Annotated in this window: 48 protein-coding genes and 1 pseudogene; 24 read left to right on the top strand and 25 right to left on the bottom strand. The window is 41.9% G+C overall.

The window, feature by feature from the left end:
* Positions 1-256: 256 nt before the first annotated feature.
* Both H6G83_RS28025 and H6G83_RS28030 read right to left on the bottom strand, forming a co-directional pair.
* Positions 257-787: a peptidylprolyl isomerase gene (locus H6G83_RS28025; protein ID WP_190478167.1), complete on the bottom strand. Its 531-nt coding sequence runs from the start codon at positions 785-787 to the stop codon at positions 257-259.
* Positions 763-1,029 (bottom strand): hypothetical protein, encoded by a 267-nt coding sequence (locus tag H6G83_RS28030; RefSeq protein WP_190478169.1) that lies wholly within the window; start codon positions 1,027-1,029, stop codon positions 763-765. Before H6G83_RS28030 ends, H6G83_RS28025 begins: the two co-directional genes overlap by 25 nt.
* Before the next feature lie 853 nt (positions 1,030-1,882).
* On the opposite strand from H6G83_RS28030, the gene dnaK reads away from it, so the two are divergent.
* The 3 genes from dnaK (at position 1,883) to H6G83_RS28045 (ending at position 6,383) form a co-directional block, all read left to right on the top strand.
* On the top strand, positions 1,883-3,784 hold the full coding sequence (gene dnaK, locus H6G83_RS28035) for a molecular chaperone DnaK (protein ID WP_190478172.1): 1,902 nt from the start codon (positions 1,883-1,885) through the stop codon (positions 3,782-3,784).
* A 379-nt stretch (positions 3,785-4,163) separates the two neighbouring features.
* Positions 4,164-5,075, top strand: a complete 912-nt coding sequence (locus H6G83_RS28040) for a ribonuclease D (protein WP_190478174.1) — start codon at positions 4,164-4,166, stop codon at positions 5,073-5,075.
* A 462-nt stretch (positions 5,076-5,537) separates the two neighbouring features.
* A complete protein-coding gene (locus H6G83_RS28045; protein ID WP_190478176.1) occupies positions 5,538-6,383 on the top strand; it encodes a tetratricopeptide repeat protein in 846 nt (281 codons plus the stop codon).
* A 485-nt stretch (positions 6,384-6,868) separates the two neighbouring features.
* On the opposite strand, the gene H6G83_RS28050 is transcribed toward H6G83_RS28045, so the two are convergent.
* Together H6G83_RS28050 and trmB are read right to left on the bottom strand one after the other, a co-directional pair.
* Positions 6,869-8,260, bottom strand: coding sequence for a hypothetical protein (locus H6G83_RS28050; protein ID WP_242044874.1), 1,392 nt, complete (start codon positions 8,258-8,260; stop codon positions 6,869-6,871).
* 341 nt (positions 8,261-8,601) lie between these two features.
* On the bottom strand, positions 8,602-9,261 hold the full coding sequence (gene trmB / locus H6G83_RS28055) for a tRNA (guanosine(46)-N7)-methyltransferase TrmB (RefSeq protein WP_390822970.1): 660 nt from the start codon (positions 9,259-9,261) through the stop codon (positions 8,602-8,604).
* 274 nt (positions 9,262-9,535) lie between these two features.
* On the opposite strand from trmB, the gene H6G83_RS28060 reads away from it, so the two are divergent.
* Positions 9,536-10,657 carry a site-2 protease family protein gene (locus H6G83_RS28060; RefSeq protein WP_190478180.1) on the top strand — a complete coding sequence of 374 codons (1,122 nt, stop codon included), beginning with the start codon at positions 9,536-9,538 and terminating at the stop codon, positions 10,655-10,657.
* Between the two features lie 240 nt (positions 10,658-10,897).
* Here H6G83_RS28060 and sfsA read toward each other — a convergent pair whose 3' ends face one another.
* Positions 10,898-11,623, bottom strand: coding sequence for a DNA/RNA nuclease SfsA (gene sfsA / locus H6G83_RS28065; protein WP_190478182.1), 726 nt, complete (start codon positions 11,621-11,623; stop codon positions 10,898-10,900).
* A 249-nt stretch (positions 11,624-11,872) separates the two neighbouring features.
* Here sfsA and H6G83_RS28070 point away from each other — a divergent pair, with 249 nt between their 5' ends.
* Positions 11,873-12,541, top strand: coding sequence for a 2OG-Fe dioxygenase family protein (locus H6G83_RS28070; protein ID WP_190478184.1), 669 nt, complete (start codon positions 11,873-11,875; stop codon positions 12,539-12,541).
* Between the two features lie 501 nt (positions 12,542-13,042).
* A complete protein-coding gene (locus H6G83_RS28075; protein WP_190478186.1) occupies positions 13,043-13,603 on the top strand; it encodes a Uma2 family endonuclease in 561 nt (186 codons plus the stop codon).
* A gap of 5 nt (positions 13,604-13,608) precedes the next feature.
* Here the strand turns inward: H6G83_RS28075 and H6G83_RS28080 are convergent, their stop codons facing one another.
* The gene (locus H6G83_RS28080) at positions 13,609-14,757 is read right to left on the bottom strand and encodes a DUF711 family protein (RefSeq protein ID WP_390822974.1); all 1,149 of its coding nucleotides are present in this window, start codon (positions 14,755-14,757) and stop codon (positions 13,609-13,611) included.
* 24 nt (positions 14,758-14,781) lie between these two features.
* On the opposite strand from H6G83_RS28080, the gene H6G83_RS28085 reads away from it, so the two are divergent.
* Together H6G83_RS28085 and H6G83_RS35610 are read left to right on the top strand one after the other, a co-directional pair.
* On the top strand, positions 14,782-16,050 hold the full coding sequence (locus H6G83_RS28085) for a tetratricopeptide repeat protein (RefSeq protein WP_190478190.1): 1,269 nt from the start codon (positions 14,782-14,784) through the stop codon (positions 16,048-16,050).
* 131 nt (positions 16,051-16,181) lie between these two features.
* A pseudogene (locus H6G83_RS35610) lies at positions 16,182-16,262 on the top strand (element excision factor XisI family protein); the annotation flags it as partial.
* 22 nt (positions 16,263-16,284) lie between these two features.
* Here the strand turns inward: H6G83_RS35610 and H6G83_RS28095 are convergent.
* The 5 genes from H6G83_RS28095 to H6G83_RS28115 form a co-directional block, all read right to left on the bottom strand.
* Positions 16,285-16,482 carry a hypothetical protein gene (locus H6G83_RS28095; RefSeq protein ID WP_190478192.1) on the bottom strand — a complete coding sequence of 66 codons (198 nt, stop codon included), beginning with the start codon at positions 16,480-16,482 and terminating at the stop codon, positions 16,285-16,287.
* 30 nt (positions 16,483-16,512) lie between these two features.
* Positions 16,513-17,172 (bottom strand): phosphoribosyltransferase, encoded by a 660-nt coding sequence (locus H6G83_RS28100; RefSeq protein ID WP_190478194.1) that lies wholly within the window; start codon positions 17,170-17,172, stop codon positions 16,513-16,515.
* A 35-nt stretch (positions 17,173-17,207) separates the two neighbouring features.
* Complete coding sequence (locus H6G83_RS28105; protein ID WP_190478196.1) at positions 17,208-17,615, bottom strand: DUF2267 domain-containing protein; 408 nt, start codon at positions 17,613-17,615, stop codon at positions 17,208-17,210.
* 598 nt (positions 17,616-18,213) lie between these two features.
* The gene (locus H6G83_RS28110) at positions 18,214-18,813 is read right to left on the bottom strand and encodes a hypothetical protein (protein WP_190478198.1); all 600 of its coding nucleotides are present in this window, start codon (positions 18,811-18,813) and stop codon (positions 18,214-18,216) included.
* 306 nt (positions 18,814-19,119) lie between these two features.
* The gene (locus H6G83_RS28115; RefSeq protein WP_190478257.1) at positions 19,120-19,992 is read right to left on the bottom strand and encodes a 4-hydroxybenzoate solanesyltransferase; all 873 of its coding nucleotides are present in this window, start codon (positions 19,990-19,992) and stop codon (positions 19,120-19,122) included.
* A 365-nt stretch (positions 19,993-20,357) separates the two neighbouring features.
* On the opposite strand from H6G83_RS28115, the gene H6G83_RS28120 reads away from it, so the two are divergent.
* The 5 genes from H6G83_RS28120 to H6G83_RS28140 all read left to right on the top strand — a co-directional run bounded on the left by H6G83_RS28120 (position 20,358) and on the right by H6G83_RS28140 (position 25,361).
* Positions 20,358-22,010: a Ppx/GppA phosphatase family protein gene (locus tag H6G83_RS28120; protein ID WP_190478200.1), complete on the top strand. Its 1,653-nt coding sequence runs from the start codon at positions 20,358-20,360 to the stop codon at positions 22,008-22,010.
* Between the two features lie 207 nt (positions 22,011-22,217).
* On the top strand, positions 22,218-22,646 hold the full coding sequence (locus H6G83_RS28125; protein WP_190478202.1) for an MAPEG family protein: 429 nt from the start codon (positions 22,218-22,220) through the stop codon (positions 22,644-22,646).
* 153 nt (positions 22,647-22,799) lie between these two features.
* Positions 22,800-23,870, top strand: coding sequence for a DMT family transporter (locus tag H6G83_RS28130; protein WP_190478204.1), 1,071 nt, complete (start codon positions 22,800-22,802; stop codon positions 23,868-23,870).
* Between the two features lie 116 nt (positions 23,871-23,986).
* A complete protein-coding gene (locus H6G83_RS28135; RefSeq protein WP_190478206.1) occupies positions 23,987-25,165 on the top strand; it encodes a peptidoglycan-binding protein in 1,179 nt (392 codons plus the stop codon).
* Positions 25,155-25,361, top strand: coding sequence for a hypothetical protein (locus H6G83_RS28140; RefSeq protein WP_190478208.1), 207 nt, complete (start codon positions 25,155-25,157; stop codon positions 25,359-25,361). The genes H6G83_RS28135 and H6G83_RS28140 overlap by 11 nt, the downstream gene beginning before the upstream one ends.
* A gap of 43 nt (positions 25,362-25,404) precedes the next feature.
* Here H6G83_RS28140 and H6G83_RS28145 read toward each other — a convergent pair whose 3' ends face one another.
* Complete coding sequence (locus H6G83_RS28145) at positions 25,405-25,860, bottom strand: DUF2141 domain-containing protein (protein ID WP_190478210.1); 456 nt, start codon at positions 25,858-25,860, stop codon at positions 25,405-25,407.
* Between the two features lie 324 nt (positions 25,861-26,184).
* Between H6G83_RS28145 and H6G83_RS28150 the strand changes: the two genes are divergently transcribed.
* From H6G83_RS28150 to H6G83_RS28165, 4 genes are all read left to right on the top strand, one after another.
* Positions 26,185-26,655 carry a TspO/MBR family protein gene (locus tag H6G83_RS28150; RefSeq protein WP_190478212.1) on the top strand — a complete coding sequence of 157 codons (471 nt, stop codon included), beginning with the start codon at positions 26,185-26,187 and terminating at the stop codon, positions 26,653-26,655.
* Between the two features lie 120 nt (positions 26,656-26,775).
* Positions 26,776-27,744, top strand: a complete 969-nt coding sequence (locus tag H6G83_RS28155; RefSeq protein ID WP_190478214.1) for a DUF1822 family protein — start codon at positions 26,776-26,778, stop codon at positions 27,742-27,744.
* A 165-nt stretch (positions 27,745-27,909) separates the two neighbouring features.
* Positions 27,910-30,276: a CHASE2 domain-containing protein gene (locus H6G83_RS28160; RefSeq protein WP_190478216.1), complete on the top strand. Its 2,367-nt coding sequence runs from the start codon at positions 27,910-27,912 to the stop codon at positions 30,274-30,276.
* Between the two features lie 147 nt (positions 30,277-30,423).
* Positions 30,424-31,242 carry a DUF928 domain-containing protein gene (locus H6G83_RS28165; RefSeq protein ID WP_190478218.1) on the top strand — a complete coding sequence of 273 codons (819 nt, stop codon included), beginning with the start codon at positions 30,424-30,426 and terminating at the stop codon, positions 31,240-31,242.
* A 103-nt stretch (positions 31,243-31,345) separates the two neighbouring features.
* On the opposite strand, the gene hpsU is transcribed toward H6G83_RS28165, so the two are convergent.
* The 4 genes from hpsU to H6G83_RS28185 form a co-directional block, all read right to left on the bottom strand.
* Positions 31,346-31,915 (bottom strand): hormogonium polysaccharide biosynthesis acetyltransferase HpsU, encoded by a 570-nt coding sequence (hpsU, locus tag H6G83_RS28170; RefSeq protein ID WP_190478220.1) that lies wholly within the window; start codon positions 31,913-31,915, stop codon positions 31,346-31,348.
* A gap of 164 nt (positions 31,916-32,079) precedes the next feature.
* Positions 32,080-33,021: a glycosyltransferase family 2 protein gene (locus H6G83_RS28175; protein WP_190478222.1), complete on the bottom strand. Its 942-nt coding sequence runs from the start codon at positions 33,019-33,021 to the stop codon at positions 32,080-32,082.
* Between the two features lie 27 nt (positions 33,022-33,048).
* Positions 33,049-33,987 carry a glycosyltransferase gene (locus H6G83_RS28180; RefSeq protein WP_190478225.1) on the bottom strand — a complete coding sequence of 313 codons (939 nt, stop codon included), beginning with the start codon at positions 33,985-33,987 and terminating at the stop codon, positions 33,049-33,051.
* Positions 33,988-34,590: 603 nt separating this feature from the next.
* Positions 34,591-35,385: a hypothetical protein gene (locus tag H6G83_RS28185; RefSeq protein ID WP_190478227.1), complete on the bottom strand. Its 795-nt coding sequence runs from the start codon at positions 35,383-35,385 to the stop codon at positions 34,591-34,593.
* Between the two features lie 565 nt (positions 35,386-35,950).
* Here H6G83_RS28185 and cobU point away from each other — a divergent pair.
* Both cobU and H6G83_RS28195 read left to right on the top strand, forming a co-directional pair.
* Positions 35,951-36,505, top strand: coding sequence for a bifunctional adenosylcobinamide kinase/adenosylcobinamide-phosphate guanylyltransferase (gene cobU, locus H6G83_RS28190; protein ID WP_190478229.1), 555 nt, complete (start codon positions 35,951-35,953; stop codon positions 36,503-36,505).
* A gap of 130 nt (positions 36,506-36,635) precedes the next feature.
* Positions 36,636-37,064, top strand: a complete 429-nt coding sequence (locus H6G83_RS28195; RefSeq protein ID WP_190478231.1) for a hypothetical protein — start codon at positions 36,636-36,638, stop codon at positions 37,062-37,064.
* Between the two features lie 117 nt (positions 37,065-37,181).
* Here H6G83_RS28195 and H6G83_RS28200 read toward each other — a convergent pair whose 3' ends face one another.
* Positions 37,182-37,574, bottom strand: a complete 393-nt coding sequence (locus H6G83_RS28200; RefSeq protein WP_190478259.1) for a thiol-disulfide oxidoreductase DCC family protein — start codon at positions 37,572-37,574, stop codon at positions 37,182-37,184.
* 294 nt (positions 37,575-37,868) lie between these two features.
* On the opposite strand from H6G83_RS28200, the gene H6G83_RS28205 reads away from it, so the two are divergent.
* The 3 genes from H6G83_RS28205 (at position 37,869) to H6G83_RS28215 (ending at position 40,706) form a co-directional block, all read left to right on the top strand.
* On the top strand, positions 37,869-38,789 hold the full coding sequence (locus H6G83_RS28205; RefSeq protein ID WP_390822984.1) for a helix-turn-helix domain-containing protein: 921 nt from the start codon (positions 37,869-37,871) through the stop codon (positions 38,787-38,789).
* A 282-nt stretch (positions 38,790-39,071) separates the two neighbouring features.
* Entirely contained in the window at positions 39,072-39,638 is a 567-nt protein-coding gene (dps, locus tag H6G83_RS28210) for a DNA starvation/stationary phase protection protein Dps (RefSeq protein WP_190478233.1), read from the top strand.
* A gap of 351 nt (positions 39,639-39,989) precedes the next feature.
* The gene (locus tag H6G83_RS28215) at positions 39,990-40,706 is read left to right on the top strand and encodes a pirin family protein (RefSeq protein WP_190478235.1); all 717 of its coding nucleotides are present in this window, start codon (positions 39,990-39,992) and stop codon (positions 40,704-40,706) included.
* 273 nt (positions 40,707-40,979) lie between these two features.
* Here H6G83_RS28215 and H6G83_RS28220 read toward each other — a convergent pair whose 3' ends face one another.
* The 6 genes from H6G83_RS28220 to H6G83_RS28245 form a co-directional block, all read right to left on the bottom strand.
* Positions 40,980-42,356 (bottom strand): cytochrome P450, encoded by a 1,377-nt coding sequence (locus H6G83_RS28220; RefSeq protein ID WP_190478237.1) that lies wholly within the window; start codon positions 42,354-42,356, stop codon positions 40,980-40,982.
* Positions 42,357-42,561: 205 nt separating this feature from the next.
* Entirely contained in the window at positions 42,562-43,263 is a 702-nt protein-coding gene (nuoB, locus tag H6G83_RS28225) for an NADH-quinone oxidoreductase subunit NuoB (protein WP_190478239.1), read from the bottom strand.
* 1,358 nt (positions 43,264-44,621) lie between these two features.
* Entirely contained in the window at positions 44,622-46,265 is a 1,644-nt protein-coding gene (locus tag H6G83_RS28230) for an acetolactate synthase large subunit (RefSeq protein WP_190478241.1), read from the bottom strand.
* 112 nt (positions 46,266-46,377) lie between these two features.
* Positions 46,378-47,745, bottom strand: a complete 1,368-nt coding sequence (locus tag H6G83_RS28235) for an NAD-dependent succinate-semialdehyde dehydrogenase (protein WP_190478243.1) — start codon at positions 47,743-47,745, stop codon at positions 46,378-46,380.
* Between the two features lie 174 nt (positions 47,746-47,919).
* The gene (locus H6G83_RS28240; RefSeq protein ID WP_190478264.1) at positions 47,920-48,243 is read right to left on the bottom strand and encodes a type II toxin-antitoxin system PemK/MazF family toxin; all 324 of its coding nucleotides are present in this window, start codon (positions 48,241-48,243) and stop codon (positions 47,920-47,922) included.
* A gap of 58 nt (positions 48,244-48,301) precedes the next feature.
* Entirely contained in the window at positions 48,302-48,526 is a 225-nt protein-coding gene (locus H6G83_RS28245; protein ID WP_190478245.1) for a ribbon-helix-helix domain-containing protein, read from the bottom strand.
* Positions 48,527-48,860: 334 nt separating this feature from the next.
* Here H6G83_RS28245 and H6G83_RS28250 point away from each other — a divergent pair, with 334 nt between their 5' ends.
* Positions 48,861-49,976 carry a hypothetical protein gene (locus tag H6G83_RS28250; protein ID WP_242044879.1) on the top strand — a complete coding sequence of 372 codons (1,116 nt, stop codon included), beginning with the start codon at positions 48,861-48,863 and terminating at the stop codon, positions 49,974-49,976.
* Between the two features lie 137 nt (positions 49,977-50,113).
* Here the strand turns inward: H6G83_RS28250 and H6G83_RS28255 are convergent, their stop codons facing one another.
* Both H6G83_RS28255 and H6G83_RS28260 read right to left on the bottom strand, forming a co-directional pair.
* Positions 50,114-50,356: a hypothetical protein gene (locus H6G83_RS28255; RefSeq protein WP_190478249.1), complete on the bottom strand. Its 243-nt coding sequence runs from the start codon at positions 50,354-50,356 to the stop codon at positions 50,114-50,116.
* A 165-nt stretch (positions 50,357-50,521) separates the two neighbouring features.
* A complete protein-coding gene (locus tag H6G83_RS28260) occupies positions 50,522-53,521 on the bottom strand; it encodes a UPF0182 family protein (protein WP_190478251.1) in 3,000 nt (999 codons plus the stop codon).
* A 397-nt stretch (positions 53,522-53,918) separates the two neighbouring features.
* Here H6G83_RS28260 and H6G83_RS28265 point away from each other — a divergent pair, with 397 nt between their 5' ends.
* The gene (locus H6G83_RS28265; protein WP_190478253.1) at positions 53,919-54,362 is read left to right on the top strand and encodes a cyclic nucleotide-binding domain-containing protein; all 444 of its coding nucleotides are present in this window, start codon (positions 53,919-53,921) and stop codon (positions 54,360-54,362) included.
* Positions 54,363-54,471 lie beyond the last annotated feature (109 nt).

A 54,471-nucleotide genomic window follows, 5' to 3' on the forward strand; every position in this document is an offset into this window, starting at 1 on the left:
AGAGAGTTTGTAACGGATTGTAAAGGTGTATCACTATAGCTTTACTTAACTGTCATATAAGAGCAAGTTATAGATAGGACTTACGCAAGTGTCATAATCAAACTAACTGTAGTAGCTTGTCCAGACTAAAATAGTGCAATACCAATCTATCATCTGCGTTCATCTGCGTTTATCTGCGTTCGATTTTTCTCAAATCTATTGCCACATTTTAGTCCGGTCGCGCTACTACTTAATATTTAATAGTTGACTTATAATCTCAATCGTGATACACGATATTGTTCAACTTATTTTGTAACCAAGACTGAAACAAAGATTCCATGATTTGCTCTCTAACTGCTAGGGTTAATTGCAGAGGAAACCACTTTTCAACCTTGACAACGTGATAACCTAATTTAGTTTGAATAGGCCCTAAAATTTCGCCTTCCTCCACATTCTTAATAGCTTCAGCTACATCTGGTATTAGTTCTACCAAAAAGCGAGTGCCGACAAACCCACCTTTTTCTTGTGATGTCTTACCTTTTGAGTATTCCAACGCTAAGGCACAGAATGAAGCTTGTCCTTCGCGTAGCAACTGGACAATTTTCCAAGCTGTTGCTAAGTCTACAACAAGAATCTGCGATATTGCCACTCGTTTGTAGCGATCGCGGTTTCTCATATATTCACCATCTACACTCGGCCCAAACAAAAATTCTTTGAGTTGTTTGTCTAAAAGCTTTATTCTAATTCCTTGTACCCAGTCTTCCATACTAATACGCTGCTGGTCTAACCAAGCGATCGTTTCCTGCATTTCCCATTCCCAAAGGACTTTTGATATTGAAGCTTTGACTGAATAGCAGTAATTAACATCCAGCCAGAATATTGCACGACTCGCCGCATGAAATCAGGACGAAGTTCTAAAATTTGCGGGAACTCAGCAGTATATGCGATCGCCAAAGCAGCAAGCGAAGGTTGCAGTAGTTCCAATGGCGTAGTCGCCATCCGTAAAGACTCATCAATACTCATCGTCTTACTTGTAATTAAGCTTTTCATGGCTATACGACATTTGATATAGGTAGCTTTAAATTACTTGATTCCAGCTAAATAGTTATGCCATCCCCGCACTCTTGGGGTTAAAAAGTACCCCTATGTAATTTGAGAATTTTGATATTAAGCTTGTTTTTTCTTTAAAAGTGACCGCTTGTCAAGGAATAGATGAGAGATTGAATATAATTTATCTTCCTGTAGTTAGACATTTAGTTATATAAGGTAAGATTTTATCGAAGCTTTTGGTACAGACATTATTGAAGGAGTTTTATTTTTGTTTCTGCTGTACTTCAAATTTGATGACAATATCTTTAGCATTTATCTAAAGGATTTTTCCAGAAGAGATGATTTAAAAAAACAAGCGATCGCATTTCTAGAATAATGATAATCATTTTAATAGGAAAGTCTTTGCTGTACCACAATCAAAAACCAGAACAATGACCACTCTCCGACCTTTAGAGAGTGTAGCGGAGATAGGCAAATGACCATGCACTATGGACTATGGAATCATAACTAATGACCAAAAGACGGCAAACACCACAATAGCGTTACGGTTGACCCTAATTACTTGCGGTATTAATTCTCATAAATTAGACACAGTGAAAGTAATTTAATCCATGAACCAACTAGAAACAACTATTAAAACTAACCGTCCCAACCCTGGTTCGGTAAACCACCCTTCATGGACTGGCGATTACTAAGCTTCAGTATATATATCAGCATAACTTGGCATTTCCTACCCAGGAAGACCAAAAAAAGGTTATGGATGCTGAACTGACTGCTTTTTTGACTAGTTGGTTCAAAAATTGAGCAATTTATATTCCCATTCATTTGTAGTTATACGGAGCCAGCACCGAAAATGGCAAAAGTAGTTGGAATTGACTTAGGTACAACTAACTCCTGCGTCGCAGTAATGGAAGGTGGTAAACCCACAGTTATTGCTAACGCAGAAGGTTTCCGCACCACACCGTCAGTAGTAGCATTCGCTAAAAACGGCGACACCTTGGTAGGACAAATCGCCAAGCGCCAAGCGGTGATGAACCCCGAAAATACTTTCTATTCTGTGAAGCGCTTCATTGGTCGCCGCTTCGACGAAGTGACAAACGAAGCGACAGAAGTTTCCTACAAAGTTCTCAGCAGTGGCGGTAACGTCAAATTAGACTCTCCTGGGGCTGGTAAACAATTCGCTCCCGAAGAAATTTCTGCTAAAGTTCTCCGCAAACTAGTTGAAGATGCTAGTAAATACTTGGGCGAAACCGTTACCCAAGCTGTAATTACCGTTCCTGCATACTTCAACGACTCCCAACGCCAAGCCACCAAAGACGCTGGTAAAATTGCTGGTATTGAAGTATTACGGATTATCAACGAACCTACAGCCGCTTCCTTGGCTTACGGTTTTGATAAGAAGAGTAACGAAACCATTCTCGTATTCGACCTTGGTGGCGGTACATTCGACGTATCCGTTCTCGAAGTAGGCGACGGCGTATTTGAAGTATTGGCTACTTCTGGTGATACCCATTTGGGTGGTGACGACTTCGATAAAAAAATCGTTGATTTCTTAGCTGAACAGTTTAAGAAAGACGAAGGTATCGACCTCCGCAAAGACAGACAAGCACTGCAACGTTTAACAGAAGCCGCAGAAAAAGCTAAGATTGAGCTTTCCAGTGTGACCCAAGCGGAAATTAACCTACCATTTATCACCGCTACCCAGGACGGCCCCAAGCACCTGGATATGACACTGACCCGTGCTAAGTTTGAAGAACTCTGTTCTGACTTGATTGACCGTTGTCGCATTCCCGTAGAAAGTGCGCTCCGCGATGCCAAGTTAAGCAAAAATGACATCGATGAAGTTGTATTAGTTGGTGGTTCTACCCGTATCCCCGCAGTACAACAACTAGTTAAGAATCTTTTGGGTAAAGAACCCAACCAAACCGTTAACCCTGATGAAGTGGTAGCAGTTGGTGCAGCCATCCAAGCTGGTGTATTGGCTGGTGACGTTACAGGTATCTTGTTGTTAGACGTAACACCATTGTCCTTGGGTGTAGAAACCTTGGGTGGTGTGATGACCAAGATTATTCCTCGCAACACCACAATTCCCACCAAGAAATCCGAAGTATTCTCTACAGCCGTGGATGGTCAAACCAACGTGGAAATTCACGTCCTCCAAGGTGAACGGGAATTTGCTAACGACAACAAGAGCTTGGGAACCTTCCGTCTCGATGGTATTCCCCCAGCACCACGCGGTGTACCTCAAATCGAAGTTGTATTCGATATTGACGCTAACGGTATCCTCAACGTTACCGCTAAGGACAAGGGTACAGGTAAGGAACAGTCCATCAGTATTACTGGTGCTTCCACCCTTGACAAATCCGACGTTGACCGCATGGTGCGCGAAGCTGAACAAAACGCTTCATCTGACAAAGAACGTCGTGAGAAAATTGAGCGTAAGAACCAAGCTGACTCCTTGGCATACCAAGCTGAGAAGCAAATCCAAGAATTGGGTGATAAAGTCCCCGAAGCTGACAAAACCAAGGTTGAAGGTTTAGTCAAGGAACTGCGCGAAGCTGTTGCTAAGGAAGATGACGAGCAAATCAAGAAGCTAACTCCAGAATTGCAACAAGCACTATTCGCGGTTGGTAGCAACATCTATCAACAAGCTGGCGGTGCTGCACCTGGCGCTGACGGCCCTCAAGATGGCGGTTCTACTTCTTCTGGCGGCGGTGATGATGTGATTGACGCTGATTTCACTGAAAGCAAGTAATCTAGGTAATGATTTAGGGTACATTAATTTGTACCTACTCAATATTGCCCACTCAGGCTGATGCTTGGGTGGGAATTTTTTTTGGGACTGGGGAAGGGGGAAAGGGGAAGCTTTCAAGGGCAGGTTTTTTACACTTCGACCCAAAAACACTGATTTTAGGGTGTAGGGGTATAAGGGTGTAGGGGTGTAGGGGTAGATGAAAGTCTGATAATTTACTGAATCTTATAGTCCTCACTGATTACTTTATGAAAAACCTGCCCTTAAGAGGAAAGGGGAAGGGGGAAGGGGGAAAGGGGAAAGGGGAAAGGAAGAATTTAACCTCTACCTCCTGATAACTGATAACTGATAACTGATAACTGATAACTGATAACTGATAACTATGCCATACTTAACTGATGCTAGGGAAATTAACAATATAATTTCTAAATATAGTGAAGCTGCTACTTTATGGATTGATACAGAAGTGGCGGAATTTAATAGCCGTAGTGCTAGATTATCGTTGATTCAGGTATTAGATGATCCTGATGATATGAGTGGCGATCGCGTTTACCTTTTGGATGTACTTGAGCAGCCGAATTTGGTAGCTGATTTTGTTGAGCAAATCATGGTCAATCCTCAGATTGAAAAGGTTTTTCACAATGCTAGTTTTGATGTGAAATTTTTGGGTAATAAGCGAGCTAAAAATATTACCTGTACTTTAGATATTGCTAAAAAAATCCCTTATTATCTCCTACCTGTACCTAATTATCAACTACAAACTTTAGCTACATTATTATGTAATTTTAATAATATTGATAAACAAGAACAAACTAGCAATTGGTCGCAACGACCCTTAACTGAAGAACAAATAGAATACGCTTATTTAGATTGTATTTACTTGGCGCAAATCCATCGGCGTTTGTTAGAGTTACAGGCAGAAAGTAACCCTGACCCAACCACAGAAGATGTAATAGTTCTCAACGCCAGATACAGGCAAATTGAGGAGCAGTGGAAACTGTTAAACTCTGAATATGAGCATTTACAAGAGCGTTTAAAAAAGGCTATGCAGGCTCAGGATATTTCGGAAACTCCTTTGTATAAGCTGACAAGTTACGATCGTAAAGTTGTCAAGGTGCAGTTTTCGCAATTGGCAGATTTAGTCCAAACACAAGGTATCGATTTAGATTTTCCGGTAACACTCACTCAAAAGCTACAAAAGGATTTAGGGGAAAATCTCGAACAATTGTCTGTAGATATTGAGCAAAGCACCTCTTCAAGGCTGACTCCGAAAAATCAGGACAATAATTCGTAATTTGTAGTTTAAATTATTATACAGTTTATTGGGCGGATAAAATTACGGTAATTGTCCCTGACGCAGAAATACAGCATATTTTGGGTAAATGAGGTACAAGCCTAAAACCCAAAACCATGTAGAGACGTTACATGTAACGTCTCTACAGGATTTCACGAATAGCGAAACTGCTGTAGATTCAACCAAATCAAAAGCAACTGACAAAAAGAATTTGTTAAGTTTCCCGATTTGTATAGTGATTTACTGTTAATTAAACCGAGGGTAAAAGTTATCAGCACTTCCCCTTGAAGTGCTAATTTTAGGTTTTAGATTAACAGATTTTTTTAATCTAAAATCGCTATTTAAACTACCAAATTGAATAACTGGGGATATCTGTATACAGTTATAGTCAATATTAAGTTGGATAATTGACTATGTTTGGTACTACTTTTATCCAGTTATCATGGCGGTTCAGAACAACTTATGAAACGGTGGTTATTGGAGCAAGGGCGGGTGAAGTTAAAAAAAATATTAACTATAGGTGTGCTTACCGCACTGAGCGCAATTACCAGCGTTTCCTGTAGTAATAACAAAGAAGTGTTGGTGACGGAAATAGGTGTCAGTCCTCCTAGCCGTCGGACGACAACTAACAATTCGCAAGCTGGGCAATTATACATCCAAGGGCAAAGACAGCATTCTCAAGGTGACTCACAAGCGGCGATCGCATCCTATGATAAGGCGATTAATCTAGATCCTGATTATGGCGCAGCTTACAGAGGAAGGGGATTAGCTTACTTCGATTTGGGAGACAAGCAAAAAGCGATCGCCGACTACAACGAAGCAATTCGCCTTTCCCCCAATGATGCCGAAGCCTTTAACAGCAGGGGAAACGCCCGCGCCTCTGTTGGTGATAACGCTGGTGCAATTACCGACTACAATGAAGCGATTCGCCTTTTCCCCAACTACGCCGAAGCCTACAACAACCGGGGTAACGCTCGTTCTGTCCAAGGAGACAAAGCCGGCGCTATCGAAGATTTTAACCAAGCAATTCGCCTCAACCCCAGATATGCGATCGCCTACAACAACCGAGGTAACGCCCGCGCCGCCCAAGGAGATAGCCAAGGGGCAATATCCGACTACAACCAAGCCATCCGCCTCAACCCTAACTTCGGCCCCGCCTACAATAACCGAGGTAACGCCCGCGCCGCCCAAGGCGACAAACAAGGAGCCTTAGAAGACTTGAAACAAGCAGCAGAAATCTTTCAACGGCAAAATAACAACGACTTGTACCAGCAAGCAATGAACAATATCAAGGAACTGGGACAGTAGGGGCTGGGGACTGGGGACTGGGGAAAGGGGAAAGGGGAAGGGGAAAGGGAAAGGGGGAAAGGGAAAGGGGGAAGGGGGAAAGGTAAAAGACTATCTCCCCTGCTCCTCTGCTCCCCTGCTCCCCCACTCCCTCAAAAGAGGTTTATCGTAATTCCGAGGGTTAAAGACCCCTACGTCTGTACGTAGCAAATTTTCAGTTGGGGTTTAAATCCCCAACTGTTCGCGTAGCGTGCCGTAGGCAAAATGTCTTTAATGCGCGAATGCGTGAATGCGTGAATGCGTGAATTGTTAATAGCCCTGCTTTTTAAGGGGGGGCTGTTTCATCCCCTAAAAAACCATAATTGACAAGCGTATCAATAAAAAAACCAAGTAGCGCACAGTAGGGGCGCACAGCTGTGCGCCCCTACTCACGTATCTGTCGCATTCTTTTTTTTAATTGGTATAAAAATTCCTTGTCTGTTGAAAACAAGGAATTTAACAAAATATTACTGCACAGCTACAGCCGTTTGTTGACTATAATATTCAAGCTGAGGATAGACGCTAATAATACTATCGCCAACCACAAAAAATGTACCTGCTTGCTCATATTTGGAAAACTCTAAATTGGGGTATTGAGTAGCAAGTTCTTCAGCCGTCATTGCTGGCGTTACCATTGCATCCGGTAATTTACCTGTGACACCAATATAAAATACTAAAGGAGAAATTTTCTCCTGGTAAATTTGCTCTGTATATCCGTCTAATCTTGTTTTAGCCTCTGTTAATGCTGCGACCATCTCTCCTTTATTTACACTCTCGCCAGCATTTTTAGACTGTAATATTTGTCCCAAACTATCAGCACCAACCTTGGCGAGAATATCTTTAACTTTGCCGTTAGTATCTAAACCCAGAAAATCATCAAAAATCGTCTGCATTAACTCATCGGCTTTTGTAATTTTCATCCGGGATGATAACAGCTTATGTCTAAACGCCAGATTTTCGTTAAAAGCCATCACAAAATTAGGCTTGGTGAAAATTTCTCCCGTTTCTTTATCATAAACTCGATACATCCGGTCAAGGAATTTATTAGCAGAATAAAACTTATTGAGGTTCAAAATTTCTTTACTGCCAATATCAATTTTATAACTAATGCGTGATTCAATCTGACCGTTATCTATGGCTTGTTGGCGATTTTCGTATTCCTTAGTTGTCGGGAAGTTGATATAAACATTACTAGAAAGGTAGTGAGATTTCAAATCATCTAGCTGGGGTGGCACAAATACATCAGACTCACCTTTAAGATGAGCAGCAATTACACTAGATAATACTTTGATTTCTGCTAATTCATCAAACAATCCATCAAGGTTGGTGTAGTTGACATTATTGGATATTAGGGGTAAGGTATCTAGTTGGATAGTATATTCCAGGCGAAAATCAAAATCATCAGCATTTACAACATTTTTTTGTTTGAGTATGTCAAACAATTTCTTACTACTGATTTTCACTTGTAATGACTTGATATTCAACCTACCATCACAGACAATTGTGTAATTATTAAAGCTATTCAAGTCATTAACTAATAACCCTGCAACCTCAAGTACTGGTGTTTTATTTTCAGCTTTCACCAGCTTAACTTGACGTTGAACTAACATATTCAAAGTGGCTGTGTTGCGATTTAAGTCAAATTTACTTACAAGCACATATTCAACGTTATCTAAATATTCTGTCCGCAACCAAGGCTGGCTAATTTCTCCATTTATATCTCTCACACCTGGGATTCGTTTGATACTTGTTCTTTGATAATTGTCTCGCAGATGCTTGATATTAATAATGAAGTTGTTGCGGTATTCTGTCAAAATTCCGATGAGTTCTAGCAGAGAGATTTTATTATGATTTGTCATGCTGCTATTGTCCATGTTCGGTGTATAAGCTAATACAGTTCAGTTAAGACTAGATAGAATGGCAAATTTGATTGAACATCCTGATTTCTTCCTTCTCTTCGAGAGGCTGCGCCAACGGTTCCCAACGGGTACGGCGTTTATCGGCGTTTATCGGCGGTTAATTATTCTTATCTAAACCGTATTGGTGTATAAGCAAATAAATTTGATTGCAATTAGTTGTTACTAAATGCTTTCAATTGCAATATTCATATTTATATAGTACATTAGTACTAATAAAATGTCAATAGCATACAGGGTGTATGGTATACACCTTTGCAAGACAGCCAAATTTCTCTTAAAAATTACCGGACTCTTGCAAATACAGCGCGATAAACTGGTTCACCTCTACTTTGCGTAGTGACTTCTCTTTCTGTGGGGACTGGGAGGGGATTTTCGGCTAACCATTCGCCTGTCCCCACTCTATTAAAAGCGGGATTTGCAGCAAAGCGATCGCACATTTCCACAGCCACAAATTCCATATCTGATTGCAGAAAGACAACACCACCAACAGCCAAATAATTAGCGATATCTGCAACTAATTCTGGTTGTACCACACGCCGTTTTGCATGACGAGTTTTAAACCAAGGATCGGGGAATTGAATAGTCACACGCTGTAAAATGCCTGTAGGTAAAGAAGATAATAGCGGTTGTAATGAATTATTGGCGTTGCAATACAAATAGTGGAGATTGGTTAAACCCAACTGAGAACGTAACTGATTAGCCTCTACTACCAAAGGTTCCCTAATTTCCAAACCCAGAAAATTCCAATTGGGTTCTACCTGCGCCATTTGCAAGACAAATCTACCTCTAGCACAACCAATATCCAGGTGTAACGGTTGCTGGGAATTGCTATAAATTTTCTCCCATTCCAGAGGATTAGCTGGTTGACTATATTTTTTAGCTAGTGGGTTAACGTGCTGACGAACGCGGACAAATGGCAAAGCTAACACTCCTAAAATCACAACTTTAAATATAGCAATTCAGTTATCAGTTATCAGTTATCAGTTATCAGTTATCAGTTATCAGTTATCAGTTATCAGGTGATGTTCACTGTTAGCTGTCCATTGTCCACTGTTCACTGATAACTGTTCACTGACTCTCCCCAGTGCAAAAACCACACCAAAAGGGACGGACACCTCTACTGTAGGAAATATTAAATTGGCTTAACACTTCGTTACACTATGAAGAGTGAGTGAAAAACACAACACTCACACAATGTAATTCAAGGTGAACGACATGAATGGAACAATTCGCGTTGGTAATCTCTTCGGGATTCCTTTTTATATCCATCCGTCGTGGTTTTTAGTTCTGGGTTTAATTACCTGGAGTTATAGCGGTGGACTCTTAGCACAATTTCCCCAACTATCTGGGGGGTTGGCTTTGATACTGGGATTGACGACGGCGCTGTTATTGTTTGCTTCTGTCGTCGCCCATGAATTAGGACATAGCTTTGTGGCTATGCGTCAAGGAATTAACGTTGATTCGATTACACTATTTATCTTTGGTGGTTTGGCTAGTTTAAAACAAGAGTCAAAAACACCATCTGAAGCTTTTTGGGTAGCGATCGCCGGGCCTTTAGTCAGTCTATTATTATGTGGTATCGTCACACTGATTGGTTTAACTACCCCAGTCACAGGGCCATTAGCGGCGATTCTAGGAGTTTTAGCTTCTGTAAACTTAGCATTGGCGTTATTTAACCTGATTCCCGGTTTACCCTTGGATGGGGGAAATATTCTTAAAGCCATTGTCTGGAAAGTCACAGGTAATCCCTATAAAGGTGTGGCTTTCGCCAGTCGAGTTGGACAAATCTTTGGTTGGATTGCGATCGCCTCTGGTATAATTCCCATATTATATTTTGGTAGCTTCGCCAACATCTGGAATTTATTAATCGGCTTCTTCCTACTCCAAAATGCAGGTAATGCAGCCCAATTTGCCAGAGTGCAAGAAAAACTCACAGGCTTAACAGCCGCAGATGTAGTCACCACCGATAGTCCCATCGTTTCCGCCAATCTTAGCTTGAGACAATTCGCCGACGAACAAATCATACAAGGGCAGAACTGGCGACGGTTTTTAGTCACCAACAACGAAGGACAATTAGTAGGTGCGATTAATCTTGATGACTTGCGAACCATCCCCACCACATCTTGGACAGAAACTCCAATTCAACAAGTCATGCGCCCAATTCAGTCTACCACCATCAACTCAAATCAACCATTGTTAGAAGTAGTGCAACTACTAGAACAACAAAAATTGTCCGTCCTCCCCGTAATTCGTGACAATGGTGTACTAGTAGGAATTTTAGAGAAAGCCTCCATTATCAATCTATTGCAAAGCCCAACCCAACCCAACCCTGCATAGTTTTCTCATCGAAAAAACGCTCCTTCTCTAATATCTCTCAGAAATTCTGAGGGATTTTTTTACTAGGACTTACGCAAGTGTCATAATCAAACTAACTGTAGGGTGCGTCAGCCCCAATAATTTCGTACACATTCTGTGGATTTTCCACATCTGATGCACCATACCCCATGTGCCAATTGCGTAAGTCCTGTTTACGTTAAATTATATTGTGGGCATTGCCTATTCTTCCCAGTCCCCTAATTAAATTACCAGCTTTGCTAGACCTAAATAACGGATACCTTCAGGGGTAACATCAAAACGGCAAGGTAAGACTTCTAAACCTAGTGCGATCGCCTCTCGTAACAACTTACCATATATATGATCTGTACTATCACCAGGGGCAAACTCTGTACAATCGCCTCGATTGATAAAATACAGCATGACCGCCCGCATTTGTGGCAATAGCGCCGTTAATTCTCGTAGATGCTTCTGTCCCCTTGTGGTTTCCGTATCAGGGAATAACGCTAAAGTGCCATTTGCCCAAGTTGTATTTTTTACCTCTAAATAAATTGGGCGTTCTGTATCACTCCCTGTCAAGAAGAAATCTACGCGGCTTTTCTTATCTAAACCGTAAACTACCTCGCCTTTGATGTGGTTATAATTACCCAATTCGGGAAACAAGTATTTTGCCAAAGCCAACTTAACTATCTGATTAGGTAAAGCAGTATTCACGCCTACCCAAGTCGGTTCATTATCGTGAACTTGAATCAGTTCTAAAGTATAAGCCAACTTGCGGTTAGGATTAGCACTTTGAGAAATTTGTACCGCACTACCTGGAGTCGATACACCAGTCATCGGCCCGGTGTTAGGACAGTGTGCTGTCACAACTTCGCCAGAATCCAATTGTACATCAGCAAAAAAGCGCTTGTAGCGCTTCAGCAAAATACCAGGATACAGGGTTGGGTAACGGTATAGCCAATCAATCATTTTGTGAGGGAGATGAGGGAGCAGGGGAGCAGAGGAGAAAAACCAACTAACAACTGACAACTGACAATATACACCCAAGCACGACCCATATAAATCCCGTCAATAAGGTTTTGTCATGTCTTTATCACAATTTGTCAATTTTTGTAGTTAAATTGACGACATTTTAATAAAAAGAAGCATATACTCGGTGGTATAAGCCTCCCATAGAGAGAAATAGGGAGGGTTGCAACCTGCAAGGAGAAAAATCCTATGCAAATAGTCGGGGGAATGACGGAATTAGAATATGCCTTTTTGTTCACTCTCAGAAAGGTAAATTCAATTCAAACAGCAGATTTTCAACCGTTTTTTAACAATTTACCACTTGATCCTTATATTAAAGGCAACTATCGTTCGCGTAGATTATCTCGGTTTATAGTTGCAGAGAATCAGTTGATCAAGCTACCACATGGTTATCTATTCCAAGGTAAAGATTACAATCCATTACTGGGGGATATTAAAAGAGAGTTTGCAGAATTAGATGATAGACTTATAGGGCTTAATAGCTTTCAAAATTTAGTATTAGCATTTAGCGATTCTTGTAAGCTTCATCCAGAAGCGGAAATCGGCGTACATCAAATCAGGACTACTTGTTCTCCAGAAAATTTTGGCAATCCTGCACCTGAAGGTATCCATCAAGATGGTACTGATTTTATCGGTATCTTCTCCGTTGATAGAGAAAATATTCAAGGTGGAGAAACACATTTATATACTGCCAAAAAAGAGAAACCCGTATTTAGTAAGATACTTCATCCTGGGGAATTATTATTAGTTAACGACCACGAATTTTATCACTTTACTACTCCAATAAAACCACAGACTGAAGCTCAAGGAATTAGGGATGTTTTTGTCTTGACTTCTCCTAGTTTATTGACTGATTAAAGCTTAATTTTTTCCTGTAGAGACGTTGTATACAACGTCTCTACATTATATAGGAATCCGATTTGATTTCTAAAAAAACGTGAGTTCGACCAGCGTTGTTTTGACCTCTCCCCCAACCCCTCTCTCTTGAAAAGTTCTGTACGCCGCAAGCCCGCGCACCCTACGGGTTCGCGTAGCGTCTCGTTAGAGAAGCAAGCTACAGACTTTTCGCTCCTACGAGGAGAGGGGTTGGGGGTGAGGTATTTTTTCGTTTCTCCTCCCTCTCCTACGAGGAGAGGGAGGTTGGGAGGGAGAGGTTCATCGAACTCACGTAAAAAAAATCTCAGTGTAGTATTTGTAGGCCGATGCACCGCCCACCAAATCCATGATATGCCGATGCAATGCCCACCCTACGTAATATTTCAAAAATAAAGTATGAGTCCTATATATTTAGCGCGACTTTATAAAAAATTGGGGTAAACTTTTTGTTTATAAGGTAGCACAAAGGCTTAAAAAATTGTTATGACCATAACTACCTATAAGTGGACAATTGAACGTTATCATCAAGCAATAGAAGCTGGTATATTTGATGACCAACCCATAGAACTGTTGCGTGGTGATCTGATTGTTATGCCTCCAGAACGTGAACCTCACGCCTACTACAACACAGAAGCCGCAGATTATCTCCGTGCATTACTTGGTGAACAAGTAAAAATTCGCGATCGCAAACCTATTACATTACCCAACAACTCTGAACCAGCACCCGATATTGCCATTGTTAAACCGCTAGGTGAAGTTTATTTAAAACACCATCCTTATCCTGAAGATATATTTTGGCTTATCGAATTTTCTCAAGCTACCCTCAGCAAAAATTTAGGTGAGAAAAGAGAAATATACGCCGAAGCTGGTATTGTTGAATATTGGGTTGTCAACCTCAAAAATTCTCAGTTACAAGTATTTCGTAATCTTGAAAATGGGCAATATACAACTGAAATAATACTAACTACAGGTACTATCTCACCCAGAAGTTTTCCTGATGTATTCATTCCAGTTGAACGCCTTACAGGTTTTCTGAGAAGATAGACAAATTAATTAACTGAAAATATTTGACAATCAACCAAATAGGAAGAATTAAATGATGTTATTTCCCCAGTTTTTTTATCAGGAATGGGAAATAATCTTGCCGATAGGGGTTTATTCAGTTTAAAGGCTAAAGTTGCCATATCACTTAAAATATCCGCAATCTTTTCGGTTGTGATGTCGCCGGGAATAGGCACAGTATCTAGTCCACAACCACAAACTGCTGAATACAACAATAAGTTAGTAATATCATAAGTTTGTTCATTAGCTCTGGTGGCTAAACCAATATCTTCACATACTGGTAACATCAATCCAGAATAGCCACAGTTTTTATTTGATACGCTTTTTAAAACCCGCGTTAGCATTCCCGAAATTGCTAGAGTACCAGGATTGCCAAATTTACCATCTAGCAATTTTTCATAGGCGAAAGCAATACTATTTTCTTTATCTAGAGATGGAGTTAGAGAACTGTCTACGCCATGAAATTTTATCTCAAATTGAGTCGAGATTTTTTCAGCGATCGCCACTACTTTACCAACCTCTAATTTTAAAGTATTTTGCAGCTTAATTTCAGCATCTTCTAAATCCCTAGCTTGAGAAAAAACCTGCATCACCAACTCACCAAGCTCTAAGCCAATGGTGAAAGATGTTGCACCTACATGATAGGATGTAGGAAAAAATGGAATATTTGCAGGACAATTAGCCCAAGCACAAAAGCGAAAATTACCAAAGCCATTATCGCTTTCCTGAGAGATACGTTTAATAGCTTGTGCTGATTCTCTGACGTTTTTTAAGTGACTCCTAATTTTACTAGAACAGTAAATTACAGATGTATTTTTCTTAAGTTCAGGAATAATTTTTATAGTTTCTGGGCTACTAGCGTAGCCGATACTAAAAAAGCTGACATCCATACTTTGGCAGAGTTCTTCTAAAACCTGCACCTCTTTCATAATTGCACTCAAAGATAAACCAGCTAGATATTCTTCCCAAGTATTTGTAGAAATTCTCGTTGTTTGCACTTCATAGCCTTGTTCTGCAAAAATCATCTGTGCTTTTTGATTAAAATTAGCAGCCATTTTGATTTTTGCTGTCTCTTTGGGCGAATCAAGTGATATACCAGTAGTGATAGTTCTAATTTTCATAGTTGTGCCTTCCACAAGCTGGAAATATATAAAATTGCTATGAATAACGAGTTTTACAACCAAGGGCTTTTAAAAGCTCAACAAAAAGACTACGCTGGAGCCATTGAGGAATTTAGCCTTGCTTTAAAAGCTGATCCTTACTTTGCTGAGGCTTATTTACAAAGGGGTTTGGCTTATTATGACTCAGGAGCAATACTTGCTGCTGTGTCAGATTACACCGAAGTTATCAAGCTGAACCCTGAAATTGTAGAAGCTTATTACTGTCGTGCATTAGCGCGACTGGCGCTGAAAAATTTACCAGGGGCGCAGGAGGATGTAGAACAGGCTATTCGGCTTAATATTAATTATGCTGCGGCTCATAGCTTACGAGGTACGGTGCGACGCAAACAGGGTTATATTCAAGATGCGATCGCCAGCTTTAAAAAAGCCGCAGAATTATACTTACAACAAAAAGATAAAGAAAACTGTCGTCTGTGTCTGGAGAAAATTAAACAGTTACAGCCAGCAGAAAAACCAACCATACAGCAAAAAACCGCACCCATTGCATCGATCAAATCTGTCAACGAATATTTCACCCAGCTACTAGACAAAGCCGAGAAGGGAGATACAACAGAAGCCATAGCCGATTTAAACTGGATATTACAAGCCGATCCGCAGGATGCACAAGCTTATTGCTGTCGGGGTGTGGTGCGTTGCAAAATGGGGAATTATCGAGAAGCGATCGCCGATTTTAACCAAGCACTACAATTAAATTTTCCAGATGCGGCCGTTTATCGTAACCGAGGAAAAGCACGTTCTTTCTTAGGTGATCATCAAGGTGCGATCGCCGATTTTCATCAAGCCATCCAGATGCAGCCAGAAGACATCTTAGCTTATGTTGCCAGAGGTAATACCTATCGCGCAATGGGTAATTATCTCGGTGCAATTCAAGATTATAACAAAGCACTGCAAATTAACCCCAATGATGCCCAAGCTTACTACAATCGCGCTCTTGCTTATACCTTCCTAGAAGAAATGCAAAACGCTATTGAAGACTATCGAAAAGCAGCCAGTATCTTTTGTGAACAACAAGACTGGGAAAATTACCAACAAACCCAAGATAGCCTCAAACAAATTCAGACATCTGTTCCTGAATATAAAAAACAAAAGTCTAATTTGCTACGTCAAAAACTCCTGCGGTTGGTGGGTGGACATTGGGAAATTGCCCAAAGATTGATTCAGCAGAAAAAAGACAATTATCTGGGAATGTCTGAGGAATGGTATATGCAGAAAGTCATCGATGATTTAGAAAGCGATCGGCGTAGGTAAAGGATAGAAATCTTGAGTAAAATATTTTATGTCAACAAAATATAAATTCCTATAGAGTGAGGTTTGGTTGAATTATATATTGATATAGACGCAGAAAAAATTATTACGGCTGAAAAACAAGGGGAGAAAATTTAGGTGTTCCTAAACAAGATATTGTACTAGGATTTGACTCTTCTTATAAAAGACAATTTACAGATTTTGCTGTTGGCTAATATAGTTTATATCAGTTTTTTGCTATAGTTTGGGTTCCGCTTGAGGATGAGCATTATCGATGTGCTGAATTAAACTTTCAGCCATTTCTACTGCTATTAAAATCAACTGCTGTTCCATTTGCCCATACCCACCCTCTTCACTAATCTGGGAATAAATATGAGGGTTAGATAGCATTGCTGCTAATAATTGGGATGCAGTTTGCTTTAATTCATTATTCATACTGTTTTTTAACAGAAAGTATGTCTATTTTCAGAACAATAATGGCTGATGGTTATTAGTAGCTTTATTTAATAACTCGCGGACTTCATCATCCGTAGTTTGGGGAAATTTCTCATACCACATACCAACGCTATAAAATGGGCTAGGCGTATTTGCACAGATAACTTTTTGCACCTTGCTGCATATCTCCTCACAAGTTTCCGGTGCAGCAACTGGTACAGCAACGACAATTTCTTGAGGTTGCTTTTGTCTGACAGCAATTATCGCAGCCCACATGGTTGCACCAGTTGCTAAACCGTCATCAACCAGAATCACAATTTTACCTTTTAAATCGGGAAAAGGGCGATCGCCCCGATACATAGTTTCCCGTCTTTCTAGTTCCCTTTGTTGTTGGGCTGCAACTGAGGCTATTACTTCATCAGGAATCTGGATTTGCTCAACAATACTTTGATTGAGGATACGCACACCACCAGAAGCTATCGCTCCCATCGCCAATTCTTCATTTTCAGGCACACCTAGTTTGCGTACTATTAGTACATCTAAGGGAGCATTTAAGGCTTGAGCCACTTCAAAACCGACGGGAACACCACCTCTAGGTAACGCTAACACCAGCACATTGGGGCGGTTAGCGTAATCTGCTAACTTTTGAGCCAAAACTTGACCTGCTGCTGTCCGGTCTTTAAATAGCATGGTGTTACACTCCTGGTATTCTGCTCAAATCCTGTCTAAGTATTAACCTGCATCTTTCCTTGGCTTCCTACCTCAAACAATTGTTCAAATTCTGGTGGTAGTTGAGTACGAATATCTTGAATTTCTCCAGGGCTAATAGCCTCAGCTAATACCTTAATTACCGCACGCGCATGATTAACCGCTTTTGGTAACTCTACGCCTTCTCTGAGACTAATTCTCTGAAAAAATTCATCTAAGGATAAACGCACCCCTGTACCTGCATATTGATGTTGCAGATATTGGGCAATGCCTTTAGGCAATTGTGCCGCAGCATTGTTAGCTTCGTTTCCGGCTAGACGTTCCGCTAATGTTTCTAAGGTAGCACGGGTCGCAAGTTCCGCATCACCGCTTGTTCTCAAATTGGCGCGATGTCTCACTTGTGCGATAAACTCATCGTGCTGCATATTCCCTCCAAATCAGCTTTAGTTAGACTGAGCTGATTGTAGAAATTTTCAAATCAAATATCCTCTGACTAACGAAACGACTCTGCATTCTGCTAATCTGCCTAATGGGTTAATTAAACGTGAGTTCGACCAGCGTTGTTTTGACCTCACCCCCAACCCCTTTCCTACGAGGAGAGGGGAGTAAGACAATACGGTTCAGATAAGAATAATTAACCGCCGATAAACGCCGATAAACGCCGTACCCGTTGGGAACCGTTGGCGCAGCCTCTCGAAGAGAAGGAAGAAATCAGGATGTTCAATCAAATTTGCCATTCTATCTAGTCTTAACTGAACTGTATTGGGGAGTAAGAGGGTGATTTTTTCGTTTCTCCTCCCTCTCCTACGAGGAGAGGGAGGTTGGGAGGGAGAGGTTCATCGAACTCACGTTAATTAAGTATTTCTTTTCCCTAAAGCAAGCGATCGCTTTTCCTTAGTGTTCTTAGGAACTTCCAAAAATTAAATTATTCAATGCGTGAAAGCTGAGAAACTAATTATATTCTTCCTCCCCTACTCCCCCTGCTCACCAAAGTGATTGTATATTTTTTTAGTTGCAAGTCCCTTACCACTTTTCCGCCCAATAAATGATTTCTGACGCTGAACTATCAATTGCTACACCATAGCTATCACCGTGATTCCACTTAAAACCTGGTCTACCTTTATCTTTTGCATTCAAAACCAGTATTTCATAGGAAGGTGAGAAAGATTCGCCAGTTTCACTGGTATAGAAAAAAGTGGTTGGTACGCCGTTGGGTAAATTGGCGTGAACATTAGTATCACCACCCATATATCGACGTTTAGCCAGTTTGCGGTATTGGGCTAACAATTGTTGAATCTGCGCCGATGATTTTTTCAACCTGACTTGGAAATAACTCCCAGTTTGTGAACTTCCAGGCGAATAAGCTAGACGCACATTCTCAACTCCCGGCGGAACTTCTGTAGGGAAGTGTTTAATTTCTTCCTGACTAGACCAAAGTTGATCACGAATTTGTTTGTAGCGTGATGTATCTGTGACAATTTCCGGTTGGTTACTACCAATAAAAGCTTGTCTGAGAAAGAAACTCCCCCCGACAACACCAACGCTGCCAAAAGAGATGAAAACTATCATGATGACTTTGACTAAGAAAGGCTGGTTTTGCCCCAATGTAAGTGATTGCTTCATGGAGTTGGGCGGGTCTAAGTTTTATAGCCATATACCCAACTACTAAACTATATTCGTAATATTTCGGAGGCGATCGCCAATATTTTGATAAAAACTTTGTGAAAACAGGGGAAATACTAATTTTTAGTAAATTTTTTGTAAAGCTGGTTATGTAATCATACTTAAAGATTTAGCGATTAAATTCAGTCAATAGTCAATAGTCAATAGTCAACAGTCAATAGTCAACAGTCAATAGTCAACAGTCACCTGTCCCCTGTAACCTGTCCCCTGTAACCTGTAACCTGTAACCTGTAACCTGTCAACTGATTAAAAAGACCCCAATATCATCCCAGCCAATAAGATAAAACCAAGCCAAACATTTTGCCGGAACATTTCACCATAAGCAGGTAGTGGTAAGTCTGGTTGTCTTAAGCGTAGAAACTGCCAAATCCAACCGACGCTAGCAATTGCTAAAGTAATCCAGAATGCCAGATGCAAATGTATGGAAACACCCAACCAAGCTAGGCAAATAATTGTACCTAAAAAGAAAATACCAATAGCTAAAGGAGCATAATCACCAAAAAATAGGGCGCTGGAATTAACGCCTATGCGTCGATCATCTTCGCGATCGCTCATGGCATAAACTGTATCAAATCCCAATGTCCAAAGTAACGTAGCACCCCACAATAGCCAAGTTGGTTGAGAAATATTCTGCGTCACTGCACTCCAGCTAATCAACACCGCAAAACCCCAAGCGATGGAAAGTACTAACTGCGGTATAGGAAACACCCGCTTCGCACCTGGATACAGTAAAATCACGGGTACGGCTGCTACAGATAACCAGAAACTCAGGGGGTTGAGGTAAAAGGCAATAACTGCCGCGCAGAATAAAGCGATAATACCAACACCAATACCAACTTTTATAGAAAGGGTACGAGCTGCCAATGGGCGATCGCGGGTTCTTTCCACTTCTGGATCAATATCCCTATCCCACAAATCATTCACCACACATCCAGCCGCACTGGTAGCCAGTGTACCTAAGATAATTACACCCACCAAAGGTAAAGGCGGTTTACCTGCGGCGGCTAAACATACAGCCCACAGGGCAGGAATCATTAAAATTAACCGTCCTTCCGGTTTGTGCCAGCGCAAAAGACGGAAAATTGTTAGCCAAACAGGTTCTTGGTTAGTTTCTAACATAGTCATTAGTCATTAGTCATTAGTCATTAGTCAAAAGGCAGGAGTTAATAATTTCTCCCTCATCTCCCTCATCTCCCTCATCTCCCCCCTCTCCCTCACCTCCCCCCTCTCCCTCACTTCACACATCTTCACATATATAGAATAACTTTTTTTGATATTTGTAAAAACACAAGATATACAGTGGCGACTTTAAGACAAATCAATTAAATAGTCACTAAAATTGTAAAAGACAGGGTGAATATACTTAACTCAGGTAATCTTGACTACGGTCAGCCTGAAAATAAGTGTGTTGCAACGTGTATTACTGCCAACTACCCCGACACACCATTCATTACCATCCATCCTGAATACAGCGAGAAGACTAGATGGTGAATTTAATTTCATCTAGCTGGGAGAGTGTCAGCACTCAACCAGTCCAGCAACACCGGATTATTGCTGCCATTGACATGGGAACCAATTCTCTGCACATGGTAGTAGTAAAGATTGACCCGACACTACCAGCTTTTAGCATTATTTCCAGAGAAAAGGAAACTGTGCGGCTGGGCGATCGCAATATTACCACTGGTGAGTTAAAACCAGAAGTGATGGCAAAAGCGATCGCTACTTTGAGGCGCTTTCAACAAGCTGCGAAAACTGCCAATGCGGAAACCCTCATCGCCGTGGCGACTAGTGCAGTGAGAGAAGCGCCCAACGGTAAAGATTTTCTCCATCAGATAGAAACCGAGTTGGGTTTAAGCGTTGACTTGATTTCCGGTCAAGAAGAAGCGCGACGCATCTACCTGGGTGTGCTGTCGGGGATGGAATTTCATAACCAGCCGCATCTCATCATAGACATTGGCGGTGGTTCGACAGAATTAATTTTAGGTGATTCTCAAGAACCCCGTACCCTTACCAGCACCAAAGTAGGGGCTGTGCGACTCACTAGCGAGTTAATCACCACAGACCCCATCAGCCATGTTGAGTTTCAATACCTGCAAGCCTACGCGCGGGGAATGTTAGAACGTTCCGTGGAAGAGGTACTAGCAAACCTCAAATTTGGCGAATCTCCCCGCTTAATCGGCACTTCTGGCACAATTGAAACCATAGCCATGATTCATGCGCGGGAAAAATTGGGGACAGTCCCCTCTACTCTCAACGGTTATCAATTCACCCTCAAAGACCTAAAAGAGTGGGTAAATCGCTTGCGGAGAATGACCAACGTCGAAAGATCCGCTATCCCTGGTATGCCGGAAAAACGGTCTGAAGTCATCCTCGCCGGCGCTATCATCTTGCAAGAAGCAATGACACTGTTGGGTGTAGAGTCATTAACAGCTTGTAGTCGCGCATTACGGGAAGGCGTAATCGTTGACTGGATGTTAAGCAACGGCTTGATTGAAGATAGACTGCGGTTTCAAAGTTCGATCCGCCAACGAAGCGTTCTCAAACAAGCCAGCAAATATCAAGTTAACTTAGATTATAGCGATCGCGTTGCCACCTTTGCCCTAAGTTTATTTGACCAAACCCAAGGCTTACTACACCATTGGGGAAGTAACGAAAGAGGACTACTGTGGGCGGCGGCAATGTTACACAACTGCGGTCATCATATCAGCCATTCATCGCACCACAAACATTCATACTATCTCATTCGGAATAGTGAATTGCTAGGTTATAACGAAACCGAGATAGAAATTATTGCCAATCTAGCCCGTTATCATCGCAAATCACCACCCAAGAAAAAGCATGAGAATTTCCGCAACTTGTTAAGTAAAGAACATCGGCAAGCAGTCTGTCAACTAAGCGCACTGTTAAGATTGGCAGTAGCATTAGATAGAAGACAAATTGGGGCGATATCTGGAATTAAATGTGATTACTATCCCCAATTCCAGCAGTTCAATTTGTTAATCTATCCATCCCGACCAGATGACGACTGCGCCTTAGAACTCTGGAGTTTAGACTTCAAAAAAGAAGTTTTTGAAAACGAGTTTGGCGTGAAATTAGTCACCCATTTAGAAAGAAATCTCCTACCTCAATTCTCCTAAACAGTAGGGTGCGTTATTTCATTAACGCACCTATTAATTGGAACATCAGCCAAACCGAAAGAGCTACACATCCCTTTTTTTTGTCAGTTATTAACTCTAATCTCAATTCTACTTTGAGATAAGAATCAATCAAAAAATTATATACGCTTTGTATAGCGCAATTTATTGCTTACCCATCAGCAGAATAAGAAAATTTAAGAGGAGCCAATGAGACAAGACACAATCTTCAGTCCCTTCTTTGCATCAATTTTTTTAACATTTGTGGTCTGGGTATATATGTACATTTGTCGTATTAGTTTCATCACAAGTACAAAGCTCAAACCCCAAGACCTAGCTGTACCTAATGCACTGGCACAAATTTCACCCCCAAGTATATCTAATCCATCGGATAACCTGAAGAACCTGTTCGAGATTCCGGTACTTTTTTATGCACTTGTACTATATTTGTTTATCACGAAGCAGGTAGATGCAGTATATGTGAACGCTGCGTGGGTGTTCGTTATATTTCGTGTCCTGCATAGTATTGTCCATTGCACATTCAATTTCGTCATGCTTCGGTTCTACCTCTATCTATTTGCTACGCTTGCATTATGGTTTATCTCGTTCCGCGCAGCTTTTATTCACTTTGGTACATAATTTACGTTAATTATTTCAAGATAACAGGCTTGTAGTAAGGACTTTAGTCCTGATAAGAGGTGTAGAGCCGCTCATGACAAACATAAAGCATTCCTTCACAAAAAGACACAATTGGGTAGAATTGGTAGAAGTAATCTCTGCACCTGTAAATCCATGCAACTGAAACTTAGTGCATCTAAGTTCCCTATATCTACCATCCTGTTAATTGCCCCGTTTTTCCTTTGGGGGACAGCAATGGTAGCGATGAAAGGAGTTATACCCCACACCACCCCGTTTTTCATGGCGGGGGTAAGATTAGTACCTGCGGGAGTATTGATTTTAATCGCTGCGACGCTTTCAGGTAGACCCCAACCCAGTAGTTGGCAAGCTTGGTTATGGATAGCCTTATTTGGGCTAGTGGATGGAACTTTATTTCAAGGCTTCTTAGCTGAGGGATTAGTCCGAACTAGTGCGGGTTTGGGTTCAGTGATGATTGACTCCCAACCTTTGGCGGTGGCGTTGCTGTCGTTATGGCTATTTCAAGAACGCATTGGTTTGTGGGGATGGTTGGGTTTAGGTTTAGGAGTCACAGGAATCAGTTTAATTGGCTTACCGGATGAATTGATTTACGGTGTACTAGGTACAGGCGCAGAGGTGAGGCTGGGTAACTGGCAAGACCTGTTTGCTAGTGGGGAATGGTTAATGCTGTTAGCTGCTTTATCGATGGCGGTGGGAACGGTATTAATTAGGTTTGTGACTAAGTATGTTGACCCCGTGACAGCTACAGGATGGCACATGATTTTGGGTGGGTTGCCATTGTGGGGAGTTTCCTGGGTGGTGGAATCTCAACAATGGGAAAATCTGGTAGGTGCTGAATGGCTGGCTTTGGGTTATGCTACCTTGTTTGGCAGTGCGATCGCCTATGGATTATTTTTCTACTTTGCTTCTAGTGGTAGCCTCACAAGTCTCAGTTCTCTCACCTTCCTTACCCCTGTTTTTGCCCTCCTATTTGGTCATCTCTTGCTCTCAGAAGTTCTCAGTTCCTTACAGTGGATGGGAGTATTTCTCACCTTAGTTAGTATCTATCTCATCAATCAGCGTGATAATCTAGCAGGGCAAAACAAACAACCCATTCTGGAAGAAACTTCAGCAACACTGAAGCCGCTAGTTACTCCCTTAACTGTAAAACTTATAGAGTCTAAATCAGAAAATCTCCCGGAGATTTACAAGAAAAACATGAAATAAGTAAACAAAATACGCTATATTACTAGGAACTAAGGTTAGATTTTTACGTCACAATAACAGAGAATACTTACGTAAAATTAGGTAGTTAATCACACATTTAGGCTCTAACTTTTAATATGAGGCTACACTACTCCTCAATCTTCCTACTTACCTGTTTTTCTTGTGTGGGTTTATATTCAACTCCAGCCAACACAGCTAGCACTAATTTCACACCGGAAAAATTAGAACTGGCACAAGTCAGTTCCATCTCAACTACTAAACAAGTTGTACTTGAGCCGGGTAGTAAAGGGCCAAATGTACAAAGATTACAAACTCAACTGAGTCGGCTAGGCTACTACAGTGATATTGTAGATGGAAAATATGGGCAAAGTACGAAAGCTGCTGTAGCCAAATTTCAGCAAGCCAAGGGTTTGAAAAGAGTAGATGGAATCGCGGATGTAACTACTAAAAGGGCTTTGTTAGCGAGCTTGGGAGCTAATAAAAGTAACCCAAAATCGCTAGTCTCAGCTTTTGAAGCTACTACCACAACTGCCCCTAGTAAAAACAATTCCGATTCAGCCCTGAGAGATTTTCTGTGGTGGTCAATATTAGGTCTGGGGACTCTAGGAACCATAGGCGCAACCCTATATTTGTTGCAACGGTTTGAGCCACAAAAACAAAGAAAGCAACGCAAACCGACGATACAAAAAGCCTTAAGTCCCACCCAACAACAGCAAATCACATCATTACAAGAGTTCGCCCACGCACCCAGCTATCAAGAAAATGCTGCTCACGCCAACGGAACTCAAACAGCCAAAGCATCAGTTCCCGCCACAATGATGCCTATAGAACCGACATCCCGTCTTGCTAAAGTCAACATAGTGGATGAGTTGATTCAAGATTTACGTAGTACCGACCCCAAAAAACGACATAAAGCCATTTGGGATTTAGGACAGCAAGGGGATTCACGGGCAATTCAGCCATTAGTAAACTTGTTAGTTGATGCAGACTCACAACAACGCAATTTAATATTGGCAGCTTTATCAGAGATTAACGTGCGATCGCTCAAACCAATTAACAAAGCCTTCGCCGTCTCCATACAGGATGAAAGCCCACAAGTTCGACAAAATGCCATTCGTGATTTAACTCGCGTATATGACATGATGTCCCAAATGAGCCAGATGTTAGTCCACGCCCTAGATGATCCAGACAAAGAAGTACAGGCAACCGCAAAATATGCTCTGACTCAGATGAATAAAATGCGGATCATGGATAAGCCCAGCCTAGCAGAAAATGCTGTACAAGATGCTCGTTAAATCAGTTATCAGTTATCAGTTATCAGTTATCAGTCAGCCAGGGCGTATGATGGGGGATAAAGAAGCGCCTCCCTACCTTTCCACCAATTGCGGTGGTGTCTCACCGACGTATTTAAGTACGGGCGGGTTTAACGAACATATCTGTTTTCCCCATGAATTACTTAATGAACCCGCCCCTACAACTGTTCACTGTTGACTGTTCACTATATAAAAGGGGAGTAGGGGAGCAGAGGAGCAAATTACATTTTTTTCATCTGGATTTGAATAACGGTGTTAGGGCCTGCCAATATAAAAGCTGCATCCCCAAACTTGGGAGCGCTGTTACTAACTGTCGGGTTACGAGAAAATCCAAAAGGTTCAACAGGCATTCCTAAACTATTGCGATTGAGAGTACCATCACCATTCAGGTCTTGAATTGCCGCTACAGCGTAACTACCAGCTTTTAAATTGTCAAAAGTAAGTATTAAGGGCGTTTCGCTAATCTGAGTACACTGCCTTTGTAATACCCGTTTACGGTCACTTGGGAATCCTTGGCTACTACTAAAAATACTGGCACAGACCTGTCCTTGTTTGTTTTTTAATCCCTCAATTTCCACAGTCAGCTTGCTATTAAAACTAGCTTTAGCACTCAACAACCAGCCTAAATTACCCAAAGTTGCCATTAGCATTACGCTAACTGTCCATTTTTGTATCATAAAATGTACTTTGATTGGCTCATGCAGACTTATCCTGACATAACTGCGTCGATATACGCAAGCATTTTGTATCAAGATTGGAAGTCATTAGTCAATAGTCAATAGTCATTAGTCAATAATCAATAGTCATTAGTCAATAGTCATTAGTCATTAGTCATTCTGTCTGGCTCCCCCTACTCCCTCATCTCCCTATTCCCCTCCTGGGAGGGGTTAGGGGTGGGTTACTCCCTCATCTCCCTCATCTCCCTCATCTCCCTATGCTAGGTGCAGCGATCGCTAATAATTGTCTAAACTCAAAATGGCACAATACTACGAGAAAGCCTTGTGAAAGCTAGATGGATCATCACAGCAGTTTCAGCTGCACTGTTTTTTGGTGGTAGCCTGTTTACATCACTGCGCGACCCTTGGTTTCAGAACTTGCAACGTCCTCAATGGCTGACATTTGAATTTCTCATTCCCTTTATTTGGACATTCATTTGGGCTTGCACAACCATGTCAGCCATTATTGTTTGGGAAAAAAGGAGCAAACAAGGTCTGCGTCCTTGGTATTTGATGGTTATTTATGCAGCAATTGCTATCTCCACCTCTGCATATAGTCCCATTGTTGTAGAACTGCGGAGTTTGACCGGGGGAATGATTATCGGTGGTTTGGCAACAATACTAGTTTATATTTTGGCGTTTTTAGTCAAGCCGATTTCGTCCAAAGCTTCTTGGTTATTTCTTCCCTACGCCCTGTGGGGGCCTTTTGGTACTTATTTAACTTGGCTATTAATACAGCTAAATCCGGGCGTATAGATACAACCCCAGCGATCCCCAGTCCCGAAATTTTAGCGGAAAATTTATAATTCTGTGGCATAAATTTAGTGAATGCTGGCGATATGTTAATAGCAGCATTGATTAACTTGGGATTAAATTATGACTAACATTACCAACAAGCTTGAAGACTTTACCATTACCTTACCGATTTCTCAAGCAGCTCGTACTAATGCCCAGCAGTTTGCCAAAAATCAGCCTAACCTTAAAAAAGCAGAGCAAGTCAGGCTCAATACTTTGGCTGTATCGGTCGTGAATGACTATTTACAGATGATGGAAGTACCGACTGATTTAATAGCTAGTGACAGTTGGAATCCAATTATGCAGCTTTGTACGGATGTGGCTGATTTAGTAGTCCCATCAGTTGGTCGTTTGGAGTGCCGTCCAGTACAATTACATGAACAAGTATGTGCTGTTCCCCCAGAAACTTGGGAGGAAAGAGTAGGTTATGTAATTGTGCAAGTTGATGAAACTAATACAGAAGCTAAATTACTTGGTTTTATTAAAAACGTTACAACCGAAACAATACCTTTAAATCAACTACAACCTATAGAAGCATTGATTGATCGCCTAGAGCAACTGAGAACTTCTCCCGTTGATGCTTTGGTGAATTTAAGTCAATGGTTTATCGGTCAATGTCAAGCAGGTTGGCAAACTCTAGAAGATTTGTTGAACTCACTGGAAGCCAGACCTGCTTATGCTTTCCGTAGTCCGGTAAGTACTCCAGATGCAGTTTTTAATCTCAAAGAAGCAGTGACTAGAAGGGCAAAATTAATTGATTTAGGTATACAAATAGTCAATCAACCAGTAATGTTGATTGTGGAAATTGCTCCTGAAGCTAATGGGCAAACCAGTGTCCGCCTGCAACTACACTCTACAGGAGAGCAACTTTATCTACCAGCAGGGGTAGAACTTAAGGTACTAGACACATCTGGAGCTATATTCCTAGAAGCTCAAGCTAGAAGCGCTGACAACTATCTTCAGTTACAATTCCGTGGAGAACTTGAAGAACAATTTAGCGTTCAGGTATCATTGGATGATATGAGTATTACGGAGAACTTTGTAATTTAAGGTATCTAGATTTTGACTATGTAATTGGTAATGAGTGCATGGCAGTGGGCAATTAAATTACGAGATGTATAAAATTTAAGCCAAAGTTGCTGGAATCTTGTATTTTTAGAGAAGTCTGGGTGACTCAGAACTCCAGTGATTGGGAAGCGTAGCGGAGCGACGGTCATGGCGAAGTTGGTGGTGCTAAAATTTGGGGATGGTAGTTTTGAGCAGGGGTTTAATGTGACTCTTCAGATTGGTGAAGAAAGCGATCGCCCTTCAGTAGAACTCACAGGTAAGCTCCCACCATGTCCCGAAATACTGCTTTACTACACCCGTTGGCAGTCCACCTATTTACAGCTTGGTAATGGTTATCGCCTAGATGCTGATAAAATCCAAGTCACAAATGTATCCATTACTCAAGATTGTCACGAACTAGCCCATATTTTGCGGCTGCGTTTTAATAATTGGTTACAAGCACAGGAGTTTCGGACATTAAGAGAAAAATGGTTAGAAAAATTACAGCCATCAGATGAAATTCGCGTAATTTTACAATCAGAAAATAGCTACTTACAAAAATTACCTTGGCAAGCCTGGGATTTACTAGAACGCTATCCCAAGGCAGAAGTTGCACTCTCATCACCAAGTTACGAGCTAATTCATAAGCGACGCGCCCCTAACCCCACTGTTAACATTTTGGCGATCGTTGGTAATAGTCAGGGAATTAATACCCAAGCTGACCAAGCAATGCTGCAAAATTTTACCAATGCTGATGTCAGTTTTTTAGTAGAACCACAACGGAAAGAATTAACAGATTCTCTTTGGGGCAAAAACTGGGATATTTTATTTTTCGCTGGACACAGTTCCAGTCAGGGGCATGATGGTATAGGTAGAATCTACCTCAATAAAACTGATAGCCTCAGCATCAGTGAATTAAAGTATGCCCTCAAACAAGCTATAGAAAGAGGTTTACAGTTAGCGATTTTCAACTCCTGCGATGGCTTGGGACTAGCAAAAGAACTAGCTGATTTAAACATTCCCCAAATCATTGTCATGCGCGAACCTGTTCCCGATCAGGTCGCCCAAGAATTTTTAAAATATTTTATTCAAAGCTTTGCAAGTGGTGAATCTTTATACCAAGCAGTGCGACAAGCAAGGGAACGCTTGCAAGGTTTAGAAGATAGATTTCCCTGTGCAACTTGGCTCCCAGTAATTTGTCAAAATCCCGCGCAGATACCCCTCACTTGGGATGAACTGACAGAACCTCTAACACAACCTGTAATTAATCATGTTCCAGCAGTTGAGCAGAAATGCGGGTTAAAGAAAGTAGCATTGTCGAGTTTGCTGGTGACGGCTGTGGTATGTGGGTTAAGGTTTTTGGGATTGTTACAAGCGGCAGAACTACAAGCGTATGATCAGATGATGCGATCGCGCCCCGAAGAAAGCCCCGATCCCCGAATACTTATCGTCACAATTAATAATGAAGACTTAGCAGATCAAACAGATAATGGCAAACCATTGAAAGGAGTTTCCATTTCCGATAAATCTCTCAATCAATTGCTAGCAAAATTAAATCAGTACCAACCTAAAGCTATAGGTTTGGATATCTACCGTGATTTCCCGGCAGAACAATCAGATTTAGTCGTGAAATTACAACAGACTGAGAATTTAATTGGGGTATGTAAAGGCAGCGATACAACTACCAATATTAAAGGCATTAAACCACCTCCAGAAATCCCTAAAGAACGCCAGGGATTTAGTGACTTTGTTCATGATAACGATAATGTAGTGCGGCGACATCTTCTGTTCATGAACCAGGAAACTGCGTCCTTATGTTCTGCTCCCTATGCCTTTAGTACTCAATTAGCATTTCGCTATCTGTCGTCTTTAGGGATTGAATCAAAATTCACTAACGAACAGTCAACGAAGGACTTGCAATTAGGTAATACTATTCTTCATCGCCTTTCATCTCGTGCGGGAGGCTATCAAGGTATCGATGCAAATGGCGGTCAAATCTTACTAAATTATCGTGCCTCTGCAAAAATCGCGGAAGAGGTGACACTCAGGCAAATTTTATCCAACTCCATCGATGCCAACGCTATTACAGACAAAATTGTGCTGATTGGTGTAACAGTTAGAGACACTGACCCCGGTGACTTTTGGAGTACACCCTATGGTAGTCGTTTACAGGATCAAATGCCTGGAGTGATGGTACAAGCCCACATGGTTAGCCAAATCATTAGTGCGGTTCTAGATAAACGCCCGTTGTTAAGGGTTTGGACACCTGGGTTAGAAATTATCTGGATTGGGGTTTGGGCTGGGTTGGGAGGCTTGTTAGCTTGGCGATGGCGTTTATTCTCCAAATCGGCAGTAGCATTAGTAGTTGGTGTTAGTTCTAGTGTTTTGTATTTATCCTGTCTGAGCCTATTAGTTTGGGGCTTTTGGGTTCCCTTTGTACCATCAGCCTTATCTTTGGTGTCAACTGTTACTGTAGTATCAATTCAGAATAGGGGACAGGAGACAGGTGATAGGGAAGAGGGTGTACGGGTATAGTGCAAAGTCTGAGCGCTAGCTTGGGGCGTTGCCGCAGGCATCAGAACTTTATAACACACAGGTGTAAGGGTGTAGGGAAACACAGGAAAATAACTTTTGACTAATGACAACTAACAACTGACAATTGACAACTGACTAATTCTTACTATGTCTACTTTAAAACCTATCAAAATATTACTTGCCTTAACTTTTGGCTACACCAGCCTCTTAGCCGGGCAGTCTTGGGTATTAGCAAATACACCTAATGTTAATTCTGCTAACCCGCGTAACTTCAGTAATAATAATGTAACCGCTCGTAATAAACAAAACAGCTTTGCTCAACCACCTCTACCAAGTTCAGAAGGTCGTCCAGGCGGTCGTGTTCGCGGTGGTGCTAAACGCGGCCCATGTCAATTGGTGGAAACTCAATTGACGGCTTTAGTACCATTTACTCAAACTGCTCCTACCGAAACTGATGTTTGGGGATTTACAACACAGGCACATCCCACATTTTTGTTTTATGTGCCGTACTCTAAAAATGCTGGCTATCCAACGGAATTTCTGTTGCAAGACAAGGAGGGCAATAATATTTACCAAAAAGCGATCGCTCTCCCGGAAAAGCCAGGAATCATCAGCGTTTCACTTCCGCCTGATGCTGCTGCTTTAGCAGTAGATCAGCAATACCGATGGTTTTTTACCGTAGAGTGTGACCAAAAAAACCCATCACCCCCCATCTATGTTGAAGGCGTGATTAAACGAGTCCAACTAGAACCCGCAACTATCCAGCAACTAGAAACAGGCTCACCATTAGAGAAATTGGAAATCTACGCCGCAAATGGCATTTGGTTCGATGCTGCTGAAATTCTGTTTCAACTCCGCCAGAAAAATCCGCAAAATGCAGCAATTGAAAACAAATGGCGTAACTTACTCACAAGCATCAGTTTGGATGACATTATAGCTAAACCTGTGATTTCAGCTAAACCTTAGTTGGAGACTGGGTGTGTCAGTTGTCAGTAGACAGTGGACAGTGGACAGTGGACAGTGGAAATAACCTCACAACTGACAACTGATAACTGATAACTGATAACTGTCAACTGTCAACTGTCAACCTGGGATGTTGCGGACGACAGGGGCTACCCCAGCAGACTTGTCCGGCGGGCATATTGGTAAAAACGCTGCTACGAGCGCCAATTACGGCATTAGCTCCGATTTGCACCCCTGGGGCGATAAAACAATCTGTGGCTACCCAAGCACCGTTGCCAATGGTAATACCTGCTATCTTTAAGCCAAATGCTGGGTCTTGGATATCATGGCTACCAGTACACAAATAACTTTTCTGTGAAACTACGCAGTGCTGACCGATGTGAATTTCATCTAAGCTATAGAGAACTACATCATCGCCAATCCAACTGTAATCTCCAATAGTAACCTTCCAAGGGAATGTGAAACGGGCGGTGGGACGGACAACCACGCCCTTACCAATTCGCGCCCCAAACAGACGTAGTATCCAACACCGGATGTTACTAAAAGGATGGGGAGTGAGTGGAAAAGCGATCGCCTGCACCAACCACCATAACAAAATATACCAAGCCGAACGCCCCCGATTAAACCAAGATTGGTCATACTGGCGTAAATCTACAAAAGCTTTGTCGTTAGTCATTGGTCAGTTGTCCATAGAAAGGGGAAAGGGGAAGGGGGAAAGGGGAAAGGGGAAGGGGGGAAGGGGAAGGGGGAAAGGGGGAAAAGCTTCTCCCCCATCTCCCCCATCTCCCTCATCTCCCTCATCTCCCCCAGTCCCCAGTCCCCAGTCCCCAGTCCCCAGTTCTAGGTAGTAGAATTTTCCACTTCTTGAGTTAGAGAAGCTGGGAGGGAATTAGCGGTATTTGCAGTATTGAGTTGACCGCCGCAATTGCGTAATTCGTAGAGTTTAACGCCAATTTGATATTCGTATTGACTTAATAACCTTCCATAAATATATCCGGCTCTACCATCGAGAAAGCCTAAGCGAATGATATAAAACAGAATAAACCTTAAAAGGGGCTTAAATGGTAGGCGTACCCAGACTTTTTTGAGAAAGCGTTTCCTTTGTACGGCTTCACCAAATAAATTGGCTCCAATGGTAGCACTTTCATCTTGACCTGTAATTAGGTTGTAATAAACGCGGGCTTCCCAATTGGAATAACGATTGTGTCTTTCTAGCCAGTGGTAAATATCACGGAAATCTTCATGGAGCATATCATTTTTGAGATACCCGACTTTGCCCTGCATGACGACGTGTTCATGAACTTCGTTATCGCCAGTGTTCGGCACGTCTTCGGTATTCAAGTTTTCGTAACGTCCTAATTTATGCTTAAATAATCGCAGGTTCCAATCGGGATATTTACCACCGTAGCGAATCCATTTACCCAAGAAAAATACGCGCCGATTGAGATAGTAACCTATATATTCTTGTTGTTTGATTACTTGTGCAATTTCATCCCACAACTCATTGGGAATACGCTCATCGCAATCTACAATCAGTACCCACTCGTTGCGAAATGGTAGGTTATCTAAAGACCAATTTTTCTTTTTGGGCCAGCGTCCATTAAAGTGGAACTGTACTAGGTTGACACCGTAATTTTTGGCAATCTCAATACTTTTATCGGTGCTTTGAGAATCTACAATAAATATCTCGTCTGCTCTCTGGAGGCTATCGAGACAGGCTGGTAAATTTGCCTCTTCATTTTTGGCGGGGATGAGTACAGAAACTGGTATTTTGGATGACATATATAATTTATTTTAAGGGACTATTGACTACTTACTTTTATGATTAGCTGTAAACAGCAAACCTTGAAGTACGGCGTTTAAGTAACCTATTTGACCATAGGCATATACAAGGTTATCAAAACGCTCTGCTGGATGGGAAAAATATCGCAATGATTTATACAAGCCACGCGCTAACCGTTCGCTCCCCCTTGATAATTGACCAATTCCCGCTTTGCCTGCTAGTTGTTCACGATAGCACTCGCTGATGCCTTGCCACCATCCCCGATTTAAAAACCAGGAACGATTGAGGCGTTCTGGCGCGACGTTATGAGCAACTAAGGCTTCTGGTATGTAAGCAACTTGCCAACCTCCTTTGAGCGCTAGTTCTGTCATTTGTAGTTCCTCATTAGATAGAAGGTTTTTGCCTATGCGACCAAGATGAGGATCAAAGCCACCAATTTCTTGGAGAAAAGTGCGGCGGATGGAGTAATTCAAGCCTCTTGGTGTTAAGCCTGGTTGCTTGATGTAAATCATCTCGTTACCTAAGTCATAGGCTCCTAAGTTTCCGGCTAACCCAGATGATAGCCAAGTTGGTGGTTCGATGTCTGGAGGCCAGAGGAGGGTGACTTTACCACCTGCGATCGCCAAACGCGGGTTTTGTTGATAAGCTCCATACAATACCTGTAACCACTGCTTACTAGCGACTGCATCATCATCTAAATAAGCCAGAATTTCGGCACTAGCGATTTTTGCACCAGTATTTCGGGCTACAGATAAACCAATGGTGGGTTCAAATACATATTTTAAACGTGAATCACTAGCCCTTTGCTCAACAACTTCACGGGTGCGATCGCTTGAGCCGTTATCTACTACCACAACTTCAAACTCACCAGCGAAATCTTGTACTAACAGGCTATCAATCGCCGCACCTAGATAGGTATCCCGATTGTGAGTACAGATAATGGCAGAGATTTGAGTATCTGGCATAAGTATTGATGTTGATTTTACCGAAAAACTGGGTTTAGAGCCGCCGCCCTAGAAGGGCGGCTTTTGTGGTAGTATAACTAATGGCGGTAAAGCGCACAAATAAAAGACGAAGTAGGTCAAGCGGACTGCTCCTGATCCGGAACCCTGATAGTATAAATCCGCGCATCTTGTACCGCCACTTGCTTTATGCCGGGAAACCCGTCCAACGCAGTGGCTGACAAATGTGGGAGTAAACACAGAAATTAAAAACCTTTTCAAACGCGGTCGGGCAGTCCGTGTGAGCTTGTGGACGTATCCAAACGGAGAAATTTGAATACTAGTATTCAGATTTCTAGAGAGGACGGATGAAGCAAGAATCCTCCCTCCGGGACGCTAACGCGAACGTATCTTTAGAGCGAGGAGTGTCAATAGCCTGTAATTCGTAATTAATCTGTAATTTTTTATTTATAGCAGTCGTATCCAAGATAAGCACAATTTTAAACCGTGAATGCCAGCAATATTCATGTTCTTACTTCTTGCCTCCTGCTATAACTGCTGAGATTTAATCTATACTGACATTCACTCCCTTACCATCCGCGTTTTTGCGGAAATAGTGCTAAAATTTTAAGATTGTTGAATGTGACTGTGTAAAACTACAAGGCTTTCGGCTAGTTGACTGAGGCGAGTTTCTAGATATTGCTTGCGTCCCAACAATTGACGGAGTTTTTGGTAACGAGCGATCGCCATACTCACACTAACTAACTGATCCGGTGGACAAGGACGTGACCAAACTTTCCCGGAATTATCCAATCCACACAGATGATAACCAGCACGGTAGGCTTGATCAGTTACTCTCCCATCGTTAGCACAAATTTCTTCTACAAAATTCATCAGGCGATCTACTTCCGCATGGCGTAATGTTGCCTTACCACTGGTTTCTGGTTCGCTAGGATTAGATTCTAACCAACCATTGACAATTGGCCCTTCTAAGTAAATATCTTGGATTTGTTGTAATATATTGTGCAGTTCTTGCTGCCAGCCTGCTACTTGTTCTTGAATTTCTTGCAATACATTCATCGCCAGCGCTGGATTTGCGCCGTGACGATGATTACTGAATGTAGGTGTTTTAAATTTTGGCAGGCTTGGTGTTTTGCCTAATCCCTCTTGTGCGGGAAAAGTTTGTACAGAACTGTGGTGAGGAAAAAAATCTTGTTCCGCAGCAGGCTGATTGTGATTGTCTATACCCAAGGCTTGTGTCTGTTCTGGGCTTTTGCTCTCACTTTCTGCCGCCTCTTTGGCTGTAACACTGATTCTAAAAGATAAGGGGCGTTTTTTGGGATTACTTACTTCTGTTGCAGCAATGTCCCTTGTACCCAAATCATGTAATGTTGCCTCAATGCGTTTTATGCCTGCTTTCATATATTTACCCTGAAATCTACGTTCCCCAAAACTGTTTAATAATTCGGAATGGGGGTGTTAAGATTTTTTAGCTTGTGCCAATTTTGGCATAAATAATGCTGGTGATAATTTTATCTCTTAAAAGTTATTTATTGTCATTAAATTTTCATGGTTGGGGAGCAGGGGAGCAACCCACCCCTAACCCCCTTTCAAGGGCAGGTTTTTTACACTTCGACCCAAAAACACTGATTTTAGGGTGTAAGGGTATAAGGGTGTAGGGGTGTAGGGGTAGATGAAAGTCTGATAATTTCCTGAATCTTATAGTCCTCACTGATTACTTTATGAAAAACCTGCCCTTAAGAGCCCCTAACCCCTCCCAGGAGGGGAAAGGAGCAGGGGAGCAGAGGAGCAGAGGAGCAACCCACCCCTAGCCCCTCCCAGGAGGGGAACCCAGCAGGGGAGCAGGGGAGCAGGGGAGAAAATATTCATCATCACTGACAACTGATAACTGATAACTGATAACTGATAACTGACAACTGATAACTGTCAACTGTCAAACAAAGCGCAATCAATTGAGGAACCGGCTTTGGGAAAAACGATTTTAATTACGGGGCCTGCCAGATCAGGGAAAAGTGAATGGGCGGAAACTTTAGCAATACAATCAGGGAAAACTGTTATTTACGTCGCTACAGCAACTACTATCCCTGATGATGCCGAATGGCAAGAACGCATTCAACAACATCAAAATCGCCGTCCTCAAGATTGGGTAACTTTAGAAGTACCAACTACATTATCCGCAACTCTGGCAGATACCAAGCCAAGCAGTTGTGTTTTAGTAGATTCTTTGGGAACTTGGGTGGCTAATCTTTTAGAAGAGGATGAGGTGAGTTGGGCGAATACTGTGGCAGAATTTTTAGTTACAGTCCAGCTAGTTGCTGCTGATATGCTGTTTGTTGCGGAAGAAACAGGTTGGGGTGTAGTTCCAGCATATCCTTTAGGACGCACATTTCGCGATCGCCTGGGTTCTCTAGTCCGGCAATTAGGGGCGATTTGTGAAACTGTCTATTTAGTTACTGGTGGTTATGCCCTCAATCTCAGCACAATTGGCACAAAATTACCAGACTCAGCAAATTACGAATAGTTAAGCACTAATTGAGAAATATTAAGAGAGCTTGATTATTATGCTGAGGTGCAAAGTCAGACCAATTTTTAATAGAAAATTAATCTGTTAGGTATACAGATTTCCTGAGTACCGATTGTAAGATCATGGTATGGCAACCAAAGAAGAAGTTAAAAGATATCTAGCCTACTGGTTTCAGTTAGGTAAGAAAGTAGTGATCGGTAGTGAGGAAACACGCTTGTTGCCTCAACCTGTATTCCAAGGCGATCGCTATAGTCAAGCATTTGAAGACTGTTGGCAAAGGATTCTATCATCATCTGGTGATTCTTATCTAGACGGCACGGAAGAAACTATTGCCGAACTGTTAACACCAGCATGGGACATGGTAGATTGCAGTCGTTGTTCTATGCCAGTACCCCTACGAAATATGGGTATGCCTCCGGTATCATGTCCTTGTGTTAATTTACCGGGTTGGCCTAATACCGAGTTACCAGGGCCAAGATGTCCAATTAATAACCAAGAGCAACTCATGGCTATCCGTAATCGGCTGGTGGGAAATTTGACTGCTGTTAAGCAGTAATTAGTAATAAGCGAATTTTTTGGTGTTGACAGTTGATAGTTAACACTACGGTATGATGGTGGGCAATGCCCACCCTACAACTACTGAGATTTTTTAGAAATCAATAGTTAACTTGCCTTAGCTGGCACTACCATAGGGTGATTGATAAGTGCAAGAGCGCTTACCAAACAGGGTGTAACGATGATCGCGGATTTGGGCGTAAATGCGATCGCCTACCCATTTTACACCCGGTAAAGCTCGATAAGCGTCTACGAAAATAGTCCCCAATGGCAATAAACGACCGATTTCTTCGGCTGCATCACTGCCTTGCCAACGTCGTTGCGGATCATTGGCATCGATTAAAATCATCCCTAGCTCACAACCTTGGGGTGTGATTTCCCATTGAGCGATCGCTTGCTCATCTTGCATGGGGAAGTAACGAAAAATCTTGCCTTGGTCTAAGGTTTCCAGTAATTGTACTAGAGAAACGCAGAGATTACAATTACCATCATAGATAACGTAGTAATTTATCGAACTCATAAGCTGGTATTTGGCAGGGGAAAGGTAACGAACTCAAGAGCCTTTTCAGGTAACGATTGGGGAATTTACCTCTATTTTAATCTATCTGGCAAATGCTACATTTCTATAATTTATGCAGATATTAAGTATACAAACTATTTTAATATAGTATGTGTTCAGAAAATTTCAGTGAAATTACAAATTAGACTTACTAACTCAAGTTGTATCAGATTTAGTTTGTCAAAAAATCAACTAGGCTGTCTGAAATACTGAATATATTGTTACAGCAAAACCCAAAATTTTGGGATGAGAATGATGTTGCAAGAGAAAATCGTCACTGTTGATTTTACTCAAGAAGATGCCTGTTTAGAAATTCTCCCGCGATCGCCTCTGGTATCTAGTTATCATGAGCGATGGGAAGGTGTGCGATTAGATGTTCATCAACAACCTGCCCATGAAACTCCAGAACATAGCCCGCAGCAACACGTTGTTACCGTTAGCCTAGAACCGCAAATAGTGCAATCAGAGCGAATAATTGATGGACGTTTGCAGCAAGAGAATATAGCTAACGGAGATGTAGCCATTATTCCTGCTTATACTTATCATATATCACGCTGGCAATCAGAGGCAAAATTTCTCGTCCTCAGTATGGAACCAGCTTTTTTTACACGTATGGCGATAGAAGCCGGAAATTTAGAGAAAATTCAAATCAAACCGCGTTATGCAGCACCAGATCCCTTGATTCAACAGATTGGATTAGCCTTGCAAACAGAACTAGAATCTAATGATCAGGCTAGTAAGATTTATGTTGAATCTCTAACGACCACGCTGTGTATCCATTTACTTAAGTACTATTGTGTAACAAGCAACGCTAAATTTGACAATCATGAGCATAAAGGACTATCGCACTGGAAGCTCAAACAAGCAATTTCCTACATTCATGAAAATCTCGACAAAGATTTGAGCTTAGTAGATATTTCTGCGACTGTGGGAATGAGTATGTATTATTTTTCGCGCCAATTTAAACAGTCAACTGGTTTAGCACCCCATCAGTATGTGATGAATTGCCGAATTGACCGGGCGAAAAAGCTACTAAGTCAAACAAACCAAACCATAGAGCAAATTGGCTCCCTAGTTGGCTTTCAAAGTCAGAGTCATTTCACAAATGTATTTCGTAAACTTACAGGGATTACGCCCAGAGTCTACAGGGAACAGGTGAAGATTTAATTGGGGTGTGGGGTGTGGGGGAGGTGGGGGAGATGTGGGAGCAGGGGAGCAGGGGAGCAGGGGAGAAAATATTCATCATCACTGACTACTGTCAACTGATAACTGACTAATCCCTAATTTCAACGAAAAACAGCTCTAATATAGCGCGTTAAGATATTTTTGCCATCCATCGTTGGCATTTATGTGGGAAATTTAAGCAATCTACCGTTGGAGAGTTACGCACAAGTGGCACTTAATCCTACTATCTAGAGAGTTAATTCGTACAAGCCATTAGGTAGAATCATGAGTGATAATACTCTGTCATCACGTCTCTATCCCACCCGCATCGATATTCCTGCTGAAACAAGGGTGCAAATTGTTCGTATCCTCAACCAAACTTTAGCAGCTAGTTTGGACTTGAAAACTCAAGCAAAACAAGCCCACTGGAATGTTAAGGGTACTGATTTTTATCAATTGCACGAATTGTTTGACGAACTAGCTGGGGAGTTAGAAGAGTTTATTGACCTGGTTGCAGAAAGGGTAACTGCTTTGGGTGGTTACGCTGTGGGAACAGCACGCGCCGCCGCTCAAAATTCTATTCTGCCTGAGTTTCCCTTTGATATTTTGGATGGTAGGGAGTATGTAGCAGCGCTAGCAGATCGCTTTGCACCTTACGCCAAGCACTTGCGGGAAGCGATCGCCAAAACAGATGATTTAGGTGATGCTGATACCGCAGACCTTTATACTGAAATCTCTCGCACTATCGACAAGCGACTCTGGTTCCTAGACGCGCATCTACAAGCAGCCGCAGTCACAAACGGAAATGGTTCATTTGGTAATAAAACTCAACAGCCAGCAACTGTTAGATAAACTTTTTTTGGGAATCTCTATTTTTGCAACTTAATAGTATCTTTTTAGTAAGTACGCCACTTTTTAGTGCGTACTTTTCATTTTATCTGGCTATACTTTACTATTTATATATGAGAAATTAATTCGTAATTAAAAAATTAATCAAGCATTTTTGAGCAATGGTAATGATTTTTTACGCTTGATTAATATCAGTCGGGCAAATTGAATGTAGGGATAACAGTAACAACCATATCATTGCTTTGACGCTGCATTGCCCAGCCTAATAGTAGTTAATTTTAGCCAAAATTAAATTTGATTCCTATCCTTTCTTAATTACGAATTAAGAATTACCAATTAACAAGGAGTTGACTAATGTCTCAAAATACAATTAACTATCTAATTCATGATAGAAATGCACGCGGTCGTAGCCAAACTGGTTGGCTTGATAGTTACCACACATTTTCTTTTAGCAGTTTTTACGATCCTAACCGGATGGGATTTCGCAGTCTCCGAGTAATTAACGACGATCGCATTGCACCAGGTGCGGGATTTCCCACTCATGGACATCGTGACATGGAAATTCTCACTTATGTCCTCTCTGGTGCAGTAGAACATAAAGACAGCTTGGGTACAGGTTCTGTAATTCGTCCCGGTGATGTGCAAATTATGAGTGCTGGTACAGGAATTCAGCATAGTGAATTTAACCACTCCAGCACAGAACCACTGCATTTATTGCAAATCTGGATTTTACCCGATGAAAAAGGATTAGCGCCAAGGTATGAACAGAAAGCTTTCACCCCAGCAGAAAAACTTGGTCAACTGCGGCTAGTTGCGGCTAAGGACGGGCGTGATGGTGCGGTGACTATTCACCAAGATGTTGATATCTACGCCTCTGTTTTGCAACCGGGTGATGTGGTTAATTATCGCTTGAAAGGCGATCGCTATGCTTGGTTACAAATCGCCCAAGGTGTCGCCACCTTAAATGGTGAACAATTAAGAGCAGGCGATGGTGTACAAATCAACGGTGAAGAACAACTACAAATTAGCACTGAAATCGGTACAGAATTGTTACTGTTCGACCTGGGCTAAAAATAGGGGCATAGCAGGGGGGTTTCATACAATCAGAGAAAAAAACTCGTTTGTTTCAAAGCCTCTCCCCCCGTGGGGGAGCCAGTGCGTTGCGGTGAGTGCAGCCACACGTGCGGCTCTGCCGCCGGGTGGACTGCCGAACCCGGAGGGGGGTTCCCCCCGTTGTAGCAACTGGCGTGAGAGGTTTGGAGAGAGGGCAAAATCTCTGCTACAACACCAGAAATCAGAACTTATAAATTTTTCTTTTTCTGTATGAAACCACACTTACACCCTTCACCCCTTCACCATCAAACGCACACCGCCGGGTGGGGCAAATACTATACCCCGACGCACAGGTTTAAGCGGCACTTTATCCAACAATTCCAGTGAATATTGAGAGAGAATAGTAGCTAATACTAACTTCATTTCAAATAAAGCAAATGCGCTTCCTAAACAGCGACGATTACCACCACCAAAGGGGATAAATTCATAAGGGGAAAATTGACGTTCAAGAAACCGTTCTGGTTTAAAAAGTTCAGGTTCTGGATAAATATCTGGGCGCTGATGAGTTAAATATATACAAGGTGAAATCATCATCCCTTTTGGTAAGTTGTAACCCATGAAATTCATCGGTTGTTTGAGAACTCGCGGGAAGCTAAAGAAAGTTACTGGTGTAATTCGCAAGGTTTCTGAACAGACAGCATTCAGGTAAGGTAATTGAGTAATTGCTGTTGGGTCTGCATTGGCTATATCAAGAGAATTGAGTTCTTGCAGTAACTTCTGGCGGACTTCGGGAACGTAATGCACCCAATATAATGCCCATGATAGAGCGATCGCAGTCGTTTCATGTCCAGCAAACAGCATGGTCATCAACTCATCCCGCAACTCTACATCAGTCATGGGTTGACCATTTTCATCACGCGCAGACAATAGTAAACTGAGGATATCTTCACCATTAGCTTCCGGTTGCTGGCGACGTTCCCGAATCTCTTGATAAAGCAGTTCATCGAGTTGTTGTCGGCGACGGATAAACCTACCCCAAGGAGTCCAAGGGCCTAAATCTCGCTGCAATGCTTTGAAGAATAGGAAAATAGCACTTATGGGTGTATTGAAGGTATCCAACATTTCCACCAGGACTTCCTTAATTTGTTGGTAACGCTTCCCTTCCTGTAACCCAAAAACTGTACGTAAAATCACTTGCAGAGAAATTTCCTGCATATAGGAACGGGCGGTAAACTGTTTACCAATCACCCATTTACTAGTTACTTGATCAGCAATTTCACGGATTACCTGACCATAAGTTCGCATCCTTTCGCCATGAAACGAAGGCATTAATAGTTTACGCTGTTGTAGGTGGCGATCGCCATCTAGCAAAATTAGCGAGTTAGCACCTACCAAGGGTTGAACTACATAATTTCCTGAACCTGATTCAAACAACTGAGAATCAGCCGTAAAAAGTTCTTGAATAGCTTGGGGATTACTAATAACTATTTGTGTAGGAAACACACCCAAGTCAGAAGTGAATATATCACCGTAGCGCCGTTCTGTTTCTTCTAAACTTTCGATTGGTCGTAAAATTACCTTGAGCATCTGTAGCCATTTAAAGTTACTGCTTCCACCCGGTAATTTGATAACAGCTTCATTCGCAAAACTTTCTTGTAAGGTAATCATCGGATATACTCCTAACTTTTTAGTTCTTCACAGGGGTAGTAATTAAGTGATAAAAAAAGTCCTTTTGGCGGTGAGTGTAGCCACAGGTGGGGTATGAAGTGCCTGGTAGACTGCCTTAGCTTGCTTCTGTTTTGGAGTCCCACAGGGTAATTGCTTTCTACCATTACCCATTACCCATTACCAACCCCCAAGATATGATAAGTATTTAAGCAGAAATGATATGACTAATCACTAATGAATCTTGACCATTAACCAATGGTAAACCTGTTGCTGCTGTTAGTTCTGGCGGTAGAACTTCACGTTTTGAACTTCTAAGATATTGTCCATCCAAAATCGGCTCAACTACCTTCATTTGATGGGTAATACTGTGATAACGGTGAGTTTGCTGTGTTTGTTGTAGTTCTTGGATACTTTCATTAGCAATTTTCTTCCGCAGTTTAATGATGGCATCGATCACTGCTTCTGGTCTAGGTGGACATCCCGGAATATATACATCAACTGGAATTAACTTATCCACCCCACGCACAGCTGAGGGAGAGTCAACACTGAACATTCCCCCAGTAATTGTACAAGCTCCCATTGCAATCACATACTTAGGTTCTGGCATTTGTTCGTAGAGACGCACCAGATTTGGTGCATATTTCATAGTAATTGTGCCGGCGGTAATCATTAAGTCTGCTTGACGTGGAGTAGCGCGAGGAATCATTCCATAACGTTCCATATCAAAGCGGGAAGCATAAGCCGCCATAAACTCCATAAAACAGCAAGCTGTACCAAACATCAGTGGATACAAACTGGACATTTTCGCCCAGTTATAAAGGTCATCCACTGTGGTAAGAATGAAGTTCTCAGATAAATTTTGAGTCACTTCGGGGCGTTCAACCGGATTGATAATTGAACTAGTCATGAGATCCCCCTAAAATTGAGGCTATTGTGAGTTTTTCAGGATATAGCAGTTTCTAACTACATGAGGACTTACGCATGAAAACGAAAAATCAAGGGTTTTGACAAGGGTATAGGGGTATAGGGGTGTAGGGGGGGTAAGCCTTCAAAACCTACACCCTTACACCCTTACACCCGGTTACTGAGCGCAGTCGTTCGCGTAGCGTCCCGAAGGGAAGTATACACCCAGTCTTAACAGATAACATTGGTGCGTAAGTCCTGTATATGAGGTACAGCCAAAAACGCTATAACTACAGTCTCTCTGTCCTGAAAAATCTACGCCAGTCAAGATAAAGGCGTTAAGCCGCTAACTTAAGAGACTTCCAGATAAAAATATCCAAAATGTCAGGTGCGCTACTTACGAGAGACCCCAGCTATACCAAGACAATACAGCAGTTTTGCTATTTGTGAAATACTGTAGAGACGTTATATGTAACGTCTCTATATGGTTTTGGGTTTTACGCTTGTACCTCATTTACCAAAAATATGCTGTATTTGTAAGTAGCGCACCCTACTAACAGTCTTAAGCGCAACGTTAAGATACAGAACTCTAGCCTCTAGTTCCCTTGTTAATCGTGAAAAGTATTCGGATTTAAATCAACGGGAAAAAGAAAAACTTCTTTATTCGCCTCACTTTTGATTTTATGATGCAGTTCAATTGCTTTTTTTAAAGAGCAATATTTAATCGGAACCCAGTACCCATCGCTGAAAAAATATAGGACAACCCGATGATTTAGGTATTGATCCAACGGAAGGGGAATTTGCCAATCTGAAGTCAACATCTAATTCTATAGGAGTATATTTACGATGAAAAGCACGAGTTTTCTATTTTATTCTTATTCATACTATTGATATAAAGTTATCATGCTAAACCATCTGTAGTTAGGTTACGCATTACTACAAAAGTTAGGTTATAAGTTTATTAAAATCGCTCTTTTACTACTTTCGTATTGCACAAATCTACGATATATAGCAGATAATTTTGTAGGCAATACCCACCAGCTTTTTGTAAAAAATGTGTTATTTTCTAGTAAATGAATAGTGCGTTATTTAATTATTAATGGCTATAAAGTAATACAGACATAGACCGATGAAAATTATTTTCTATTAAGTATTGCGGGTATAATAAATTTCTTATATGGTGACAATACTCGCCTTGTTGTTAAGCTGGAATAATTTGTTTAAATATTAATAATTATGGATAAAGTAATGTTTGTAGTAAGCACTTTAGTGCTGAGAAAAAATTAGGACTAAAGTCCTTACTACGAACTTAAGTAATCCTGTGAGGTCAATTTATTGAGGAAACAGCCTCACTATAGTTGATTAAACAGAACAATTTAACTCACCAGCTTTTTGTGTAAAGCGGCGGTTTTCTCGGTAATCAACAGGGCAATCAATTACAGCAGGAACATCTTGTGCTAAGGCTTCTTTCAGTACAGGAATTAAGTCTAAAGCTGATTCAACTCTATAACCTTTTAAACCCATACTTTCGGCTAATTTCACAAAGTCTGGATTGCCAAAATGTACAAAGGATGATTGTCCTTTACCAAAATGATTTTCTTGTTTCCATTCAATTAAACCATAGCCGCCATCATTGAAAATTAAGGTGACAAATGGTGTCCCAACTCGTAAGGCGGTTTCTAATTCTTGACAATTCATCATGAACCCACCATCACCAGTAGCGGCTACTACTTTACGGTTAGGATAAACGAGTTTGGCAGCCAAAGCACCAGGAATAGCTATACCCATCGCCGCAAAACCATTAGAAATAATACAGGTATTAGGACTATGGCAATGATAATGACGGGCTATCCACATTTTATGAGCGCCAACATCAGAAATGACGATATCATCTGGCCCCATTACCTGGCGCAAGTCATAAATTAATTTCTGTGGTTTAATTGGATAGCCATCATCGTTGGCATATTGCTCGTAATCTGCTCGAATATTGCTTCTTAAATTGATAGCATAAGGATTAGGTTTACCTTGTCTATCTGCTACTTTTAAGATTTCTGCTAAGGAATCAGAAATATCTCCTACTACTTCTACATTGGGGATATAACTACTATCAATTTCCGCAGAAATTGCCCCAATATGCACGATGGGAATTTTACCTTCGGGATTCCACTTTTTAGGAGAAAATTCAATCAAGTCATAGCCGATCGCAATTACTAAATCTGTATTGTCAAAGCCGCAAGTGATGAAGTCTCTTTGTTGCAATCCTACTGACCATAAAGCCAAGGGATGAGTATAGGGAATCACACCTTTACCCATGAAAGTGTTAGCAACAGGGATATTCATTTGGGTGGCAAATTGGGTAACAGCATCACTAGCGTTAGCCCTAATTGCACCATTCCCAACTAAGATTAAGGGATTAATGGCTTGAGAAATGGCGGCGGCGGCGGCGCGAATACTGGCGAAGGATGCGAAGGTTTTTTCGCTATTATCTTTTTGCAGTGGTTTGCCCTCTACGGGCATTGCGGCAATATTTTCTGGTAAATCTATATGAACTGCACCGGGTTTTTCAGTTTGCGATCGCTTGAAGGCTTTCCGCACAACTTCCGGTGTAATACTCGGACGCACTATCTGTTTAGTCCACTTAGTTACCGGGGCAAACATCGCCACCAAATCTAAATATTGATGGGATTCGATGTGCATTCTATCTGTTCCCACTTGCCCAGTAATTGCCACCAAAGGCGCACCATCTAGGTTAGCATCTGCCACCCCAGTCATTAAATTAGTTGCTCCAGGCCCCAATGTAGACAGACACACGCCAGCTTTTCCGGTCAAACGTCCGTAAACATCTGCCATGAAAGCTGCACCCTGTTCATGTCTGGTTGTAATAAATTTTATAGATGAATGTTTCAGCGCTTCTAAAACGTGTAAATTTTCTTCCCCTGGAAGACCAAAAACATATTCCACACCTTCATTTTCTAAACACTTTACTAATAGTTCTGCTGTATTCATTTTCAAATCCTCACTTGCGATAAATATTTTGGGTAATAGGTAATAGGTAATGGGTAATGGGTGATATCAACTACCAATCACCAATTACCAATTACCAATTACCAATTACCAATCACTTCACCCAAACAGTTTTTACATTCACAAACTCTTGTATGCCTTGAATGCTTAACTCTCGGCCGTACCCAGAACGTTTTATGCCCCCAAATGGTAGTCGGGGGTCGGATTTTACTAAACCATTAATAAATACTGCGCCTGCTTCGATTTCGCTAATTAAGCGATCGCGTTCTTGGTCGTTGTTTGTCCAAGCACTCGCACCTAACCCAAAAGGTGTAGCATTAGCTAGTTTAATCGCCGCATCCAAATTTGGCACGCGAAATAACAAGGCTACTGGGCCGAAAAATTCTTCTTGGGCGATGGGTGCGTCAATTGGGATATCTATGATAATTGTTGCTGGGTAAAAGTTGCCAGGGCGATCGCTTAAAGGATAGCCGCCAGTCAAGACTTTACCACCACTTTGCATGGCCCTTTGCACTTGTTGGTCTAAGTCTTGGAGGATATCGGGGGTAGCTAATGGACCTAAATCAGTGTCGGGATGTAAGGGGTCGCCAATTTTCAAGGCTGTGAATTTCTCCAACAGCAGTTTTTCAAATTGATCTGCGATCGCCTCTGCTACTATAAAGCGTTTGGCGGCAATACAAGATTGCCCATTATTTAACATCCTGGCTGTGGTAGCTGTGGCGGCGGCGGCGGCTACATCAGCACTTTCTAACACGATAAACGGGTCACTTCCCCCCAACTCCAAAACCGTTTTTTTAATTTGTTTCCCAGCCGCCGCCGCTAGGGAAGCCCCGGCTGGTTCGCTTCCGGTTAAGGTAGCCGCTTTTACTCGCTCATCAGCAATTATCTCGGCAACTTTCGCCGCCCCAATTAACAGAGTTTGAAATACACCTTGACCAAAACCAGCCCGCCGGATAATATCTTCGATAGCTAAAGCGCACTGTGGTACATTTGATGCGTGCTTGAGTAAGCCTACATTCCCCGCCATGAGTGCAGGTGCGGCAAAGCGGAACACTTGCCAGAAGGGAAAATTCCACGGCATCACCGCGAGAATAATACCCAAGGGCTGATAGCGGACAAAGCTATGGCTGGCATCCGTGTTTACGCTGACATCAGCTAGAAAATTGGCGGCATTTTCTGCATAGTATCGGCAGACAATAGCGCATTTTTCGACTTCGGCAATAGCTGCTTTATAAGGCTTGCCCATTTCCAAAGTCATTAATTTAGCAAAGTCGGCCTTTTCTTGCTCTAGAATATCTGCTGCTGCTTGCAAAGCACTTGCACGCTCTGCAAAACTCGTATGACGGTACTTTGCAAAGGCCTGAGCAGCCAAATCTAATTTAGCGGCAATTTCTGCATCGTTGAGCGGCTCAAAGGTTTTGAGCGTCTCCCCAGTGGCGGGATTGATGGTGGCGATCGCCATTGCCTAACCTCCCGTAGGAAAATAGCTTCAGGTAGCTTCTTAGTGTTACACATATTCTCCAAAGTCAGCTACCATTCAAATTTTAGCCTTTTAGACTTTAATCTCACCAAAATTGTATCATATAATACTATTTTTTGGTAAAAGGCTACACCTCGTCATAGGCATTATGCCTAATCAACTCAATCCCAAATGTAACTTCAAGGCAGCATCAATTAATACCATCATCTCTTCATCTAAACTACCCACTACTTCGCCCATAATTCGTTCCTTAGAAATTGTCCGTACTTTTTGCGCCTGGACTTTAGAAGGTTTTGTGAAACCGCTAACCTCTGGATTTAGCAGCACTTCAAAAGGATAAACACGGTTAACATTAGAAGTAAGCGGTAAAATTGTTACTGTAGTAGCAACAAGATTACTAATATCATTACTGACTACCAGCACTGGACGGCGTTTACCCATTTCCGAACCAAGCGTAGGACTAAGGTCAGCATAATAAATATCACCCTTACGGGTTCGGCAGTCCGCTCAAGTCGGGAAACCCGCCCACGCGGCTGCCTCACCACGTTTCATTTGCTAGACCATCTGCTACTGCCACATTCCAATCACTGTCAACTTCCGCAGATGCTTCTCGATAAGCTGCTTCTAGTTCTCGATTTCGCAGTAACTCTAATGCTTCCTCAATGACTTGAGAACGAGATTTACATCCTTTATTGGATTTGTAGTTTTCAATAAACTCCACTAAGGATGGTGGTAAAGAAATAGATAGTTTTTCCGCTTTCATATTCCTACCAAAAAGTAGTAAATAAAATTACTCCTATTATAGGAACTTAATTGGCAGCCCCAACCGTTCAAGTAAGCCTATTAATTAACCAATTCATAACCAATCCCTCATCAAAAATCGGTAATCTAAATTCCTGACTGGAATGGCGTGGGTAAAAACTACTTTTCCCAATGCACCCACGAACCGAAAAATATAGCAGATTGCAAGCGATTAGAATACAGATTCATCTGCGTTCATCTGCGTACCCTTCGGGAAGGCTTCGCCAACATCTGCGTTTAATTATTTTTCCTGTAACTCACGCTCGTTGAAAAGCGCTACAAATGAGGAGATGATGATGACCAAGCTTGGCTACTCACTTTTTCGACGCTTCACTAATGCAGGTTTGTTCTACAAAATCTGTGTACTAGTCCTGAGTTTAGCGTTGGTATTTACTAGTGTGGAAAAAGTAGTTGCTAGAGATTATGGGAACGCGAATATAGCCTATGAGATTGGACTTTGGGGTGATGTACCCTACTCGGCAGCACAGGAAATTGGGGTAATAAATTTAATTCAGGACATGAACTCCCATAGACTTGCTTTCACTGCTCATGATGGTGATATCAAAGCGGGTTCTAATAGCCTTTGCGACGATGCGCTGTACGCCAAGGTACTTGGCTACTTCAATGGGTTGGCAGCACCAGCAGTTTTTACACCGGGTGACAATGATTGGACTGATTGCGATCGCCCTTCCAATGGCAGCTACAATTCACTTGAGCGCCTTGACTACGAGCGTCGGGTATTCTTCAATACAAAATTTACCCTGGGGCAGCGTCGGCTAGCCCAGGAAGTGCAGACAACCCCACTTTGCCTTGGTGTCAACGGTGCAGTTCCTTGTGTGGAAAACCGTCGTTGGACAGTCGGTAGGGTGACTTATGCGACAATCAATATTCAGGGTTCGTGCAATAACTTATGCGACACCGCACCCAACCCAGCAGAATACACAGCGCGAAACGCCGCCGATATTGTATGGTTGCGAGAAACTTTTAGAGCGGCGAAAGAACGCAACTCAGAGGCTGTCATGTTGATTTCTCAAGCCAATCCGGGGTGGGATCAGAGCGACCCAACCAGAGCGCCTTTACGAAATCCCAGGACGCTGGAACAAACTGATGGACAACCTGATGGCTTTAAAGACTTTTTATTAGCGTTGCGCGATGAAGCGATCGCTTTCCGTCAGCCAGTTGCTTACGTACACGGTGACTCGCACTACTTCCGCATTGACAAGCCATTCCTAGACTCTCAAGGTAGAAGGCTGGAAAACTTTACTCGTGTTGAGACATTTGGTAACAATCAGGCAAACGGGACTAATGATGTGCAGTGGCTCAAAGTAACTATTCATCCCCGAAGCCGAGAGATATTTTCATATCAGCAGCAAATTGTTCCTAGTAATCGAGTAGCAGTTCCAGCACCGTAATAGGGACTGGGTATGGGGTTAAATTTCTTTAGCGATCAGCTACCCTGGAAGGAAGGCGATCGCCGGATAGATACACAAACTACACAAAAAGTCAAGATACCAAGCAATTTTCCCGCCTGTTACCTGTTACCTGTTACCTATCTTTTGACATACTCAAATAACGAAACCAACTGCTTGTGACGCTTGTGTCCTTTTAACCATTGTTGACAAGCTTCCTTCACAAGTCGTTGCTCTTCTTCTGTCAACTCTTCCTCTGACTGTCCAGAGGCTAAAATCTTCGCCACTTTTGCAGCTTTTTCAAACTTCACACCGTACTTGACCAACTGAGTGTGAAATAATCTCTCCTTTTCTTGCTGTGATATGAAAAAGTTACCTTTCATGAGCAGTAGGATTCTAAAGAATTTATTTTGTAATATTTAGCTATCAAATCTACTTATCACTATTATTTTGCCCGATGTTAAGTTTCTTTAACTTCCATCAAAAGATATATGAGTAGATATGCTTAAGATTTTCTTTAGAATTGAGGGAATCTCGCATTCTCCTGTTTATCCCGGTGGTATACCTTCCTCAAAAGGACGAATAATTGGTGGTTCTGGTGTGAGTTCTGGTTGAAAGATACCCTGTAAAGCTTGTTCTAAAGTCTGCGCCATGATAATGCGGTTTTCGTAAGCGACAACTACCCGCACTAATGTTGGTAAGCTGTTTTGTGTTGCTTCTAAATAAATTGGCTCAACGTATAATAGAGATTGTTCGATCGGAATTACTAACAAATTCCCTTGAATTGCTCTCGAACCCTGACGATTCCATAAGGAAATTTGCTGAGATATTACGGGGTCTTGATTAATGCGTGCTTCGATTTGCTCTGTCCCATATACAAGGCGTTCTTTAGGGAAGTTATACAGTAACAACTTACCGTAGTTCTCACCATCCGATCGCGCCGCTAACCAAGCAATTAAATTAGTCCGTTGTTTGGGTGTGTAGGGTAACAATAACAGAAATTCTTCAAAGGGAACTTGAGGTAAGCTGGTAATCAAATAATAAGGTTCTACTGGACGGGGTTTATCACCGTAAATTTCATTGGGAATTTGCCATTGGTCTTCTCTGTTGTAAAATACTTGGGTGTCGGTCATGTGGTAAGTCATCAACCGCTCAGATTGAATTGAGAAGTAATCTAGGGGATAGCGGATATGACTGCGGAGAGTGGTTGGCATATCACTCAGTTTTTGCAACATCCCAGGAAATATTTTTGACCAAGTAGCAATGATAGGGTCTGTGGCATCAGCTATGTAAAATTTTACGCTACCGTTATAAGCATCAATAACTACTTTGACGGAGTTACGAATGTAATTGATACCCTGACTATTGGGGTCTGAGTAGGGATAGCGATCGCTAGTAGTATAACCATCAATAATCCAATACAAGTAATTATTTCTACCGGGAAAAGCAGGACTACCTTCAGCCGCCACTAAATAGGGGTCACTATCAAATTTGATAAAAGGTGCGATCGCCCGAATCCTATTTTTGACATTGCGGCGAAATAATACCTTTGTTTCTGGTAAAAAGTCCCTTGTAAATAACATTTGCCAATCTTTCAGATACATGGCAAATAGTCCCCTGCGCCAACCATTACCAATAGTTACACCACCCAAACCATCATAGGTGTTGTAAGCGTTATCACTACCACTAGGATAGTCCAACTCTCTTACATTTGTACCAGTCATTACGTAAGTATTGGTAATTTCACCGTAGTAAATGCGCGGTTGTCCGATGGGAACGCTGTCACGAATTGGTTCATTAGCAGTAGTCAACGCACCTTGATTATTTCCCCCAATATCTTTCACAAAGTATTCTGGGAGTCCACCTGTCCCAACCACATTTACCGGACTCATGGTAAAGCCGTAGCCGTGGGTATAAATTAAATGACGGTTTATCCAGGTTTGCGCCTGTTGTGGCACTGCACTGTAATCTAGTTCTCTAGCAGCAATTAATACCTGTCGCCGTTCTGTAGATTCACTATTGGCTGTGTTGGTTGTTTGTGGGGGTTGTGCTGGTCTATTTGCTGATATTTCTGTTTCTAAGGTGTAGCGGTCAATATCTGCATCAGGGAAGCGATAGTAAGGGCGAAATTGTTGCAGTTGACGGTTAGTTTCTAACAGTGGTCGTTGATCCCACAGTCGAATATTGCGAATTGTTAAATCATTGGTTTTGAGATCAGCCGTAGTCAAATTGCCTTGGGGATTAAATGTGATGGAATCAATTGTTTCTATACCAAACGCTTGTCTAGTTGAGGCAATTGTACGCTGAATGTATGGTTGTTCTCGTTGTAATTCATTGGGCTGAACAATCAAATATTGGACTATAGTAGGTAAGATATAACCTGCTGCGGCTATAAGAAATAAATAAATACCCAAGCCGTAAAATATAAATCGACGAGACTGAGACTTAGACCGCCAAAAAATCGTCCGCCACAACAGGTAGAGTGCGATCGCTAATCCCACAACACACAAAGCGTTATAAGCTGGTAACTGTACATTCACATCAGTATAACTAGCGCCATAACTCACCCCACGGGCAGAATAAACCAACTCATAACGACTCAACCAATAACTAAAAGCCACCATCAACATTAACAAGCCACCCATACCGGAGAGATGGCGTTGCTGTGGGGATGAAAAACCGGGGAAAATTCCTTGACTGAGACTATCGGCGGAGAGGAGATAAGTCAGAGTCACGGCGATAAAGCCATATAAGCACATCCCCATCAACCACAGTTCTAACAGTTCCCACAATGGCAGGGAAAATATGTAAAAACTGATATCTTGATGAAATAAAGGGTCAGTGTTGTTGAAGGAAGTGGGGAAAAAATACTGTAAAACCTTAGTCCAGTTGTAAAACAGAATTGTCCCGAATACCACACTCAGGCTCAGGGCGATCGCACCCAGGGCAAACTGTGAGTAAATAAGAATAGCGATCGCTACACCTACAATTAAGCCTACAGATAAAACTTGAGCAGTTAACTGTCTACCCAATTCCCAGATAGTTTCTAAGCGAAATGGGGTAATTATAGGTATATTGTTGTTAAATGCTGGATACCAGTAGGAAACAGCTATTTTTCCATAGTGAACCAGAATTAAACCTGCTAATAAACTTAAGCTTAAAGCCAGAGGTAGCAGCCACCGAAACCTGAAAGGTCGCATTCGCCCATCAGATACCTTAGCTGTATTCAACTGAGAATATGGAGGACTGAGATAGTTTTTTAGTCCCACAGTCAAAACAGCTTCTTCTTCCCTAACTTCCGCAATTTTCAAAGACTGGGGATACTTCAGCCGTTGCGCCAAAGCCAAATTTCCCAAAAGATAAACAGCACTCACACCCACAGCCAGTACCCACAAAGCCCCACGACTCACCAACCGCAGGAGAAACACTTGCAGATAGCCGACTTCTTGAAACCAAAGAATTTCCGCACCCAAGCGCGAACCCAGATCCAAGAATAGCCAAAGACCTACAAAGACTATTAAGAGTCGAAAGCACCATTTCCAAAACATTCTGTAACTGGGGACTGGGGACTGGGGACTGGTTTGCAAGTCTGTTATTGTCGAGGTTTTATCAAGAAGGGGAAAGGGGAAAGGGGAATTGTTCTTTCACCCTCATACTTATTATGAATCTCCGTGGTATTTTCTGCCGCCTTGAGTCAATCTTTAGCTTATACTTACTTGCTAGGCAGAAAACATCAGAGAGTGGAGGAGATGAGGGACTATGGACTATGGACTATGGACTATGGACTATGGACTATGGACTATGGACTATGGACTATGGACTATGAACTATGGACTATGGACTATGGACTATGGACTATGGACTATGGACTATGGACTATGGACTATGGACTATGGACTATGGACTATGGACTATGGACTATGGACTATGGACTAATGACTAACTATGCTAAGTAGCGTTGACCGTTTATTATTTGTGCGACGAGTCCCGATTTTTAAAGAATTGCGGGATGATTTTATTGTGCGGCTAACCTCGGTGATGCACGAATTGCACTTTCCCGCCAATCATACAATTTTTAGACAGGGAGAAGAGGGGCGATCGCTATATATAATTGTTTCTGGTAGAGTCAGAGTGCATATCGGCGATAAACAACTGGCTGAAGTAGACCAGGGCAAATACTTTGGAGAGATGGCAGTATTTGATACACAACCCCGTTCCGCCTCTGTGACGACCATAGAACCTTGTGAATTTTTGGAATTAACCCAAGAGCAATTATATGATGCGATTGAAGAGACACCCGAAATCGCCGTAAATATTATTCGCGAACTATCTCGCCTAATTCGCCACCTCAACGATAACTTGAATATGACTACATCAAATGCTAGTTGACACTCCCCGCCCTATAAGTGCGGGGATTCTACATTCACAGACCCGCCTTTAGACAGCAGGCTCGCGCCAACCGCCCAAGAGGGCAAATCTCCTGTAGCGTAAGTTCCCG

Source organism: Anabaena azotica FACHB-119 (assembly GCF_014697625.1).
GTDB lineage: Bacteria > Cyanobacteriota > Cyanobacteriia > Cyanobacteriales > Nostocaceae > Trichormus > Trichormus azoticus_A.

What these genes read in the sequence shown, in the direction of transcription:
- H6G83_RS28110 (WP_190478198.1), bottom strand. Translation starts at nt 18,813, where the DNA reads ATGAAGCAATCACTTACATTGGGGCAAAACCAGCCTTTCTTAGTCAAA.
- H6G83_RS28250 (WP_242044879.1), top strand. Translation starts at nt 48,861, where the DNA reads ATGACCAAGCTTGGCTACTCACTTTTTCGACGCTTCACTAATGCAGGT.
- H6G83_RS28085 (WP_190478190.1), top strand. Translation starts at nt 14,782, where the DNA reads ATGAATAACGAGTTTTACAACCAAGGGCTTTTAAAAGCTCAACAAAAA.
- H6G83_RS28230 (WP_190478241.1), bottom strand. Translation starts at nt 46,265, where the DNA reads ATGAATACAGCAGAACTATTAGTAAAGTGTTTAGAAAATGAAGGTGTG.
- H6G83_RS28160 (WP_190478216.1), top strand. Translation starts at nt 27,910, where the DNA reads ATGGCGAAGTTGGTGGTGCTAAAATTTGGGGATGGTAGTTTTGAGCAG.
- H6G83_RS28175 (WP_190478222.1), bottom strand. Translation starts at nt 33,021, where the DNA reads ATGTCATCCAAAATACCAGTTTCTGTACTCATCCCCGCCAAAAATGAA.
- H6G83_RS28260 (WP_190478251.1), bottom strand. Translation starts at nt 53,521, where the DNA reads ATGTTTTGGAAATGGTGCTTTCGACTCTTAATAGTCTTTGTAGGTCTT.
- H6G83_RS28265 (WP_190478253.1), top strand. Translation starts at nt 53,919, where the DNA reads ATGCTAAGTAGCGTTGACCGTTTATTATTTGTGCGACGAGTCCCGATT.
- H6G83_RS28115 (WP_190478257.1), bottom strand. Translation starts at nt 19,992, where the DNA reads ATGTTAGAAACTAACCAAGAACCTGTTTGGCTAACAATTTTCCGTCTT.
- H6G83_RS28025 (WP_190478167.1), bottom strand. Translation starts at nt 787, where the DNA reads ATGCAGGAAACGATCGCTTGGTTAGACCAGCAGCGTATTAGTATGGAA.
- H6G83_RS28095 (WP_190478192.1), bottom strand. Translation starts at nt 16,482, where the DNA reads ATGAATAATGAATTAAAGCAAACTGCATCCCAATTATTAGCAGCAATG.
- H6G83_RS28075 (WP_190478186.1), top strand. Translation starts at nt 13,043, where the DNA reads ATGACCATAACTACCTATAAGTGGACAATTGAACGTTATCATCAAGCA.
- H6G83_RS28215 (WP_190478235.1), top strand. Translation starts at nt 39,990, where the DNA reads ATGTCTCAAAATACAATTAACTATCTAATTCATGATAGAAATGCACGC.
- H6G83_RS28165 (WP_190478218.1), top strand. Translation starts at nt 30,424, where the DNA reads ATGTCTACTTTAAAACCTATCAAAATATTACTTGCCTTAACTTTTGGC.
- H6G83_RS28220 (WP_190478237.1), bottom strand. Translation starts at nt 42,356, where the DNA reads ATGATTACCTTACAAGAAAGTTTTGCGAATGAAGCTGTTATCAAATTA.
- H6G83_RS28235 (WP_190478243.1), bottom strand. Translation starts at nt 47,745, where the DNA reads ATGGCGATCGCCACCATCAATCCCGCCACTGGGGAGACGCTCAAAACC.
- H6G83_RS28060 (WP_190478180.1), top strand. Translation starts at nt 9,536, where the DNA reads ATGAATGGAACAATTCGCGTTGGTAATCTCTTCGGGATTCCTTTTTAT.
- H6G83_RS28100 (WP_190478194.1), bottom strand. Translation starts at nt 17,172, where the DNA reads ATGCTATTTAAAGACCGGACAGCAGCAGGTCAAGTTTTGGCTCAAAAG.
- sfsA (WP_190478182.1), bottom strand. Translation starts at nt 11,623, where the DNA reads ATGATTGATTGGCTATACCGTTACCCAACCCTGTATCCTGGTATTTTG.
- nuoB (WP_190478239.1), bottom strand. Translation starts at nt 43,263, where the DNA reads ATGACTAGTTCAATTATCAATCCGGTTGAACGCCCCGAAGTGACTCAA.
- H6G83_RS28030 (WP_190478169.1), bottom strand. Translation starts at nt 1,029, where the DNA reads ATGAAAAGCTTAATTACAAGTAAGACGATGAGTATTGATGAGTCTTTA.
- H6G83_RS28130 (WP_190478204.1), top strand. Translation starts at nt 22,800, where the DNA reads ATGCAACTGAAACTTAGTGCATCTAAGTTCCCTATATCTACCATCCTG.
- dnaK (WP_190478172.1), top strand. Translation starts at nt 1,883, where the DNA reads ATGGCAAAAGTAGTTGGAATTGACTTAGGTACAACTAACTCCTGCGTC.
- H6G83_RS28140 (WP_190478208.1), top strand. Translation starts at nt 25,155, where the DNA reads ATGCTCGTTAAATCAGTTATCAGTTATCAGTTATCAGTTATCAGTCAG.
- H6G83_RS28195 (WP_190478231.1), top strand. Translation starts at nt 36,636, where the DNA reads ATGGCAACCAAAGAAGAAGTTAAAAGATATCTAGCCTACTGGTTTCAG.
- H6G83_RS28145 (WP_190478210.1), bottom strand. Translation starts at nt 25,860, where the DNA reads ATGATACAAAAATGGACAGTTAGCGTAATGCTAATGGCAACTTTGGGT.
- H6G83_RS28120 (WP_190478200.1), top strand. Translation starts at nt 20,358, where the DNA reads ATGGTGAATTTAATTTCATCTAGCTGGGAGAGTGTCAGCACTCAACCA.
- H6G83_RS28105 (WP_190478196.1), bottom strand. Translation starts at nt 17,615, where the DNA reads ATGCAGCACGATGAGTTTATCGCACAAGTGAGACATCGCGCCAATTTG.
- hpsU (WP_190478220.1), bottom strand. Translation starts at nt 31,915, where the DNA reads ATGACTAACGACAAAGCTTTTGTAGATTTACGCCAGTATGACCAATCT.
- H6G83_RS28255 (WP_190478249.1), bottom strand. Translation starts at nt 50,356, where the DNA reads ATGAAAGGTAACTTTTTCATATCACAGCAAGAAAAGGAGAGATTATTT.
- dps (WP_190478233.1), top strand. Translation starts at nt 39,072, where the DNA reads ATGAGTGATAATACTCTGTCATCACGTCTCTATCCCACCCGCATCGAT.
- H6G83_RS28045 (WP_190478176.1), top strand. Translation starts at nt 5,538, where the DNA reads ATGAAACGGTGGTTATTGGAGCAAGGGCGGGTGAAGTTAAAAAAAATA.
- H6G83_RS28050 (WP_242044874.1), bottom strand. Translation starts at nt 8,260, where the DNA reads ATGACAAATCATAATAAAATCTCTCTGCTAGAACTCATCGGAATTTTG.
- H6G83_RS28155 (WP_190478214.1), top strand. Translation starts at nt 26,776, where the DNA reads ATGACTAACATTACCAACAAGCTTGAAGACTTTACCATTACCTTACCG.
- H6G83_RS28245 (WP_190478245.1), bottom strand. Translation starts at nt 48,526, where the DNA reads ATGAAAGCGGAAAAACTATCTATTTCTTTACCACCATCCTTAGTGGAG.
- H6G83_RS28180 (WP_190478225.1), bottom strand. Translation starts at nt 33,987, where the DNA reads ATGCCAGATACTCAAATCTCTGCCATTATCTGTACTCACAATCGGGAT.
- H6G83_RS28185 (WP_190478227.1), bottom strand. Translation starts at nt 35,385, where the DNA reads ATGAAAGCAGGCATAAAACGCATTGAGGCAACATTACATGATTTGGGT.
- H6G83_RS28135 (WP_190478206.1), top strand. Translation starts at nt 23,987, where the DNA reads ATGAGGCTACACTACTCCTCAATCTTCCTACTTACCTGTTTTTCTTGT.
- H6G83_RS28040 (WP_190478174.1), top strand. Translation starts at nt 4,164, where the DNA reads ATGCCATACTTAACTGATGCTAGGGAAATTAACAATATAATTTCTAAA.
- H6G83_RS28205 (WP_390822984.1), top strand. Translation starts at nt 37,869, where the DNA reads ATGAGAATGATGTTGCAAGAGAAAATCGTCACTGTTGATTTTACTCAA.
- H6G83_RS28070 (WP_190478184.1), top strand. Translation starts at nt 11,873, where the DNA reads ATGCAAATAGTCGGGGGAATGACGGAATTAGAATATGCCTTTTTGTTC.
- H6G83_RS28125 (WP_190478202.1), top strand. Translation starts at nt 22,218, where the DNA reads ATGAGACAAGACACAATCTTCAGTCCCTTCTTTGCATCAATTTTTTTA.